Source organism: Streptomyces sp. AV19 (assembly GCF_015999245.1).
Lineage (GTDB): Bacteria > Actinomycetota > Actinomycetes > Streptomycetales > Streptomycetaceae > Streptomyces.
This window is the reverse complement of sequence record NZ_JAEAMR010000007.1, coordinates 694956-744226: the sequence shown is the minus strand read 5'-3', so window position 1 is coordinate 744226 and position 49271 is coordinate 694956. Positions and strand designations below refer to the sequence as shown.

General features: G+C 70.7%; 59 protein-coding genes and 2 pseudogenes (1 of these 61 only partly in view). 23 read left to right on the top strand and 38 right to left on the bottom strand.

Annotated elements, in window-relative coordinates:
* Positions 1 to 593: 593 nt before the first annotated feature.
* From I5Q34_RS13110 to I5Q34_RS13075, 8 genes are all read left to right on the top strand, one after another.
* Complete coding sequence (locus I5Q34_RS13110) at positions 594 to 1856, top strand: prenyltransferase/squalene oxidase repeat-containing protein (RefSeq protein WP_199892349.1); 1263 nt, start codon at positions 594 to 596, stop codon at positions 1854 to 1856.
* The gene (locus tag I5Q34_RS13105) at positions 1853 to 2506 is read left to right on the top strand and encodes an SCO2322 family protein (protein WP_199892348.1); all 654 of its coding nucleotides are present in this window, start codon (positions 1853 to 1855) and stop codon (positions 2504 to 2506) included. Before I5Q34_RS13110 ends, I5Q34_RS13105 begins: the two co-directional genes overlap by 4 nt.
* A complete protein-coding gene (locus I5Q34_RS13100) occupies positions 2476 to 3642 on the top strand; it encodes an energy-coupling factor transporter transmembrane component T (protein WP_199892347.1) in 1167 nt (388 codons plus the stop codon). The genes I5Q34_RS13105 and I5Q34_RS13100 overlap by 31 nt, the downstream gene beginning before the upstream one ends.
* Positions 3639 to 5315 (top strand): ABC transporter ATP-binding protein, encoded by a 1677-nt coding sequence (locus tag I5Q34_RS13095; protein ID WP_199892346.1) that lies wholly within the window; start codon positions 3639 to 3641, stop codon positions 5313 to 5315. Before I5Q34_RS13100 ends, I5Q34_RS13095 begins: the two co-directional genes overlap by 4 nt.
* Positions 5267 to 6154: an ECF transporter S component gene (locus tag I5Q34_RS13090; protein WP_199892936.1), complete on the top strand. Its 888-nt coding sequence runs from the start codon at positions 5267 to 5269 to the stop codon at positions 6152 to 6154. Before I5Q34_RS13095 ends, I5Q34_RS13090 begins: the two co-directional genes overlap by 49 nt.
* Before the next feature lie 127 nt (positions 6155 to 6281).
* Positions 6282 to 6866, top strand: a complete 585-nt coding sequence (locus I5Q34_RS13085) for a WXG100 family type VII secretion target (protein WP_199892345.1) — start codon at positions 6282 to 6284, stop codon at positions 6864 to 6866.
* Entirely contained in the window at positions 6866 to 8008 is a 1143-nt protein-coding gene (locus I5Q34_RS13080) for a hypothetical protein (protein ID WP_199892344.1), read from the top strand. The genes I5Q34_RS13085 and I5Q34_RS13080 overlap by 1 nt, the downstream gene beginning before the upstream one ends.
* Positions 7998 to 8516, top strand: coding sequence for a hypothetical protein (locus I5Q34_RS13075; protein ID WP_199892343.1), 519 nt, complete (start codon positions 7998 to 8000; stop codon positions 8514 to 8516). The genes I5Q34_RS13080 and I5Q34_RS13075 overlap by 11 nt, the downstream gene beginning before the upstream one ends.
* 26 nt (positions 8517 to 8542) lie before the next feature.
* Here I5Q34_RS13075 and I5Q34_RS36015 read toward each other — a convergent pair.
* Together I5Q34_RS36015 and I5Q34_RS13070 are read right to left on the bottom strand one after the other, a co-directional pair.
* Positions 8543 to 8671, bottom strand: a pseudogene (locus I5Q34_RS36015) (DUF6255 family natural product biosynthesis protein); the annotation flags it as partial.
* A 4-nt stretch (positions 8672 to 8675) separates the two neighbouring features.
* On the bottom strand, positions 8676 to 8846 hold the full coding sequence (locus I5Q34_RS13070) for a hypothetical protein (protein ID WP_199892342.1): 171 nt from the start codon (positions 8844 to 8846) through the stop codon (positions 8676 to 8678).
* Between the two features lie 125 nt (positions 8847 to 8971).
* Here I5Q34_RS13070 and I5Q34_RS13065 point away from each other — a divergent pair, with 125 nt between their 5' ends.
* Together I5Q34_RS13065 and I5Q34_RS13060 are read left to right on the top strand one after the other, a co-directional pair.
* Positions 8972 to 9790: a helix-turn-helix transcriptional regulator gene (locus I5Q34_RS13065; RefSeq protein WP_199892341.1), complete on the top strand. Its 819-nt coding sequence runs from the start codon at positions 8972 to 8974 to the stop codon at positions 9788 to 9790.
* A complete protein-coding gene (locus tag I5Q34_RS13060; RefSeq protein WP_199892340.1) occupies positions 9787 to 10062 on the top strand; it encodes a DUF397 domain-containing protein in 276 nt (91 codons plus the stop codon). The genes I5Q34_RS13065 and I5Q34_RS13060 overlap by 4 nt, the downstream gene beginning before the upstream one ends.
* Here I5Q34_RS13060 and I5Q34_RS13055 read toward each other — a convergent pair.
* On the bottom strand, positions 10056 to 10268 hold the full coding sequence (locus I5Q34_RS13055; protein ID WP_199892339.1) for a hypothetical protein: 213 nt from the start codon (positions 10266 to 10268) through the stop codon (positions 10056 to 10058). The genes I5Q34_RS13060 and I5Q34_RS13055 overlap by 7 nt on opposite strands.
* Positions 10269 to 10273: 5 nt before the next feature.
* Positions 10274 to 11866 carry a hypothetical protein gene (locus I5Q34_RS13050; protein ID WP_199892338.1) on the bottom strand — a complete coding sequence of 531 codons (1593 nt, stop codon included), beginning with the start codon at positions 11864 to 11866 and terminating at the stop codon, positions 10274 to 10276.
* Between the two features lie 1059 nt (positions 11867 to 12925).
* Here I5Q34_RS13050 and I5Q34_RS13045 point away from each other — a divergent pair.
* Genes I5Q34_RS13045 through I5Q34_RS13035 form a run of 3 tightly spaced genes read left to right on the top strand, consistent with a single transcriptional unit; the run spans position 12926 to position 14675 of the window.
* Positions 12926 to 13549, top strand: a complete 624-nt coding sequence (locus tag I5Q34_RS13045; RefSeq protein WP_199892337.1) for a DUF6230 family protein — start codon at positions 12926 to 12928, stop codon at positions 13547 to 13549.
* Positions 13546 to 13992 (top strand): DUF6114 domain-containing protein, encoded by a 447-nt coding sequence (locus tag I5Q34_RS13040; protein ID WP_277965327.1) that lies wholly within the window; start codon positions 13546 to 13548, stop codon positions 13990 to 13992. Before I5Q34_RS13045 ends, I5Q34_RS13040 begins: the two co-directional genes overlap by 4 nt.
* On the top strand, positions 13989 to 14675 hold the full coding sequence (locus I5Q34_RS13035) for a hypothetical protein (RefSeq protein WP_199892336.1): 687 nt from the start codon (positions 13989 to 13991) through the stop codon (positions 14673 to 14675). The genes I5Q34_RS13040 and I5Q34_RS13035 overlap by 4 nt, the downstream gene beginning before the upstream one ends.
* Before the next feature lie 59 nt (positions 14676 to 14734).
* Here I5Q34_RS13035 and I5Q34_RS13030 read toward each other — a convergent pair whose 3' ends face one another.
* Together I5Q34_RS13030 and I5Q34_RS13025 are read right to left on the bottom strand one after the other, a co-directional pair.
* Positions 14735 to 15973 (bottom strand): serine hydrolase, encoded by a 1239-nt coding sequence (locus I5Q34_RS13030; RefSeq protein ID WP_199892335.1) that lies wholly within the window; start codon positions 15971 to 15973, stop codon positions 14735 to 14737.
* Positions 15974 to 16091: 118 nt separating this feature from the next.
* Positions 16092 to 18128: a bifunctional glycosyltransferase 87/phosphatase PAP2 family protein gene (locus tag I5Q34_RS13025; protein WP_199892334.1), complete on the bottom strand. Its 2037-nt coding sequence runs from the start codon at positions 18126 to 18128 to the stop codon at positions 16092 to 16094.
* Positions 18129 to 18546: 418 nt separating this feature from the next.
* Here I5Q34_RS13025 and I5Q34_RS13020 point away from each other — a divergent pair, with 418 nt between their 5' ends.
* Positions 18547 to 19056, top strand: a complete 510-nt coding sequence (locus I5Q34_RS13020; RefSeq protein ID WP_199892333.1) for a GNAT family N-acetyltransferase — start codon at positions 18547 to 18549, stop codon at positions 19054 to 19056.
* Between the two features lies 1 nt (position 19057).
* Here I5Q34_RS13020 and I5Q34_RS13015 read toward each other — a convergent pair whose 3' ends face one another.
* Together I5Q34_RS13015 and I5Q34_RS13010 are read right to left on the bottom strand one after the other, a co-directional pair.
* Positions 19058 to 21109 (bottom strand): MFS transporter, encoded by a 2052-nt coding sequence (locus tag I5Q34_RS13015; protein WP_199892332.1) that lies wholly within the window; start codon positions 21107 to 21109, stop codon positions 19058 to 19060.
* Between the two features lie 246 nt (positions 21110 to 21355).
* Entirely contained in the window at positions 21356 to 22519 is a 1164-nt protein-coding gene (locus I5Q34_RS13010) for a dienelactone hydrolase family protein (RefSeq protein ID WP_234428745.1), read from the bottom strand.
* A gap of 485 nt (positions 22520 to 23004) precedes the next feature.
* Here I5Q34_RS13010 and I5Q34_RS13005 point away from each other — a divergent pair, with 485 nt between their 5' ends.
* Together I5Q34_RS13005 and I5Q34_RS13000 are read left to right on the top strand one after the other, a co-directional pair.
* On the top strand, positions 23005 to 23673 hold the full coding sequence (locus tag I5Q34_RS13005; RefSeq protein ID WP_199892331.1) for an HAD-IA family hydrolase: 669 nt from the start codon (positions 23005 to 23007) through the stop codon (positions 23671 to 23673).
* Between the two features lie 563 nt (positions 23674 to 24236).
* Positions 24237 to 24593, top strand: a complete 357-nt coding sequence (locus I5Q34_RS13000; protein WP_199892330.1) for a hypothetical protein — start codon at positions 24237 to 24239, stop codon at positions 24591 to 24593.
* Positions 24594 to 24621: 28 nt separating this feature from the next.
* Here the strand turns inward: I5Q34_RS13000 and I5Q34_RS12995 are convergent, their stop codons facing one another.
* Both I5Q34_RS12995 and I5Q34_RS12990 read right to left on the bottom strand, forming a co-directional pair.
* Positions 24622 to 25857, bottom strand: a complete 1236-nt coding sequence (locus I5Q34_RS12995; RefSeq protein ID WP_199892329.1) for a helix-turn-helix domain-containing protein — start codon at positions 25855 to 25857, stop codon at positions 24622 to 24624.
* An 8-nt stretch (positions 25858 to 25865) separates the two neighbouring features.
* Positions 25866 to 26174: a putative quinol monooxygenase gene (locus tag I5Q34_RS12990; protein ID WP_199892328.1), complete on the bottom strand. Its 309-nt coding sequence runs from the start codon at positions 26172 to 26174 to the stop codon at positions 25866 to 25868.
* A 267-nt stretch (positions 26175 to 26441) separates the two neighbouring features.
* On the opposite strand from I5Q34_RS12990, the gene I5Q34_RS36010 reads away from it, so the two are divergent.
* Positions 26442 to 26951, top strand: a complete 510-nt coding sequence (locus I5Q34_RS36010; RefSeq protein ID WP_374193007.1) for a DUF6255 family natural product biosynthesis protein — start codon at positions 26442 to 26444, stop codon at positions 26949 to 26951.
* Here the strand turns inward: I5Q34_RS36010 and I5Q34_RS12985 are convergent.
* Positions 26923 to 27504, bottom strand: a complete 582-nt coding sequence (locus tag I5Q34_RS12985) for a TMEM165/GDT1 family protein (protein WP_199892327.1) — start codon at positions 27502 to 27504, stop codon at positions 26923 to 26925. The two genes, I5Q34_RS36010 and I5Q34_RS12985, sit on opposite strands and share 29 nt — an antisense overlap.
* Positions 27505 to 27932: 428 nt before the next feature.
* Between I5Q34_RS12985 and I5Q34_RS12980 the strand changes: the two genes are divergently transcribed.
* Both I5Q34_RS12980 and I5Q34_RS12975 read left to right on the top strand, forming a co-directional pair.
* Positions 27933 to 28406, top strand: a complete 474-nt coding sequence (locus I5Q34_RS12980; protein ID WP_199892326.1) for a DoxX family protein — start codon at positions 27933 to 27935, stop codon at positions 28404 to 28406.
* Between the two features lie 261 nt (positions 28407 to 28667).
* Entirely contained in the window at positions 28668 to 29291 is a 624-nt protein-coding gene (locus I5Q34_RS12975; protein ID WP_199892325.1) for a DedA family protein, read from the top strand.
* 64 nt (positions 29292 to 29355) lie between these two features.
* Here I5Q34_RS12975 and snpA read toward each other — a convergent pair whose 3' ends face one another.
* Positions 29356 to 30024, bottom strand: a complete 669-nt coding sequence (gene snpA, locus I5Q34_RS12970; protein ID WP_199892324.1) for a snapalysin — start codon at positions 30022 to 30024, stop codon at positions 29356 to 29358.
* Between the two features lie 282 nt (positions 30025 to 30306).
* Here snpA and I5Q34_RS36005 point away from each other — a divergent pair.
* The 3 genes and pseudogenes from I5Q34_RS36005 to I5Q34_RS12960 form a co-directional block, all read left to right on the top strand.
* Positions 30307 to 30636: pseudogene (locus I5Q34_RS36005) on the top strand (LysR family transcriptional regulator); the annotation flags it as partial.
* Positions 30637 to 30735: 99 nt separating this feature from the next.
* Positions 30736 to 31506 (top strand): LysR family substrate-binding domain-containing protein, encoded by a 771-nt coding sequence (locus I5Q34_RS36000; RefSeq protein ID WP_374193018.1) that lies wholly within the window; start codon positions 30736 to 30738, stop codon positions 31504 to 31506.
* Between the two features lie 96 nt (positions 31507 to 31602).
* Complete coding sequence (locus I5Q34_RS12960; protein ID WP_199892322.1) at positions 31603 to 31857, top strand: plastocyanin/azurin family copper-binding protein; 255 nt, start codon at positions 31603 to 31605, stop codon at positions 31855 to 31857.
* 211 nt (positions 31858 to 32068) lie between these two features.
* On the opposite strand, the gene I5Q34_RS12955 is transcribed toward I5Q34_RS12960, so the two are convergent.
* The gene (locus I5Q34_RS12955) at positions 32069 to 32860 is read right to left on the bottom strand and encodes a hypothetical protein (RefSeq protein ID WP_199892321.1); all 792 of its coding nucleotides are present in this window, start codon (positions 32858 to 32860) and stop codon (positions 32069 to 32071) included.
* A 361-nt stretch (positions 32861 to 33221) separates the two neighbouring features.
* On the opposite strand from I5Q34_RS12955, the gene I5Q34_RS12950 reads away from it, so the two are divergent.
* Positions 33222 to 35321, top strand: a complete 2100-nt coding sequence (locus I5Q34_RS12950) for a glycosyltransferase (protein WP_199892320.1) — start codon at positions 33222 to 33224, stop codon at positions 35319 to 35321.
* A 22-nt stretch (positions 35322 to 35343) separates the two neighbouring features.
* On the opposite strand, the gene truA is transcribed toward I5Q34_RS12950, so the two are convergent.
* The 25 genes from truA to rplV form a co-directional block, all read right to left on the bottom strand.
* Complete coding sequence (gene truA / locus I5Q34_RS12945; protein WP_199892319.1) at positions 35344 to 36198, bottom strand: tRNA pseudouridine(38-40) synthase TruA; 855 nt, start codon at positions 36196 to 36198, stop codon at positions 35344 to 35346.
* An 82-nt stretch (positions 36199 to 36280) separates the two neighbouring features.
* On the bottom strand, positions 36281 to 36751 hold the full coding sequence (gene rplQ / locus I5Q34_RS12940; RefSeq protein ID WP_199892318.1) for a 50S ribosomal protein L17: 471 nt from the start codon (positions 36749 to 36751) through the stop codon (positions 36281 to 36283).
* 163 nt (positions 36752 to 36914) lie between these two features.
* Positions 36915 to 37937: a DNA-directed RNA polymerase subunit alpha gene (locus I5Q34_RS12935; RefSeq protein ID WP_004946635.1), complete on the bottom strand. Its 1023-nt coding sequence runs from the start codon at positions 37935 to 37937 to the stop codon at positions 36915 to 36917.
* A 127-nt stretch (positions 37938 to 38064) separates the two neighbouring features.
* Positions 38065 to 38469 (bottom strand): 30S ribosomal protein S11, encoded by a 405-nt coding sequence (rpsK, locus tag I5Q34_RS12930; RefSeq protein ID WP_003948617.1) that lies wholly within the window; start codon positions 38467 to 38469, stop codon positions 38065 to 38067.
* A 65-nt stretch (positions 38470 to 38534) separates the two neighbouring features.
* Positions 38535 to 38915, bottom strand: a complete 381-nt coding sequence (rpsM, locus tag I5Q34_RS12925; protein WP_199892317.1) for a 30S ribosomal protein S13 — start codon at positions 38913 to 38915, stop codon at positions 38535 to 38537.
* A 200-nt stretch (positions 38916 to 39115) separates the two neighbouring features.
* Positions 39116 to 39229 (bottom strand): 50S ribosomal protein L36, encoded by a 114-nt coding sequence (rpmJ, locus tag I5Q34_RS12920; protein ID WP_003956441.1) that lies wholly within the window; start codon positions 39227 to 39229, stop codon positions 39116 to 39118.
* A gap of 58 nt (positions 39230 to 39287) precedes the next feature.
* The gene (gene infA / locus I5Q34_RS12915) at positions 39288 to 39509 is read right to left on the bottom strand and encodes a translation initiation factor IF-1 (protein ID WP_003956442.1); all 222 of its coding nucleotides are present in this window, start codon (positions 39507 to 39509) and stop codon (positions 39288 to 39290) included.
* A gap of 283 nt (positions 39510 to 39792) precedes the next feature.
* Positions 39793 to 40632 (bottom strand): type I methionyl aminopeptidase, encoded by an 840-nt coding sequence (gene map / locus I5Q34_RS12910; protein ID WP_199892316.1) that lies wholly within the window; start codon positions 40630 to 40632, stop codon positions 39793 to 39795.
* A 97-nt stretch (positions 40633 to 40729) separates the two neighbouring features.
* Entirely contained in the window at positions 40730 to 41389 is a 660-nt protein-coding gene (locus I5Q34_RS12905; protein ID WP_199892315.1) for an adenylate kinase, read from the bottom strand.
* On the bottom strand, positions 41389 to 42705 hold the full coding sequence (secY, locus tag I5Q34_RS12900; RefSeq protein ID WP_199892314.1) for a preprotein translocase subunit SecY: 1317 nt from the start codon (positions 42703 to 42705) through the stop codon (positions 41389 to 41391). The genes I5Q34_RS12905 and secY overlap by 1 nt, the downstream gene beginning before the upstream one ends.
* Before the next feature lie 212 nt (positions 42706 to 42917).
* Entirely contained in the window at positions 42918 to 43373 is a 456-nt protein-coding gene (rplO, locus tag I5Q34_RS12895; protein ID WP_199892934.1) for a 50S ribosomal protein L15, read from the bottom strand.
* Positions 43374 to 43383: 10 nt separating this feature from the next.
* On the bottom strand, positions 43384 to 43566 hold the full coding sequence (gene rpmD / locus I5Q34_RS12890; RefSeq protein ID WP_171169730.1) for a 50S ribosomal protein L30: 183 nt from the start codon (positions 43564 to 43566) through the stop codon (positions 43384 to 43386).
* Positions 43566 to 44168, bottom strand: coding sequence for a 30S ribosomal protein S5 (gene rpsE / locus I5Q34_RS12885; protein WP_004946659.1), 603 nt, complete (start codon positions 44166 to 44168; stop codon positions 43566 to 43568). Before rpsE ends, rpmD begins: the two co-directional genes overlap by 1 nt.
* Before the next feature lie 46 nt (positions 44169 to 44214).
* Positions 44215 to 44598 (bottom strand): 50S ribosomal protein L18, encoded by a 384-nt coding sequence (gene rplR, locus I5Q34_RS12880; RefSeq protein ID WP_199892313.1) that lies wholly within the window; start codon positions 44596 to 44598, stop codon positions 44215 to 44217.
* Between the two features lie 3 nt (positions 44599 to 44601).
* Positions 44602 to 45141 (bottom strand): 50S ribosomal protein L6, encoded by a 540-nt coding sequence (rplF, locus tag I5Q34_RS12875; protein WP_199892312.1) that lies wholly within the window; start codon positions 45139 to 45141, stop codon positions 44602 to 44604.
* 22 nt (positions 45142 to 45163) lie between these two features.
* Positions 45164 to 45562, bottom strand: coding sequence for a 30S ribosomal protein S8 (rpsH, locus tag I5Q34_RS12870; protein ID WP_189454761.1), 399 nt, complete (start codon positions 45560 to 45562; stop codon positions 45164 to 45166).
* 208 nt (positions 45563 to 45770) lie between these two features.
* The gene (locus I5Q34_RS12865; RefSeq protein WP_004946670.1) at positions 45771 to 45956 is read right to left on the bottom strand and encodes a type Z 30S ribosomal protein S14; all 186 of its coding nucleotides are present in this window, start codon (positions 45954 to 45956) and stop codon (positions 45771 to 45773) included.
* Between the two features lie 5 nt (positions 45957 to 45961).
* Complete coding sequence (gene rplE / locus I5Q34_RS12860) at positions 45962 to 46522, bottom strand: 50S ribosomal protein L5 (protein ID WP_199892311.1); 561 nt, start codon at positions 46520 to 46522, stop codon at positions 45962 to 45964.
* On the bottom strand, positions 46522 to 46845 hold the full coding sequence (gene rplX, locus I5Q34_RS12855; protein WP_199892310.1) for a 50S ribosomal protein L24: 324 nt from the start codon (positions 46843 to 46845) through the stop codon (positions 46522 to 46524). The genes rplE and rplX overlap by 1 nt, the downstream gene beginning before the upstream one ends.
* Before the next feature lie 2 nt (positions 46846 to 46847).
* On the bottom strand, positions 46848 to 47216 hold the full coding sequence (rplN, locus tag I5Q34_RS12850; protein ID WP_004946682.1) for a 50S ribosomal protein L14: 369 nt from the start codon (positions 47214 to 47216) through the stop codon (positions 46848 to 46850).
* A gap of 129 nt (positions 47217 to 47345) precedes the next feature.
* A complete protein-coding gene (gene rpsQ / locus I5Q34_RS12845) occupies positions 47346 to 47627 on the bottom strand; it encodes a 30S ribosomal protein S17 (protein ID WP_019888756.1) in 282 nt (93 codons plus the stop codon).
* Positions 47627 to 47851 (bottom strand): 50S ribosomal protein L29, encoded by a 225-nt coding sequence (gene rpmC, locus I5Q34_RS12840; RefSeq protein ID WP_030368408.1) that lies wholly within the window; start codon positions 47849 to 47851, stop codon positions 47627 to 47629. Before rpmC ends, rpsQ begins: the two co-directional genes overlap by 1 nt.
* Entirely contained in the window at positions 47851 to 48270 is a 420-nt protein-coding gene (gene rplP, locus I5Q34_RS12835; RefSeq protein ID WP_106677952.1) for a 50S ribosomal protein L16, read from the bottom strand. The genes rpmC and rplP overlap by 1 nt, the downstream gene beginning before the upstream one ends.
* Positions 48271 to 48275: 5 nt before the next feature.
* The gene (rpsC, locus tag I5Q34_RS12830; protein WP_199892309.1) at positions 48276 to 49103 is read right to left on the bottom strand and encodes a 30S ribosomal protein S3; all 828 of its coding nucleotides are present in this window, start codon (positions 49101 to 49103) and stop codon (positions 48276 to 48278) included.
* Positions 49103 to 49271, bottom strand: the 3' end of a protein-coding gene (gene rplV / locus I5Q34_RS12825; RefSeq protein WP_199892308.1) for a 50S ribosomal protein L22. Its footprint extends 179 nt past the window's final position; 169 of the gene's 348 nt are visible here — the last part of the coding sequence; its start codon lies off the right edge, out of view — the gene reads right to left on this strand; the stop codon is at positions 49103 to 49105. The genes rpsC and rplV overlap by 1 nt, the downstream gene beginning before the upstream one ends.

The window sequence follows — 49271 nt, the reverse complement described above, 5'->3', positions numbered from 1 at the left end:
GACCCCGTCCGCCCTCCGGGCGGAGTCCTCAAACGCCGGACGGGCTGAATTGGCGCGCCCAGGCTGGATCTGTGCGCCCAGGCTGGATCTGTGCGCCCAGGCTGGATCTGTGCGCCCGGGCTGGATCGGTGCCCCAGGCCGGATCTCCGGCTTGGGCGTATAAACCGGCCCGGGCGCGCAAACCGGCCCGGGCGCGCTGATCAGCCCGTCCGGCGCTTGAGGACGAGCGGCGGAGCCGCGAACCAGCCCGTCCGGCGCCTGAGGACGAACGCGGCGCAGCCGCGTTGCGGGGGCGCAGGGGGCGGAGCCCCCGCACCACCGCGCGGAGCGCGGTGCCAGGCCCGGGCGGAGCCCGGAAGAAACGGTGAAAGGGCGGGGAGGGGCACCCAGCCCGTCCGGCGCCTGAGGACAACCGCGCGAAGCGCGGTTGCCACCCCGCGGCGCGGAGCCGTGCCAAACACCCCCCGGGGCAGAACCCGTACGAAAGCCCCCGGGGCGGACCCCCGCACAAAAAACCCGGCCCCTACGGGGCCACCCCGCACCGACTAAAGTGGCAGAACCCCGCAAGAGCACCGAGAGGCAACACCCACCCCATGGCCCCCTCCCTCGACGTCCGCCGCGCCGCCGCGGCCCTCGCCGGCGCCGCCGTCCTGAGCACGGCCGTGATCCCCGCCGCGGCGGCCGACAACGGCACTCCCGCCCCGGCAGCCCAAGGGCTCTACGGAACCACCGACCCCAAGTTCGACGGCGTCTTCCGCCAGTCCCTCGCCTTCCTCGCCCAGCACGCCACCGGCGTCACCCCCGCCCCCAAGGCCGTCGACTGGCTCGCGGGCCAGCAGTGCGAGGACGGCGGCTTTCCCGGCTTCCGCGCCGACACCGGCAAGGGCTGCGACCCGGCGAAGGACGAGTTCCCCGACCAGACCTCCGCCGCGATCCAGGCGCTCGCCGCCGTCGGCGGGCGCAGCGCCCAGGTCACCAAGGGCCTCGACTGGCTCAAGTCGCACCAGAACGAGGACGGCGGCTGGGGCACGAACCCCGGCGCCGCCAGCAACGCCAACTCCACCGCCGCCGCCATCGGCGCGTTCTCCGCCGCCGGCCAGGACCCGGCGAAGGTCGAGTCGAAGGGCGGCAAGACCCCGTTCGACGCCCTGCTCACCTTCCAGCTCGGCTGCGACGCCCCCGAGGCCGACCGCGGCGCCTTCGGCTGGCAGCCCCAGAACGGCAAGCTGACCGCCGACAACTTCGCGTCCGCCGCCGCCACGACCGCCGCCCTCGGCAAGGGCTACCTGGTCGAGCCCGCCGGGAAGGAGAACAAGGCCGTCCAGGCCCTGTCCTGCCCGGGCGACAAGCCCAAGGACGCCCCCGCCGCCGCCCAGGCGGCCTCCGCCCACCTGGCGAAGAAGCTCGCCGCCTCCGGCAACCACCTGGAGACGTCCATGCCCGGCGCCCCCAAGGGCCCGGACTTCGGCGTGACCGCCGACACGGTCACCGCCCTTGCCGCCGGCGGCCACCGCGACGCCGCCGGCAAGGCGCTGGACTGGCTGCGCTCCAAGGACAACAAGGCCGTCGCCTGGGCCAAGGGCGACAACGGCAAGGGCGACCCCGGCCGGCTGGCCAAGCTCGTCCTCGCCACCCGCGCGGCCGGCGCCGACCCCCGCGACTTCGGCGGCACCGACCTCGTCGAGGCGCTGAACGCGACCGGTCCGAAGCCCGCCGCCGTGGAGAAGACCACGGACGAGGAGAAGAAGAAGGACGACGAGGGCTCGTCCAGCGGCTGGTGGTTCGCGGCCGTCGCCTTCGTCGCCGCCGTCGGCGTCGGCTTCCTGTTCAGCAACCGCAGGAAGAAGCAGCAGTGACCCGGGTGCGGGCGACCGCCGTCCTCCTGCTCGCCGGCCTGCTGGCGGCCCTGCTCGGCACCGCGCCCGCGCACGCCGCCGGCTACCGCTACTGGTCGTTCTGGCAGCCGGGCGGCGGCAAGGGATGGACGTACGCCACCCAGGGCCCGTCCCTGGCCCGTCCCGGCGACGGCGGGACCGTCGGCTTCCGCTTCGCGGTCGGCGCGGACTCCGCCGACGCCGCGAAGCCGCGCACGGCCCCGGACTTCGCGGCCGTGTGCGACCGCACCCCCGCCGAGGACGGCCGCAAGCGCGTGGCCGTCGTCCTCGACTTCGGCACGCCCGCCGACGCCCCGGACGGCGAGCAGCCGCCCGCCGCCCGTACGGCGTGCGCGCAGCTGCCCCGGGACGGCAGCGCCGCCGACGCGCTCGCGGCCGTCGCCAAGCCGCTGCGCTACAACTCCTCCGCGCTGCTCTGCGCCATCGCGGGCTACCCGAGATCCGGCTGCGGCGAGCAGGTGGACGCGCGGGAGCACTCCACGGAGACGAAGAAGACGGGGACGAAGAAGGAAGACGGCGGCCCGTCCGCCGGCCTGATCGGCGGCATCGCCGCCGTGATCGTCCTCGGCGCCGCCGCCGCGTGGCAGGCGCGCCGCCGGCGCGCCCGGTGACCCCGGCGCTGCACGCCGGCGCCTGGTGGCTGTGGGCGCTCGGCCTGGCCGCCGCCGCCTCGCGGACCACCAACCCGCTGCTGCTCGCCCTGCTGGTCGCCGTCGCCGGCTACGTCGTGGCGGTCCGGCGCACGGCCACCCCCTGGTCCCGCTCGTACACCGCGTTCCTCAAGCTCGGCCTGGCCGTGATCGCGATGCGGCTGGTCTTCGCCGTCCTCCTCGGCTCCCCGATCCCCGGCACGCACACCCTCCTCGCCCTCCCCGAAGTGCCGCTCCCGCACTGGGCGCAGGGCGTGCGGATCGGCGGCCGGGTCACCGCCGAGGGCGTGGTGTTCGCGCTCTACGACGCGCTCAAGCTGGCCGCCCTGCTCGCCTGCGTGGGCGCCGCGAACGCCCTGGCCAGCCCGGCCCGGCTGCTCAAGTCCCTGCCGGGCGCGCTCTACGAGGCGGGCGTCGCCGTCGTCGTCGCCATGACCTTCGCGCCGAACCTCGTCGCGGACGTCCAACGGGTGCGCGCCGCGCGCCGGTTGCGCGGCCGCCCCGACCGCGGGCTCCGCGGCCTGCTCCAGGTGGGGCTGCCGGTCCTGGAGGGCGCCCTGGAGCGTTCCGTGGCGCTCGCGGCCGCGATGGACGCCCGCGGCTACGGCCGTACGGCCGAGGTCCCGCCCGCCGTACGCCGCACCACGTCCGTGCTCACCCTCGGCGGGCTGCTCGGCGTCTGCGCCGGTACGTACGGACTGCTGGCCGACCAGGGCGCGGGCTACGGCACGCCGCTGCTGCTCGCCGGGCTCCTGGCCGCGCTGGCCGGGCTGCGCCTGGGCGGGCGCCGTTCGGTCCGCACCCGCTACCGCCCCGACCGGTGGGACGCGCGCGCCTGGCTGGTCTCCGGTTCGGGCGCGGCCGTGGCGGCGCTGATGATCTGGGCCGGCACGTACGCGCCCGGGGCGCTGCACCCGTCCGCCGTGCCGCTGACCGCGCCGGAGCTCCCGCTGTGGCCCGCGGCGTCGCTCCTGCTCGGCCTGGTGCCGGCGCTGCCGTGGGCCGGCGGGCCCGCGCCGTCGCCGGCCGTCCCGGGGCAGCGCACCGCCCCCTCCCCCGCCTCGTCGCGAAGGACGCGAAGGAGCCGCACCCAGTGATCCGCTTCGAGCAGGTGTCGGTGACGTACGACGGCGCCGCCGCACCCGCCCTCCGGGACGTCGAACTCACCGTCCCCGACGGGGAGTTGTGCCTCCTCGTCGGCCCGTCCGGCGTCGGCAAGTCCACGCTGCTGGGCACCGTCAGCGGCCTCGTGCCGCACTTCACCGGCGGCACGCTCGGCGGCCGGGTCACCGTCGCGGGCCGCGACACCCGCACCCACCGCCCGCGCGAACTCGCCGACGTCGTCGGCACCGTGGGGCAGGACCCACTCGCCCACTTCGTCACCGACACCGTCGAGGACGAACTGGCCTACGGCATGGAGTCGCTGGGCCTGCCCGCCGACACCATGCGCCGCCGCGTCGAGGAGACCCTGGACCTGCTGGGCCTGGCCGAGCTGCGCGACCGCCCGATCGGCACCCTCTCCGGCGGCCAGCAGCAGCGCGTGGCCATCGGCTCCGTCCTCACCGCGCACCCGCGCGTCCTCGTCCTCGACGAGCCGACGTCCGCGCTGGACCCGGCCGCCGCCGAGGAGGTGCTGGCGGTGCTCCAGCGGCTGGTCCACGACCTGGGCACCACCGTGCTGCTCGCGGAGCACCGGCTGGAGCGGGTCGTGCAGTACGCCGACCAGGTCGTCCTGCTGCCCGGCCGCGGCGAGGCGCCCGTCGTCGGCGAACCGGCCGCCGTCATGGCCGGCTCGCCGGTGCACCCGCCCGTCGTCGCCCTGGGCCGGCTCGCGGGCTGGTCGCCGCTGCCGCTGTCGGTGCGCGACGCGCGGCGGGCGGCGGCGCCGCTGCGGGAGCGGCTGGCCGAGGTGACGCCGCCGGTGCCGCCGGCCCCCGTGGAGGCGGCGGCGCAGGCGCGCCCGTCCCGCACCTTCCTCCGCCGTCGGCGCGTCGAGGCCGACGCCCCGGCCCCCGCCGCCGAGGTGACCGGCCTGACCGTCCGGCACGGGCACGTCGACGCGCTGCGCGAGGTGTCCCTGACCGTGCGCCCCGGCGAGACGGTCGCCCTGATGGGACGCAACGGCGCCGGCAAGTCGACGCTCCTGCGCACCCTCGTCGGCCTGAACGGGCCCGCGCGCGGCTCGGTGCGGACCGGCGGCGCCGACCCGCACCGCACGGGCCCGCGCGAACTCCTGCGGCACGTCGGCCTCGTCCCGCAGGACCCGCGCGACCTGCTGTACGCGGACACGGTCGCCGCCGAGTGCGCGGCCGCCGACGCCGACGCCTCCGCGGCCCCCGGCACGTGCCGCTCCCTCGTCTCGGACCTCCTGCCCGACGTCCCGGACACGGCCCACCCGCGCGACCTCTCCGAGGGCCAGCGCCTGGCCCTCGCCCTGGCGATCGTCCTGACCGCCCGCCCGCCGCTCCTCCTCCTGGACGAGCCGACGCGCGGCCTCGACTACGCGGCCAAGGCCCGCCTGGTGGCGGCCCTGCGCAAGCTGGCCGCCGAGGGCCACGCGATCGTCCTCGCCACGCACGACGTCGAGCTCGCGGCCGAACTCGCGCACCGCGTCGTCATCCTGGCCGAGGGCGAGGTCGTCGCCGACGGCCCGACGCCGGACGTCGTCGTCTCCTCCCCCGCGTTCGCCCCCCAGGTCGCGAAGATCCTCTCCCCCCTCCCCTGGCTCACGGTCCCCCAGGTCCGCGAGGCGCTGGAGGGGGAACGGTGACCGCACGAGCCATCCGCCTGGGCCCCCGCTCCGTCGCGGCCCTCGCCCTCATCACCCTCATCGGCGTGGCCGCCTTCGGCTGGCCCCTGCTCGCCGGCCCGTCCTCGGGCCTGGCCCACTCCCAGGACGCGCCCTGGCTCTTCGCCGCCCTGCTGCCCCTGCTGCTGGCGGTCGTCGTCGCCACCATCGCCGACACCGGCCTGGGCGCCAAGGCCGTCGCCATGCTCGGCGTCCTCGCGGCGGCGGGCGCGGCACTGCGCCCGCTCGGCGCGGGAACGGCGGGCATCGAGCCCATGTTCTTCCTCATGGTCCTCTCGGGCCGCGTGCTGGGCCCGGGCTTCGGCTTCGTCCTGGGCTCGTTGTCGATGTTCGCGTCAGCACTCCTGACCGGCGGGGTGGGCCCCTGGATGCCGTTCCAGATGCTGGCGATGGGCTGGGTGTCGATGGGCGCGGGCCTGCTGCCGGAACGCGTGCGCGGCCGCGGCGAGTTGCTGATGCTGGCGGCGTACGGCGCGGCGGCCTCCTTCTGCTACGGCACGATCATGAACCTCCAGGGCTGGCCCTACATCGGCACCCTGGCCTCCGGCATCTCCTTCGTCCCCGGCGACCCGCTCTCCGACAACCTCACCCGCTTCGCCACGTACTGCCTGGCCACGTCCCTGGGCTGGGACCTCCCCCGGGCGATCCTCACGTCGACGGCGACGCTGCTCCTGGGCCCGGCGGTGCTGAAGGCCCTGCGGCGAGCGACGCGGAGGGCGGCGTTCGAGGCGCCGGTGAGATTCGAGGACGCGGGCCGACCGGGCGCCGCTCCGGATCGCCGCCCCGGCGAGGGCGGTTGAGCGAACCCTGCGACCCGAGCGGCCGGGCGCGGGCCGCCCGGCCCGCCAGGACCACGAGAGCCGACCGGCCAGTCGGTTAGCATCGGCAGTCGCCGCTCAGCGCACGACCACGGGGGAACAACTGGACATGAGCGACCGGAAACAGACACACCAGGATCATGCGGACGGCAAGCTGCCCGAGCCGCCCGACGTCTGGATGCCGCTGCCGCCCGGGCAGAAGGGGGTCGTCGCGCCGCCTCCCCTGAGCACACTCTGGCCGGGGCAGCCCAACCTCTACGACCCGGGCGCGCCCGATCCGCAGCGCTCCCTCCCGCCCGGCGTCCACGGCCCCGTGGCCCCGAACCTGCGGATCGAGGGCTCGGTCCTGGAGGGCGCCGCCGGGAAGGCCGACGCCATCCACGACGCCTTTCAGACGCCGGCCGCGTCCCTGGAGGCGCCGACCCGCGCGGCGGCCCGCGCCCTCGACGGGCTCCAGACCGCCGACGCGCTGAAACGTTCCCACGAGCAGTGGGAGCAGCAGGCGGGCACGGTCACCGCCTGGCTCACGCACATCTCCAAGAGCCTGCGGCTCGCGGCCCACAGCTACAAGGACACCGACCACGGCGTCCGGGACGGCTTCCGGCCCTCCCCGTCGAGCCGCTTCCCGCAGCCGTATCCGTATCCGTACCCCGGCTCGTCCCCGTTCCCGCTCCCGCCGAACGGGGGCCGCTGATGCCCTCCTTCTACGAAGAGCTGCTCTCCACGGACTTCGGCGCCCTCGACACGCTCGCCGCCAAGTGGGGCGACACCCACAGCAAAATCAACGGCCTCGCCAAGCGCGTCGGGGACGAGGTGCTGCGCCCGCTCAAGGACAAGGGCTACTGGGAGGGCGCGGCCGCCCCCTACGCCTGGGCGCAGATCGACGACATCCAGCGGCAGGTCGGGGCCGCCGCCAAGGTCGCCGACGCCGTACGGAAGGTCATCCAGGACGGCGCCGGTGAACTCAAGGCCGCCCAGCGCGACTTGAAGGACGCCGTCACCCGCGCCACGGCCAAGGGCCTGCACGTCGGCCGCGACGGCGCGGTATCCCGCAGCGTCGTGAACGGCGTCTGCTCGGCGGACGCCCCCGACGACGCCTCCGCGCAGAAGGACATGGACGCCGCGCAGGACGAGATCATCGAGATATGCCGCCGCGGCCATCTCGCCGACGAGAACCTGTCGATCACGCTCATGCAGGACATCGGCGTCGACCAGTGGTTCAACAGCAAGCCGCAGCTCACCGACATCAACCACACGTCGTCGATCGGCACCGACCAGTACAACGCCCTCTCCCTCGCCATGCGCGGGAAGGACCCCCACCCGGCCCGCAAGGACACCGACCCCTACGACCTCGGCATGGACTGGGCCACCGGCACCGGCCCCGGGCACCAGGACTTCACCAACGGCGACCGGTTCACCGAACTGATCCGCCGCAGCGAGAGCATGGACGACATCCGCAAGCAGACGCTCAAGCAGTGGCGCGAGACGGGCGAGGGCGAGGGCAAGGCCAACTACTCCATCTCCAAGGACGGCAAGATCGGCGCCCTGAAGAAGCTCTTCGGCGAGGACCTGCCCGCCATCGTCACCGGTGACGACGACGGCCTGGGACAGGCGTTCCTCGGCTCCTACAGCGTCCACTACGAGATCAAGGGCCAGGACCCGGACGGCTCCGTCATCGTCAACTACCGCCTGGAGAACACCACCAGCGTGGAATCCGCGATCCACTACATGGGCTACTACGACTGGCAGAGATACCTCAACCCGCCCGCCGGCCCCGGCCGCGGCGTCAGCCAGACCGTCACCTGGACCGAACGACTGCCCGCACATGGCCACTGACACGACCCGGCCGGGACCGGTCCGGCGTGCGCTGCGGTGGATGTACGGCACGGTGCCGCGCGGCATCGCCTTCACCCTGGTCTTCGTCCTGCTGCTGGCAGTTGGCTATCTACGGGCCGCGAACTGGCTGGGCGGCGGCCCGCTGTCCGAAGGGTGCCCGAAGCCGTCGGCGAACGTCTCGCCGACCAGCCTGGACGGCGAGTTCACCGGCCCCGACGGCATGCGGATCACCCTCACGTACCCGGACCACACCTTCCGCGTGACGAACTGGCCGCTCGCCGACTCCGCGCCGGATTACGGGAGTTCGAAGCGCTTCGACGGCACGGGGACGTGGGACGACGATGAGCTCCCCGGCGCGGACGGGACGACGATCGCCCTGCGATTCCGTGACGACCCCGCCGAGGAGCCCGTCAGCAAGCTGGCGGTCGGCGGCGACAACGGGGCCCCCGTCCTCTTCGAGGACCGTGACCCGGACGTGTGCCCGTCGCTGGTGTTCCACCGGGCCTGACCCGTCCCGGCGGAGGTCGGCCCGTCCTCCGCCGGCCCCGGGACCTCGCGCCACAGCGCGGCGTACGCGGTGAAGCGGCGCACGCCGCAGTGGCGGCAGGTCGCGACGCCGGCGGCCACGGTCCACGCGATGGCGGCGTGTACGCACGTCTCCATCACGTCAGTGCATCCAGCGCTGGTGGCGGCCCATGGCGACGATCCAGCCCTGCGCGGCGGTGCGGTTCCCTTCGCGGGTGGCGGCGTGGAAGGCGTCCTTGATGCGACGGCATTCCGTGCAGGGGACGGGGACGGGCGGGGGCAGCTGAGATGGCGGAGGCGCCGACGCGGGCATGGGGGTACCCCTTCGGATGGGCAATTACTGGATGTATCAACAGCGTTGCGGACCGCGAGTACGCTCCGGAAGAGGGGGACCCATAACTTCGCCCGAGTTATGACGCGAAAGGTGCGCTGCTGCCCATGACCGCCGAAACGGACTCACCGGACCCGACGTCGTCGCTCCTGGCCTTCTTCGGCTCCGAGCTCAAGCGGGTGCGCACGGAAGCGGGCAAGTCGCAGGGCGAGACGGCCCGGTTGGCCCATACGACACAGGCGATGATCTCGTACGTGGAGTCGGCGAAACGGGTGCCGTCGGAGGACCTGGCGCGGGATCTGGACGTCGCGTTCGGGACGGGTGGGCACTTCGGGCGGTTGTACCCGCTGGTGATCAAGTTCGCTTATCCGAGCTGGTTCCTGCCGTTCGTCGAACTCGAACGGGAGGCGGCGGCCTTCCGGTCCTTCGAAGGGCAGGTCGTGCCCGGGTTGCTCCAGACCGAGGACTACGCCAGGTCGCTGTACAGCGCGGTACGCCCAGACAACCTGGATGAGTTGGTCGCGGGCCGCATCACACGGCAGGGCATCTTCGAACGAGAGATGCCACCACACGCATGGTTCGTCATGGACGAGTACGTGTTGCTCCGCCAGGTCGGCGGCCCGGCCGTGATGCGCGGACAGCTCGAACGTCTGTTGTCCGCAGGCGAGTCGCCGCGCACGGTCATCCAGGTCATCCCCGCGAGTATCGCCGCCCATCCAGGACTGGAGGGCCCATTCATGATCCTCGGTTTCGACGAGGGTGAGGACGTGCTCTACATCGACGGCTTTGCGCGAGGGTACATGACTGCTGACGCCACGGATGTCGGCCCTGCAGCTCGCACGTACGATCTACTCAGGGCGACAGCCCTGTCGCCCGTGGCTTCCGCGGAACTGATCGAGGCCCGCCTGAAGGAGCTCCGCAGATGATCAGCGCAAGTCGGCTCCGCGTCGTTTGGCACAGGAGCAGTCACAGCAGCACCAACGGGGGCAACTGCGTCGAGGTGGGCGACCTCATACCCACGGAGTGGATCAAGTCCAGCTACAGCAGCAGCAACGGCGGCCAATGCCTCGGATGGGCGCCCACCCAAGCCCCCGGCGACACCATCCCCATAAGGGACAGCAAGCGCCCCACCGGCCCCGCCCTCCTCTTCCCAACCCCCGCCTGGCGGGACTTCCTCGGCACACTCACCCCTCAATGACACGCCAGCCAGGCGACACCGCCCCCGAACACCACGGCCCCCGTGGTCACCGAGGCAAGACGGTGGCGCCGGCGCCGTAGGGCGAGCCCGGCCACAACTGCCGTGATCAGCACGGCGAACGTCCCGATCCCCGCCCGCAGCAGCCCATGGCTGTACCCGAAGTTGTTGCTGTGGCGCACAAGCCACCACAGCCAGACGAGTCTCACCGTTCCTAGCGTTGTTGGCCGGTGTTGGCCGAACTTCGCATACCGGATGGTTGATCCGGTGGCCTCGCGGACGGTCTTCGAGGCCGGGGCGGCACGAGCGGGTCACGTCGGCACGGTCGGGTCCTGTCACCTGGTTGGGGTGTGCCCGCTGTCCTCGGTGGGCTCGTGCTCCCGCGCGGTCCGGGATCGGGTCCGATCTGGCCGGTAGCTCTCCGTCCCGCCATCCTCCGGTGGTGGGCGGTCGCACCTGGCCGACACCGGATCCGGTGGCCCAGACCGCGTCTGCCGATCGCCACGGCGGCACCATGATGCCGCGTGACAACGGCAGTCGGTGATTGTTGCTGGAGCGGGGACTGCCAATAGCGGCCGCCCCAGCGGGAGGTGTACGCCGGATCGACCGCGACAACGACGAGCCCGGCGTGGTAGGCCATGGAACGTAGGCGTTCACGGAACCGGCCAGCAGGGATACCCGCCACCGTGCGGCGGAAGGTCCTGCCGCGCCGGCCTCGGCCCATGGTTTCGCGGCCGGTGGCACGGGCGTCGTCGAAGCCGAGATTCTCGATCACGATCCCCGCGCACCCCCGCTCGCGGGCAAGAGCGATCAGGTGGGTGATGGCCTGGCGCAGCCGGCCGTCCCGCGTGGCAGTGGGTCCGGCCAACTCCAGGTGAACGGTGTGAGGTTGGCCGATGAGGTTGCCGTGGGAATCAAGGACGGCGGCGGCGAGGTGGTCGGCGTTGAGGTCGACGCCCAACAGCCGCGCCCCGGCGTTCTTGAGGTCCTGTGGGGAGGGCAGGGGTGTGGTGCCGGTGGACCAGGACGCGTCCAGGTACCAGCGGTCGCGTACCGGGTCGTGGGTGATGTCGTAACGCACGGTCTGATGGGCGCTGACCCGGTCGAACCATTCCTCGCGCCGGTGGTGAAAGGTGACGGTGCACGCGAGCCGGTACCGGCCGCGAGGGGCGTTGGCCAGGTGCCGCAAGGGCTCGGGCAGTACGAGGGTGACGGAGCCGTCGTCGGGGCTGACGGTGATTGTGTAATTCCCGAACGGGGCCCCGCTCTCACCGTCGGCGGTCAGGAACAGCCGCGCGGCCGACCAGCGTTGCCGCCACTGCGCCTCGGTCAGCCCGGCCTGCTCCAGGCTGTGCCGGAGCTTCAGCAGGCGGCGGCCACCCACCACAATGCCGGGGCGGCCTTGTTCGATGAGCTTTTCGGTGCGGGCCAGTCGGGTGCGCAGGGCGCGCAGGCGCCGCTGCTTCTGGTGGCGCTCGTGGCGGTCCGCGTAACCACGCACCCTTCCCGCGCGGGCACCGACGGGTGCGGCCAGGCGCTGTTCGACAGCCCTGATAGTGCGGCGCAGTTGGGCGCGTTCGTCGTGGAGACAGCGCAGGGAGAGCTGGTACTGGTCCTCGCTGGTGCGGGTCATCGCCCCGGCCCACCGCGAGGACGATCCCGCCGTCAGCCCCCGCTTCCGTCCGGACCGCCGCGCGTCCCTGCCCTTGACATCGCCGAGGGCGACACGCCGGGCCAGATCGCCACGCTGGAGGCGGCCGTTGTGGGCGCCGACAAGCCGCAGCACCTCGGCATCGTCAGCACTCACCCGCAAACGATCCCGGATCCGCGCACCAGACGGCACGGCCACTGTGAAGGGTGCGGCAATCGCCCGCAGTCCACGCCGCTTGCCGCGTTGACGCACCACTGGCATGCCACACCCCCTCCCCAGCACCGCACACCCAACCGGTAACCAAAACCCTATACATGAACAACCCTGACCCACACCACCCACACGAGTGGCAACGTGACCAGCTATGACCTATAACCAAGCCAGCAGTCGTCCACCCAAGCCCCTCCCACTCCAAGATCCACAGGATCGCAGCCCAGGCGCCCGACCCCTCAGCCCAGCGCCCGGCGGGGCCCGAAACCCGCCGGACGGCATGGTGATTCGCCGGCTTCCCGTCTCGTCTCGGGCCCTCCGGGCCCAAAGCAGCGGCTACGGCGAGGGAGGGGCGGCGGGCCGGTGTCCACTGCCGGGTGCGGGCGGCTCCTCGCCGGGGTGAATAGCGGGCGATTTGGACGTACAGGGAGCCTGGCGAGGCCGGAATCGCAGCCAAAATGCCCGCAATTCATCAGTCAACCACCACAGGGGCACCACCTGCCAACCCCCTACCTCTCCCACCTCGGGATCAGGCAGGGCGGGCGCGCCCACCAAGGCACATGGCCGTGCACACACCCCGGCCCAACGGCCCGCGCCGAGGTGCACCGCCCACCCCGGGGCCCGCCCAACACCCGCGCCCGGCAACGGGCACCGGCCCGCCACCCTCCATCGCCGCAGCCCGCGTCTTTTTGTGTGCACAACGACGATGCGGGCGGACGGCCGTGCACGGCCACGTAAACCGCCCACCGCTGCCGCCCCCACCCCCGTCCGGCTTGTTCAACTGCCCAACGCCATAAGGCCATTGCTGTCCGCGCGAACCCTTGTCACTGGTCCGTACCGGACTTACTCTCGGGTACACCTTTCTGGGACGGCATGTTCGTACGATGCGCGTTCGGCGCATTGATCCTTCTTGATGCGGCGAACGCCCCTCGCATGCCCCCGCACTTGGCAACGTTGTCAGATCACTTACCGACCTCACCGGCGCTCACCGAGGGGAACGGCACCATGAAGGACGCTCAGGGCAGACAGGTGACGGGACGGGTCAGATGGCGGAAGTTCGCCGTCCTGGCCGTCCCGGGGTTCGCGGCCACCGCCGCGCTGGCCGTGGCGCTCGCGCAGGGGGCGCTCGCGGCGTCGTTCGCGGTGTCGGGGCAGCAGTTCAAGGTCTCGGCGGACAAGCTGGAGGGCGAGGGGTTCGCCCAGTACGGCGGGATCGACACCAACCAGCGGGACGAGGTCATCCCCGTCGCCGTGACGGCGATCAAGAACGCGAAGCTGTACAACCTGTGCCAGTCCGTGGTGACGGAGCTGGGGCCGCTCTCCATCTCCCTGAAGCTCTCCGCCGGGAAGGACCCGGACCGCCCCGTCACGGCCAAGGACCTCTTCGTCGACGCCACCCAGATCTCCGGCGACGCCGAGTTCGACCACATCGAGATCGGCCGCGACGCGTCCACGCTGGACAAGGGACCCACGACCGCACAGGGCATGCAGGACGCGTTCGCCCAGCAGGCCGACAAGGTCAGGATCACCAATCTCCACCAGACCGCCTGGGCCACGACCGCGGCCAAGTTCCGGCTGGTCGGCCTGGACCTGGGCCTTCACAAGGGCAAGCAGGAGTGCTTTAAGTGACCTCCGGCGCCGGCGCGCGCCGCCGCCACCCCTGGTTCGCGTGGCGGATGTGGCGCAAGGGCCGCCCGTTCTGGGGCGGCCTGTTCACCGCTCTCGCCGGACTCGAGATATCGCTCATTCCGCTGGGGCCGCTGAAGGTCATGCTGGTCCAGGGGATCACGGGAATCCTGTCGATCCTCATGGGGCTGGTGCTGATCCTCATGGGGCTCAGCGCCTGGTTCGCGCCCCACTACCGGGGTTTCGCCGGCATCGTCGCCGTGATGTGCGCGGCGGCCGCGCTGGTGCTGTCCAACCTCGGCGGGTTCCTGCTGGGCACGATCCTCGGCGTCGTCGGCGGCAGCATGGTCTTCGCATGGCAGCCGCACCCCCCACCGTCCCCGCGCGTCTCGCTGCTCAAGGTTCCGCAGCACCACCCCAGCCTCCCACCCAAGGAGCCGCAATGACCGCTGCGCACAGAACCCCCCGCGCCTACGCCCTCCTCGCCGCCACCGCCGCCCTGGCCCTGGCAGCCGCCGGGACCGCCACGGCCCGGACCGCCGACGCCCCCTCCACCACCGTCACCCCGGCCGGACACTCCTTCGCCGCCACGCTCAACGGCAAGGCGACCTTCAAGGCCGGTTCCCTGACGGTCACTTGCTCGACGTCCAGCTCCAAGCCCGTAACCGGCAGCACCAACAACCAGGTCCCCGCCGCCCCGGGCAACTCCAACCCGTCCGGGCCGGTCGCCAGCGACCTCAACCCGCCCACGTACACCGACTGCGTCGCCAGCCTGGCCGGCGTGAAGGTGAGCGTCGAGACCTCGGGCACCTGGAACGTCTCCATGCAGAACGGCGACCCGATCACCGCCACCCTGACCATTCCCACCGGCGGCTTCGTCCTCAAGAGCACCGGCCTGGCGACGTGTACGGTGACGGCGGCGCCCACGGCACCCGCGACGTTCGGCACGGTCTTCACCAACAGCGACGACACCGGCCCCTCCAAGTTCACGGTCACCGACGCGACCGTGTCCGTGAAGGTCGAGGGCGGCTTCGGCTGTCCGACGGCCACGAAGACGTCCGTCTTCAACGCCGTCTACGACATCACCGACACCACGGACCCCGCGTCGCGGATCACCGTCGGCAGCTGACGGCAGAGCCGCGGCCCGGCCGGGAAAAACCGGCCGGGCCGCGGTCACCGCGCCGGGCGTCAGATACGGGTGTCGTCGGCCACCGGCACGACCGGGGTCACCGGAGCCGGAGTCACCGAACGCTTCGTCCGCGGCGAGGACTTCGACGGCGTACCGCAGAACGCCGGCTCCAGGGTGTTCATCAACCCCTGCGTCACCGCACCGTTGTTGGACGCGTTCGCGAAGACCACCACCGTCCGCTCACCGTCCCGCGTCGCGAAGGACTGCGTCTGGTAGCCCTGCACGATGCCGCCGTGGCCGTAGACCTTGCCGCAGGAGAGGGAGACCTCGCGGAGGCCCAGGCCGTAGGCGATCTTCGCCGTCGGGGTGGGCAGCACGCTCGTCATCTGCCGCAGCGACGCGTCGGAGAGCAGCCGGCCGCCGAGCAGCGCGCCGAGGAAGCGGTCGAGGTCGGCGGAGGAGGAGATGACGGCGCCGGCGCTCCAGATCCAGGAGCCGTTCGACTCGGTGGAGTCCAGCAGCGGCTCGGAGCGGTCGTCGTTCGTCAGGTAGCCGGTGACGTGCGGGCCGGCGATGGCCTTGTCGGGGACGACGAACGACGTTTCGGTCAGGCCCAGCGGCTCGATGACCTGCTCGCGCAGGACGTCCGCGTAGGAGCGGCCGGTGAGGTGCTCGATCGCCATGCCGAGCAGCACGTAGTTGGTGTTCGAGTACGTGTACCGGCTCCCCGGCGTGAACTGCTTGCCGTGCTTGACCGACAGCGCCACGAGCTCGGCCGGCGTGTAGACCGTGTTGCGGATGCGCTTCTCGAAGGCGCTCGTGGTCTCCTCGCCCGCCTGCTCCAGCAGGTCGTTGGTGTGGTCGTAGACGCCGGAGCGGTGCTGCATCACCTGCCGGACGGTCATGTCCCAGCCCTCCGGGAGGGTCCCGGCCGGGAGGTACGTGCGCAGCGGCTTGTCGAGGTCGACGCGGTCCTGTTCGGCGAGGCGCAGCACGAGGGCGGCGGTGAACATCTTGGTGTTGCTGCCCACGCGGAAGCGCCAGTCGGCGTTCATGGGAGTGCCGTCGAGGTTCGCCTTGCCGACGGTGACGGTCTCGGGAGCGGCGTCGTGATCGCGGATCACGGCGAAGGCGCCCGGTGCCCCGGCCGCGACGGTGCGTTCCAGGGCGGTACGGACCCCCGCCGCGTCCGGCGCCGCCGACCGGGCCGGATCGGCCACCGCGCCGACGGCCCCCATCGCCGCCAGCACCACACTGCTCAGGGCCACTGTCGCGGCCCGTACAACCCCAGTTCTCATGATCAGGACCGTAGGGGCGCCGGCCGGGCGACCGGCGGTAATCGGCCACGGACCGTATGCGTCCGGTCAGACCCGCGCCTCGGGACCCGCGCCTCAGAGCCGCGTCTCGGACCGCGTCTCAGACCCGCGCCGACCTCCGCCCCACCGGCTCCAGCGCGTCCAGTTCGCTGCGCGCCCCCGGGATCCTCGCGAGCGCCTGCCGGCCCGGGCCGGTCAGGGCGTACTGGACGGCGAAGCCGCAGGCGACGACGAGGGCGCCGCCGACCGCGTCGAGGACGTAGTGGTTGGCCGTGCCGACGATCACCAGGAAGGTGAGCAGCGGGTAGACCATGCCGAGCATCTTCATCCACAGCTTCGGCGCGACGACCGCGATCACGACGCCGCACCACAGCGACCAGCCGATGTGCAGCGAGGGCATCGCGGCGTACTGGTTGGACAGTTGGGTCAGCGCCCCGAAGTCGGGGTTGGAGAGGTCCTGCGGGCCGTTGGCCGTGTCGATGAAGCCGCGGCCGGGCATCAGGCGCGGCGGCGCGAGCGGGTAGGCCCAGAAGCCGACGAGCGCCATGAGGGTCGCCAGGGCCAGGGCCGTGCGCGCCCAGCGGTAGGTGGCCGGGCGGCGCAGGTAGAGGAAGCCGAGCAGGGACAGCGGCACCAGGAAGTGGAAGGTGCCGTAGTAGTAGTTCATGCCGTCCTTGAGCCAGCCGACGCCCGCCACGAAGTGGTTGAAGCCGTGCTCGAAGTTGACGTGCAGGAACTCCTCGATGCCGATGATCTGCCGGCCGTGGGCCTCGGCGACGCTCCGTTCGTCGGGGGCGCTGCCGCGGATGTACGAATAGACGAAGTAGCCCATCCGTATCAGCATCAACTCCAGTAGCAGATTCGGGCGGTTGAGCGGGCGCTTCCAGAAGCCCATGAGCGGGACCCAGCGGAAGCGGCCGGGCTGCGGCTCGGCGACCGGGGTGGGGGCCGGCCGGTCCCAGACCGCCGAGTCGCGGGAGAGGAACGGCACGGCGCAGGCGGCGGCGAGGGCGGCGAGCAGCGGGGCGTTGTCGCCGAGGGGGGCGAGGACGGGGTTGTCCGGCATGAGGATCTTGCTGGGCAGCGTCATGACGAGCACGACGAGGACCGGCCACACGAGCCGGTCGGCGCGGCGGCGGCCGACCCGGCCGACGAGCGCGAGCAGGATCCAGAGCTGCTGGTGCTGGAAGGCGGTGGGCGAGACGGCGACGGTGACGCAGCCGGTGATCGCGGCGGCGAGCAGCGGCTGCCCGTCGCGGGCGTGGTGCACGGCGCGGCGCAGGCCGAGGACGGCGACGGCGGCGGCGAGCACCGCGTAGAGCGCGATCTCGGCGGGGCCGTGCAGGCCGAGGCGGAGCAGGAGGCCGTGCAGGGACTGGTTGGCGAGGCCGTCGGGCACCTCGCCGAGGCCGGCGCCGGCGAGGTGGTGGATCCAGTACGTCCACGAGTCGTCCGGCGCCGAGGCCCACGCCAGGGCGGTGGCGAGGGCGAAGGTCGCCCCGGTGGCGGCGGCCGCGCGGCGGCGGCCGGTGAGCCAGAGCAGCGGGACGAAGAGCAGGACGGCGGGCTGGAGGGCGGCCGCGAGGCCGATGAGGACGCCGCCCGAGCGGCCGGAGCCCTCCGCGAGCCGGGGCAGGCAGCAGCCCAGCAGGACGAGCAGGACGGGCAAGATGCTGGTCTGGCCGAGGGTGAAGGTGTTGCGGACGGGCAGCGAGAGGACGGCGAGGCTCACCGCGGCGGGCGCGGCGAGCAGGGCGGTGCGCCGGGACAGCGGCCCGGGCAGCGCGCGGGCGGCGACGAGCGCGAGGACGACGACGAGCAGCAGGGTGCCGATCGTCCAGCCGACGCCGAGGCTGTGCTCGGCGGCGCGGGTGAGCGGTTTGAGGACGAGGCCGCCGAAGGGGGTGCCGGTGAACTGGTCGTTGTCGTAGAAGGAACCGCGGGCGCGCAGCACGCCGTGGTCCCCTATCCAGGTCGCGAGTTCGGTGAACCGGCGCTCGGGCGGCCGGCGCAGTACGACGGCGGCCTGACGGACGGCCAGCACGCCTGCGACCAGCCAGAGGGCGCCCAGCGCCAGGACGGTCCGCGAGCCGGCCCTCGGCGGACTTCCCAGTCCGCCCCGTTCTGCATTCACCACGCCGTGCAGCTCCTCCAGTCGCCCAGCCGGGCCCCCGGTCGGTCACCCACGCAGGGGCCCTCTGAGACCTTACTGAGTCCTGACGGACACCCGCAGGTCGCCCCCAGGTCACGTAACAACCTTCCATACATGGCCTGAACGTGTTGCTTTCGGACAGAAGATGCCGGAGCGTATCCGGCATTCCGGACGGGCCGGTGGGGTCCGGATCCCTGGCCGGTGGGGTCCGGATCCCTGGCGGTGGGGTCCGGGCCCCTGGCCGGGGCGGGATGACCTGGCACGCGGCCGGTCGGCACCCGTGTCACGGATCTATACCAGGCGCCGGGGGCGGACCGCCGCAGGCGCCCGCGCGGGCACGGCGCAAGCCCCCGCCCGCAAACCCCTCGCGCCCCCGAGCGCCCCCGTGCCACGCTGCCGCCCCATGACCGACTCCCTCGTCATCGCCCCCGTCCCCGTCGGCTCCGCCACCGCCCGGGCCCTGTTGCGCGCGTACCTGACCGACGTCGCCGACCGCTGGTACCTGCTGCGGGAGCAACGCGTCTGCACCCCGGAGGAGATCGAGCGCCACCTCGCCGAGATGCCGTGCGACGACCTCGAACAGCCGCGCGGTGTCCTGCTCGTCGCCCGCCGCGGCGGCGAGCCGGCCGGCTGCGCCGGGCTGCGGCGGCTGGACGAGGAGAGGGCCGAGGTGACGCGGATGTACGTGCGCCCCGCGCACCGCGGCCGGGGCGTGGCGCCCGCGCTGTTGACCGCCCTGGAGGAGACGGCCCGCTCGTGGGGCGCGGCACGGGTGGTGCTGGAGACGAGGCTGGACCTGGCGGAGGCGCGGGCGCTGTACGCGCGGCACGGCTACACCGGCATACCGGCGTACGTCCACGGCCCGCACGCCGAGGTGTGGCTGGGCAAGGAACTGGGCGGCGGCAGCGCCTGAGTCAGAGGCGATGGTCCGACCGCGGGCCGTTGTGCGGCTGCTCCGCGTCCGAGCCGCACAGCTCGGCGCACAGCTCGTGGACGAGCGTGTCGAGGTCGGTGGGCCGGTCCGGGCCCCACCAGTCGCCGAGCAGTTCGGCGAGCGACTCCTCGCGCGCCCGGAGGAGCAGCCCGGCCTGCCGGCGTCCCTCCTCCGTCGGGAAGATCCGCACACCCTCGCGGGTGACCAGCTCCCGGGACTCCAACTGCCGTACCGCGTCGGTGAGGACGTGCAGCGGGATGTCCACCCGCTCGGCGAGCAGCGGGGGTTCGACGTGCCCGTGGCGCTCGGCGCGCAGCAGCATCCAGCTCGCGGCGGGGTGCAGGTCGAGTCCGGCCCGTTCGGTGATGTGCTCGTAGACCCGCTTGCGGCCCTCGCGGCTGCTGAGCAGGGACAGCGCGCGGGCCACCTCGTCCCGCGAGGAGCGTTCGACGGGGTTGCTGGAGACGACCTCGCTGGTGTCGGGGGCGGTGACGCTGCCGCGCAGCGGCTCCTCCTTGAGCCACCAGGCGAGGAGGAAGGCGAAGAGGCCGGCGGGGACGGCGTAGAGGAAGACGTCGGTGATGGAGTCGGAGTAGGCGGCGAGGACGCCGCCGCGCACGTTCGCCGGCAGCCGTTCCACGGCGCGCGGGTCGGCGGTGAGACTGCCCGGGGTCATGCCGGGCGGGAGCGTGAATCCGGCCAGGGCGTCCCGGACCCGCGGCCCGAGCTGGTTGCTGAAGATCGTGCCGAAGACGGAGACGCCGAAGGAGGCGCCGATGGAGCGGAAGAACGTGGCTCCGGAGGTGGCGACGCCGAGGTTCTCGTAGGAGACGGAGTTCTGCACGACGAGCACCAGCACCTGCATGACGAGTCCGAGCCCGAAGCCGAACACGAAGAAGGCGACGCTCATCACGGCGGTGCCGGTGGCCGGCTCCAGCTGGTGCAGGAGCAGCAGCCCGACGACCATCACGAAGGTGCCGCAGATGGGGAAGGCGCGGTAGTGGCCGGTGCGGCTGACGATCTGGCCGGAGCCGGTGGAGGCGATCAGCATGCCGGCGACCATGGGCAGCATGTGGACGCCGGACAGGGTCGGCGTGACGCCCTGCACGACCTGGAGGAAGGTCGGCAGATAGGTCATCGAGCCGAACATCGCGAAGCCCACGATGAAGCCGATCACCGAGCAGAGCGTGAAGGTGCGGTTGCGGAACAGCCCGAGCGGCAGCACCGGTTCGGCCGCCCGCCGCTCGACGAGGACGAACGGCACGAGCAGCAGCACGCCGAGCACCCCGAGCCCGATGATCTGCCAGGAGGACCAGGGGTAGCTGACGCCGCCGAGCGAGGTCATCAGCACCAGGCAGGTCGCCACGCAGGCGATCAGGAAGGTGCCGAGGTAGTCGATGCGGTGCGGGGTGCGGCGGACGGGGATGTGCAGGACGGCGGCGATGACGGCGAGCGCCACGAGGCCGATGGGCAGGTTGATGTAGAACACCCAGCGCCAGCTGAGGTTGTCCACGAACAGCCCGCCGAGCAGCGGCCCCAGCACGCTCGCGCCGCCGAACACCGCGCCGAACAGCCCCTGGTAGCGGCCGCGTTCGCGCGGCGGGACGATGTCGCCGACGATCGCCATCGACAGGGCCATCAGCCCGCCGCCGCCCAGGCCCTGGAAGGCCCGGAAGCCGATTAGTTCGGGCATGTTCCGGGCCATGCCGCACAGCGCGGAGCCCACGAGGAAGATGACGATGGCGGCCTGGAAGAGCTTCTTGCGCCCGTACTGGTCGCCGAGCTTGCCCCACAGCGGCGTGGCCGCGGTGGAGGCGAGCATGTAGGCCGTGACCACCCAGGACAGGTGCTCCAGCCCGCCGAGGTCGCTGACGATGGTCGGCAGCGCGGTGGAGACGATCGTCTGGTCGAGCGCCGCCAGCAGCATGCCGAGCAGCAGCGCGCCGATCGCGAGCCGGACGGACCGGGCGGACCGCCCCTCGCCGGGAGCGGGTGCGGCGGCGACCGCGGCACCCGGGGACTCCTGCGCCATGGCACCGCCTCCTCGGCTCGGGTCGGTTCCGGCGCGACGTTCCCATGGTCGTCCGAACGGGCGTTTTCGGCCCGTCGGACTGGTCCAAAACGGGACGTCCCGCACCCTGCCCACCCCTGTGACCTGGAGCGTTGGCGCAAAAGCACTACTTTTTTGTATGTTCAGGAAACAAAGTGGTTCCGCCCGCACTCCCTGACCGGCGGGCGGAGCCACTTGTTCTCCTTCTCGGCGCCTACTTCTCGGTGCCTACTTCTTGAGGCCGTTCTCCTGCTTGAGGAACGCGACCTCGGGGAAGTCGCCCGACGGCCCGTCCAGCAGCGGGCTCGCCGCCCCGTTCAGGTGCTTGTCGAAGAAGGCCGCGACATAGGCGCGGGTGAGCGCGTTGCCGCGCTCGCTCCTGACCGTGCCGAAGGCGCCCTCGTAGGCGTCCGGCGGCAGCCCCTCCGGCAGGCCGACCGCGTCGGCGAGCCAGTGGTTGTCCGTGAACGTCATGTGGCCGCCCTTGGCGACGTCCAGCCACCGCTTCCAGCCGGTGAGGTTCTTCCAGGCGGGGCTCCAGGTGTCCCGCTCACCGCCCAGCTCACCGGCGCGGGCCGCGCCCAGCAGCATGACCGGCTTCTTGATCCCGCCGGCGGGCTGCTCGGTGAAGAAGTCGCCGTCCAGGTCGACCGCGCCGGCCACCCGCGCGTCCTGACCCGCGACCTCGACGGCACTGGCCCCGCCGATCGAGTGCCCGCCGACGCCGATGCGGGCCTTGTCGACCTTCAGGCCGGACACCAGGCCGTCACCGGTGGTGATCCGGTCGAGCAGGAAGCGGATGTCCTTGACGCGGTTGCGGACGACCGCGCCCTTGTCGACGTCCTCCTTGACGCACAGCTCGCACTTCTCGACGCGGCCGCCCGGGAACTCCACGGCAGCCTCGTAGGTGTGGTCGAGCGCGGCCACGACGTAGCCCTTGCTCGCCAGTTCCTCGGCCAGCGAGGTGAGCGAGGTGCGGCTCTGCGTGAAGCCCGGCGAGAGGACGACGACCGGCCGCGCCCTCCCCTGCGCGGGGGCGGCGTCCACGACGGCGTGGGTGCGCACGGTGCTCAGCTTGTCGTTGCCGTTCAGCTCCTGGGAGAGCGCGGCCGAGACGTAGGGCGCCTTGGCCCCGGCCGACGGACGGGCCGGGTACCAGACGGAGACCATCAGCTCGCGGGGCCCGGCGGACGGCTTCCACGGGTCGGTCCGGGCGGCGTCCACCAGACGCAGGGTCTTCTCGCCGATGGGCTGCTTGCCGGAGGGCGCGGGGACCTCGGGGGCCGCGGCCTTCGCGGGCTTCGGGGCGGCGACGGCGGTCGCCTGGGGTGCCACCAGGGCGGCGGTCAGCAGGGCGGCGGCGACACCGCTCGCACGTACGGAATTCTTCATGATCGTCACGCTAGGAAGCGGACAGGCGTCCTGCATCGGCCGCCGGGAGGAGCGGATCCGGGCGCGGGCCGTACCGCGCGGGGATACGGCCCCACCGATCGGCGGGGGTCACCTGACGGTATGTCACTTTCCGCTCACGCCAGCCGACTTGGAGTGATCACCCATGCCCGCCTCCCCCATGGAGGACGACCGGACGGCCGCCGGCGTTCCACCGCGCGGCGGAGGGAACCGCTCCCCCCGCGGAGGACGCCTCGCCCCCGCGCCGCGGGACGCACCTGGCGGTCCTCTCCGCGGGGCCCGCCGCTGGGGGCGGCGACGTACGCGTACCACCGCAGGCACCGGCCGTCACGACGCCTGCCGGACCGCTTGCCGGGCCGTGCGCCAGACCACTTGCCGGACCGTTTGCCGGAACCGTTTGTCGGACCCGGAGCCGACTTTGTATCGTATATGAACAAAACCCGGCCCCGTCACCGCAGGAGTGCAATATGCGCAGGTCAGAGACCATGAGCGCGATCAAGGCCGTCCTTCTCGACATGGACGGCACCATCGTCAACTCCGACGCGGTCGTCGAGCGCTGCTGGCGCCGCTGGGCCGAGGAGCACGGCCTGGACGCCGACGAGGCGCTCAAGGTGGTGCACGGCCGCCAGGGCTGGGCCACCATGGCCCACCTGCTGCCGGACCGCCCGATGGAGCTCAACCACGAGGACAACCGCCGCATGCTGGAGGCCGAGACGGCCGACACCGACGGCGTCGTCCCGATCGGCGGCGCCCCCGCCTTCATGGCCTCCCTCGCGGACGTCCCGCACGCCCTGGTCACCTCCGCGGACCGCGCCCTGGCCGAGGCGCGCATGGGCGCCGCCGCCCTCCCGATGCCGGCCGTCCGCGTCACGGCCGAGTCGGTCAGCGCCAGCAAGCCGGACCCGGAGGGCTTCCTCAAGGGCGCCGCGGAGCTGGGCTTCGCCCCGTCCGAGTGCGTCGTCCTCGAGGACTCGGAGGCGGGCGTCGCGGCGGGCCGCGCGGCGGGCATGCGCGTCGTGGGCGTGGGCCCGCGCGCGGCGTCCCTCGGCCCGGACGCGCACGTCACGGACCTGACGCGGGTCCGCGTGGAGCGGATGCCGGACGGGACGGTCACGCTGCACTTCACGGGGGCGTGAGCCGGAACCCCGCACCCCACGCGGGACTTTCACCTCCCGCCCCTCCGAACTCGCCACCGTCACCGGGCAGAACCTCCGGCAAGCCCTCCGAATGACATGCCGGACCGCCTAGTTGACGATTCGCCGAAACCGGCACGCTTCCCACCACAGAGCCGATAAGGTCACTCCCGGCGCACCGCGAGTGCGCCTCCTCCCCAAGGAGACAGTCCGGGCCCCACGCCGTCGGGGCCCGGCCCGAATCCGAGATCACGCGGTCACCGGGAATCTTGGCCGCTCGGTTGGGGAGGAGGTGCGAAGTGAGGCGTCACGCCAAGATGTCGCTGTTCAGGCGGATCATCCACGCGGTGATCCGTGAGTTCATCGACTGGTGGAACGGCCGGTGACCGGCCCGTCCCCCGAACACCTGGGGACGGACCGATAGGTCACTGACCGGGGGCCTTCACCTGGATGACCGGTCCGGGTGGAGGCCCTTCCTGCTCCATGCGTACGAGGCGGACCCCGTACACACGTAACTTTAGGGGATCGGGCCCTGCCATGGCACGACGGTGGCTAGAGTCCGCGCCATGAACACCACCGCCTGGCTGCTGGCCGCTGCCGCCTACGGATGCGTGGGCATGGTCTTCATGCACGCCGCACAATGCGCCCCCCGGCACTTCGTCGAGGACGACGAGTACAACGACCTCCGCGTCCTGTACGGGGACAGAACCATCGCCCTGATCATCGCCGCCGCATGGGGGCTGGTATTCACCGTCTGGCCCCTGACCTTCGCCGTCGGCGCCCCCTGGCACTTCTGGTGGCACCGGCTGTCGAAGCACCCGACGTGGGACTGCTCGGAGCCCGACGACACCTACGACCGCGACGACGACCCGAGGTGCAACCGGCAGTCGTTCTCCTGGGTGATCCGGATCCGCACGCGCTGACTGCTCCCGCGCGGAGGGCCGGCCGGCGTCAGACCACCGCATCCACCCGCTCGGCCAGCGCCCGCAGTTCGGGCGGAGCCGAGCGGCCCGCGACGAGCATCAGGTCCCGGATCGCCGCACGGGCGGCGGTGTGCGAGCGAACCATCTCGGGAGCCAGCTGCTCGGCCGTCAGGAAGCGATCCACCGCGTCATCGACATGCCGCAGCTGGGCATGAGCCCGCCCGACGTCGAGAGCGAACCGCGCCTGCCGCTCGGCGGACATCCCGGCCATGTCCAACTGCCCCGCGATGTCGAGGGCTTCCCCGGCGTCACCGAGGTCGACGGCGACCGCCACCGCGTGGATCTCCACATTGGTCGGCCCGAACTCCAGGTTGAAGTCGTTCCTGTTGCGCCCCATGCGCCGGGCGACGCGGCGCGCGCGTTCCATCTCGTGACGGGCGTCCGCCCGGTTCCCGGACCGGGCGTGCACGAGGGCGATCACCAGGTGGAAGGCTCCCAGGAGAGACAACTTCTCGTCGGACGCCCCGGATTCGCCGACGCTGCGCTCCAGTGCGTCCGCCGCCGTCCTCGCGACGTGCTCCGCCTGGTCGTACCGCTTGAGCCGGACACAGGCATGGGCCAGCCGGTAGGTACCCGCGAACACATCGAGGACGTGGCCCGACATCTCGGCCGCGGCGATCGACCGGTCGGCGGCCACCCAGGCGGCATCCGCCTCGTCCTGCCGGGCGAACGCGGCCGACAGCGCCTGGTACGTGCGGGCCAGCAGGCCGTACGCCATGGCGCGTTCGCGCTTGCCCGCAGTGCGGACCGTCCCCTCCAGCGCGGGGACGAGTGCGCTCAGCGCGACGGTCAGCTCCGCGTGGCGACTGCCGTGCGCAAGGGCCCACACGCGCTCGACGTCCGCGCTCAGTTCGGGAAGCGAGGGGTCCGGACGCCGTTCCTCCAGGGACAGGAGGGCGCCGAGGGCCGGATGGCCGGAGAGCAGGAGCCGGGCGCGGTCCAGGTCGTTCGGCGGCGGCGAGGACTCGGCCGGATCCGGATCCGGCGGGGCGTCCGGGCGCAGTTCCGTCACCGCGACTCCCAGGCCGTCCGCCAGGAGGCGCAGGACATCCAGCCGGTTGACCGGCTGCACCCCGCGCTCCACCTGGGAGAGCCAGCTCGTCGTGCGTCCGACCGCGGTCGCCAGATCCTTCTGCGTCAGCCCACGCCGTGCCCTCAGTTCCGCAACCCTCGCGCCGAACGTGCCTCGCCCGTTGTCCGCCACCGGACCGATCACACCTTTCCGTCGATGTGCTCCAGGAAGGTCACGTCGGCCCGTGCCACGAACTTCTGGCGCTCTTCGAGGAAATGCCGGACATGCGGCTGCCGTTCATGAGCCTCGAACGCCGCACGGTCCGCATAGAGCTCGTAGAAGACGCGTACGGCCGGTTCGTCCGGTACACGATGGTTCGCATACACCACCGTCCCCGGCTCGTCCCGGCGAATCCCTTCGAGCGTCCTCGACACCAACTCGTCGAAGGCTCCGGCGGCTTCCTCGCTCCGCAGCGTGAAGCGCACGACCAGCCCATATCCCACGGCCACGTCCGTCCTCCCCTCAAGTCGCACCAAGAATCGCAGAAGTGGAGCGGACCGAGGTAGACGTAGCTTTTCTTGACTCGCAGAAATACTGCGAGTAACGTCGCGGTCACACTGAACGGAAAAGGCCCCGGCGGGAAATCGGCTCTATCGGTGCTGGTACCACCGAACGAGCCCCGCCGAGGCCGACATCCGACCCCTGACACGAGCAGGAGATCAGATGCACCCTCAGAGTAACGGCACCGGTGGCGAGCGCGACCGCCCTCCCGCCACATGTCCTCGATGCACAGAGATCAAGAGGAAGTGGCACGAGGCGCACCGGCATTCGGATCTTCCCGCGGCCGAAGCACTCACCGTGGAGATGGGCCGACACCTCCGAACGAGCCACCCGTGACACCTCCGAACGAGCCACCCGTGACGGCTCGGACGACACCCTCGACGGTGAACGGCCCGCTCGCACCCCACAGGAACTGCGTTCATCCGCGGGCGGCTTGGGCCGCACGGAATGGAATGAGCACCTGCGGTGTGTGCGGTACGCGCCGCGTCACCGACTACCGGGCGCTCGGGCTCGCCCTGGAACTGCCCGAGCGCACACAGCTCTACGGGCCGACCCGCACCCACCGGGGCACCGCCCGCCTGAAGCCCGGAAGATCCGGCACCCCCGCAGCCTCCTGCCGGGAGGACCTGCACCGAAGGGTGGCCGAGGCGAACCGGCGGAGTACGGCGGGAAGACCGTGGCAGCCCTCGGCCACCCTTACCCCGCCACCGCCTCGTACAGGCTGAACCCCGCCAGCGCCACCATCACCAGCGCCGCCACCTTCGTGATCAGCGCCAGCGGGACGTAGCGCAGCAGCGTCCGGCCGCCGACGATGCCCAGGGCCGCCACGGCCCACAGGCCCAGGACGGCGCCGAGGCCGACGGAGAGCGGGTCGTCGTAGCGGGCGGCGAGGTTGGCGGTCATGATCTGGGTGAGGTCGCCGAACTCGGCGACGAGGATCAGCATGAAGCCCGCGCCGGAGACCTTCCAGAAGGACTGGTCGGCAGGCGCCTTGATCGTCTCGTCGTCATCGTCCTTCTTGAACAGCAGCACGGCCGCGCCCAGCAGGAACGCGATGCCCACGACCGCCTGGAGCAGGCGGTGCGGCAGCAGCGTGAGGAGGCTGCCGGCGGCGATGGCCAGGGCGACGTGGACGGCGAAGGCGGCGGCGACGCCGGCGAAGACGTAGGACGCGCGGTAGCGGGTGCCGAGCATCAGGGACGCCAGTGCGGTCTTGTCCGGCAGCTCGGCCAGGAAGATCACGCCGAAGACCAGGGCGGTCACGGTGAGGCTGATCAAGGGAACTTCCCCTTCGGTGGGGCTGCCGCACCGAAGAATCCTGCTGGATCAGGGGTCGCTTCGGCACGGCAGCGTCATGGACACTGCGGCCGAAGGTCTCGCTGGCCGGCACCGTGAACGGCGCGGCTCCGGGCGCCGGCCGGGCGCGAGGCCCAGCAGTATGTCGACGGTCCGGCGAAGAGCTACTCCCCTTCTGCTCCCCTCAGGGTACGTGACGCGCAGCCGCCCCCCTTCCGTCGCACTCTGGAATCAGGGGCCGGGCGGAATCAGGGGCCCGGGCGCCACGCCTCACCACCGCCCGCATAACCGAACGGTCTCGAAGGGGGAGATGAGGGGGAGATAAAGAACTTGAACTTGCAAGTATTGTGAGGGGTACCTAACCTTTGGACCTCTCGTCGTACACGTCCCCCGACACGAGGAGCTCCACGATGGCCCCCACACCCACCCAGGCCGCACACAAACCGGCCCCGACCTCCCACGGCTCCGCCTCGCTCACGGAGCGCCTGGACGCGGCCCGGCCGTACGTCCTGTCCCTGTTCCGCATCGTGGTCGGCCTGCTGTTCGCCGTCCACGGCATCGCCTCGCTCTTCGGAGTGCTGGGCGGCGCGGCCGGTACGGACGGCGGCACGATCGCGGCCGGCACCTGGCCCGGCTGGTACGCGGCCATGATCCAGCTCGTCTGCGGCCTCCTGGTCATGATCGGCGCCGGCACCCGCGGCGCGGCCCTGATCGCCTCCGGCTCGATGGCGTACGCGTACTTCGAGACGCACCAGAAGCTGGCGCTCTGGCCGATCCAGAACGGCGGCGAGGCCGCGGTGATGTTCTGCTGGGCCTTCCTGCTGCTGGTCTTCACCGGCCCCGGCCCGATCGCCCTGAGCCGGCTGTACTCCCGCGGCCGGTGACGGCGGGTCCGTGAGGGCCGCGGGTCCGAGGACCTGATCCGAGGGCCTGATCCGACGACCCGGTCCGACGGCCTGACCGGCCCTCACCACGGACCGTTCCAGGGGCATGTGACGCACATCTCGTTGCCACGTGATGCGCACTACATCACGTGCCCCATTCACATACCCCAGGAGCCCCACGCGTACTGTGTACGGTTGTGAAGGCCGCTCCTGCCGCTCCCCTGCGACATCGCGGCGGGGGACCGTATCAGGAGATCGGACGTGCTGGAGCAATTGGGGTCGTTGGCCGACACCCCATGGATATACGTGATCGTCGGGCTGTCCGTCCTGTTGGACGTCTTCCTGCCGGTGCTGCCGAGCGGCGTGCTGGTGATCACCGCCGCCACCGCCGCGGCGGGCTCGGCCGTGAGCACCCACAGCGGCACCGCCTTCCCGCAGATGTGCGCCCTGGTGGCCTGCGCCGCGACCGCCTCGGTCCTCGGTGACCTGGTCGCCTACCGGCTCGCCTGGCGCGGCGGCGACCGCTTCGACCGCGCCATCGCCCGTTCCCGCCGTCTCACCACGGCCCAGGAGCGGCTCGGCACCGCGCTGCTGCGCGGCGGCGGCGCGCTCGTCGTCGTCGCCCGGTTCGCGCCGGCCGGCCGCTCGGTGGTCAGCCTGGGCGCCGGGGTCATGCACCGCCGGGTCCGGGAGTTCCTGCCCTGGTCCGCGCTGGCCGGGCTGACCTGGGCCGTCTACAGCGTCTGCCTGGGCTACTTCGGCGGCAAGTGGCTCGGCGCCACCTGGATCGGCACGGCGGTCTCCGTCCTCGCGCTCTTCCTCGCGGGGGCGGGCGCCGCGTTCCTGGTCCGGCGGCCGGGCCGGATGGAAGCCGAAGCGAGCTGACAGCAGGAGCGGGAGCGGAACGCCGGACGGGCAGGACAGCCCGTCCGGCGTTTTCATGTCCGCGTCAGTACGCCTTGGCCAGCGCGCCCTGCTTGGCGAACGCGCTCAGCCCGTTCTGCCACAGCGAGTCCACCCGGCTGCGCTCGTTCGCGTTCGGGTAGCGGTTGGTGCAGGACGTGCCGGGGCCGCCGCCCGACATCAGCTCGCTGCACGGACCCGAGTAGTGGTCCGGCAGACCGAGCACGTGACCGGTCTCGTGGGCGGTGACGCGCACCGAGTCGTACTGCTGGTTCTGGCGGTAGTCGAGGAAGATGTACCCCCGGCCGTGGCCGTCGGTGCTCGCGTACGAACCGCGCGAGTCGTTGCCCTCGTAGTAGCGGAAGTCCGCGTTCGAGCCCTGCTGGAGGCGGACGTTACGGACGGAGCTGTTCCATATCTGTGTGCTCTGCGCTATCTGGTTCGCGAACCGCGGCGCCTGGCTGGCGTCGTAGGTCACCGTGACGGTCTGCAGGCCCGGCGACTTCGCCTGCTTGGCCTGCGCCGACTTCATCACCGCGGCGAAGAACGCCTTGTTGTTGGCCTCCTCCTGGGGCGAGCCGATGTAGGAGGATCTGACGGTCTCCTGCTGCGCGGGGGTCGCGGCGGTCGCCGGGACGGCCGTGGCCGCGGTCGCCAGGCCGAGGCCGAGCGCGGCCGTGGCGGCGAGCAGGGTACGCCTCATGGAGTGGTTCATGTGGGGGACTCCATCTCGTGCGGCGCGCCTTGGGGAGCCGTGCGGGTGGGACGCTCGGCCGGGGCGCACCGATGGTTTTCGGTTGCCGAGAGTGTGGGCCGAGGCGTCGCCGACGCGGATGATGCCAGTCCGCTATAGCCCTGGCCCATCACCCCTCGTGGACGGCCTCGCGCCGGCGGCCTCGTGCGGACGGCACCGTGCGGGCTGCCCCGCGTGGATGGCCTGCGTGGGGCCCCGCGCGCACGGTCTCGCGTGGACGGCCCGCGTGAACGGCCCGAGTTGATGACCCGAGTTGACGGCCTCGCGCGCACGGCCTCGCGCGCACCGCACCGCATGGGCGGCCTCGCGTGGACGGCACTGCGCGGACGGCCCCGCGCGGGCCGCCCCTCGCGGACCCCCATCCACCGCCCCGCCACGGGCAATTCGCGCATCTGCCCGAGATGTGCCTGGTGTGACCCACGGGGCGCGGATATGCTCGCGACCGTGGAGCTTGAGGTCAGGCACCTCCGAGCGCTTTGCGCCATCGCCGACACCGGCAGCGTACGGAAGGCCGCGTTACAGCTGGGCATGACCCAGCCCTCCCTCACCACTCAGCTCAGGCGCATCGAGGGAGCCGTCGGGGGAACGTTGTTCATCCGGGGGCAGACGGGCAGCAGGCCCACGCCGCTGGGTCATTCCGTGCTGTCCAGGGCGAGACCCATCGTGGCCGAAATGACCGCCCTGGTTCTGGCCGCGCGCGACGCGGCCTGCGGCGTCGGCGGGTTGTGCCTGCGGATCGGCAGCGTGGGCGGCCGGGTCGTGTCCGGCTGGCTGCGGCGCGTCCACGAGCGGCTGCCCAACACCGAGACCACGATCCACATAGAGGTCTCCTCGGCCTCCCTGCTCCAACTCCTCGTCTCCAAGCAGCTCGACGCCGCCCTGATCCACGAGCCGGCCGGCTTCCCGCTGCGCCTCCCGCCGGACATGGAGCGCCGCGTCCTGGTCCCCCGCGAGCCCCGGTTCGTCGCCCTGTCCGTCGGCCATCCCGCCGCCGCGCACCCGGTGGTCCCGCTCGCCGAACTCGGCGACGACGCCTGGATCATGGACCCGGCGGCCGGCCACGAGTGCGCCGCGCTCCGTCGCGCCTTCACCACCGCCGGACTCAACCCCCGGCTGCTGCACGTCCGCGACAGCGCCACCGCCGCCGACCTGGTCGCCTCCGGCGAAGCCGTTCGCTTCTGCGAACCCACCACGGAGCCCACGGACGCCACCGCCGTCCGCCCGCTGCTCGGCGACCCCCTGACCGCCCAGCTGTCACTGGTGACACGGCCGGGCGCGGTGCCGATCACCGAAATCGACGCGCTGTACGCGGATTTGGCGGACGCCTACACCGAGCTCGCCAACGGCAGTGCGACGTACCGGGCGTGGCTGGCCGGCGCCGGCGACGGCTGGTCCGTGTCACCCACGGGCGTCCCGCGCGAGCGCCAGGACATCTCCGCCTGACTCGTCCGGGTGACACGGCGGTTGAAGGGGGCGAGCCGGGGCATTCCCCACCGTCCAGGGGCTTTCACCCCCACCTGGAACGAAGGGGGACATTACATGGCCGTACACCGCGTTTCCATCGTGAACTTCGACTTCATACCCGCACAGTTGACGGTCGCCGTCGGCGATACGGTCACCTGGACCAACACCGTCAGCACCCTCCATACGGTGACGGCGGACGACAACTCCTTCAACTCGGGCAACCTCGCCCAGGGCGCGACGTTCTCGCTCGCCCTCACCAGGAGCGGCACGGTCACGTACCACTGCTCGTTCCACCCGACGACCATGAAGGGGGAAGTCACGGCTGCCTGACACACAGGCCCGGCACTCCGGGCCGTCCGGTCCTTGTCCGGGCGGCGGCCGATTGCGCACCGGCCGTCGCCCGTGGGGCTGCCGAGCGGGTCGGACGAAGCCCGCTGCGGCGCGGGGCCCTTTCGCTGCGCGGCTCCGCCGCGTGGGCGCGACCGGCCACGACGGCGCCGCAGCCGGTCGACGACCCAACGCGGCGCTTCCGGCGGAGCGTTCAGCCCTCCTCGGTACCGACGTCCTCGCCCTCGTCCTCGTCGCTCCCCGCCTCGCCCCGCTGGACCGCGACGACCTTGCGGACCTGGGCCGCGACCAGTTGTCCGGGGATCCGCACCCGCTCGGGGTCGCCCAGGCTCGTGGCGAAGAACATGGACAGCACGTCACCCGTCCGGACGACGGTGATCAGGCTGGGCGCCTCCTCCACCGCGTTCGACAGCCGGAAGGCCGCCGCCTCGTCGCCCAGCTTCGGGGCCGCCACGGTCTCCACCGCGTCGAAGACCTGCGACTCACCCTCGCCGGTGCGCATCCGGAAGCCACCCGTACAGGCCGCGGCCGCCGAGCGCAGCCGCCCCAGGGTGGCCGCCGCCCCGCCGGGCCGGTACTCCGCGACCCGGATGGTGCCCAGCAGGCCCTCCAGGTCGTCGTCCTCCCCCGCCCCCGCGAAGGTGCTGACCACCGAGCCCAGCGGCTTCGGGTCCGGCTCGGAGCCCAGCGCGTTGGCCAGCGGCAGGCACTCCGGGAGGTCACTGCCCGGGGTGCCGCGGCCGGCCGTGCCCGGCGGGGCCTCCTCGATCACCAGGCCCGCGACCTCGGTCTTCTCCAGCTCGGCGCGCCTGAGACGGGCGGTCGGCCCGTCCTCCTCGGCCTTCGGCGGTCCGGCGGCCTCCTCGGGCGCCCGCCCGCCGGCGCTCCCGCTCGCGCTCTTGCCGTCGGCCTCGTGGTCCGTCCGGCCGCCTCCGCAGCCGAGCGTCAGTCCCAGCACCACGGCCACGGAGACCGCAGCCGTCACTTTCGCCTTCACTCCCCCAGCCTCCCAGTCCCGCGGGGCCGGTCCGCCCGCGCCACACCGGCATCCGCGGCGCCGCCCCGCCCTTCCCCCGGCCACAGGATCACCCCGGGCCACTACGAAGTGTCGTCAGCAGGATCACATTCCGCATACGGATTCGAAATCGGGCGTCCCATGACCACCCCCGCGTGACGCAGGCCACAATGTAGGCTGCGCAGGCAACCGAAACCCCTGTCCGCGGCTCTAACCGATACGAACCGGCCGTCTTCAGCACGGAGCGGACCGGCAGGGGACGGACCCCACACCCAGGCCAGGGGGAAGGACGGACGCGACGCCGGCGCCAGCGGGCCGCGCACACACCGCCATGAAGATCTCTTTCCTTTTGCAGAACGCCTACGGCATCGGCGGCACCATCCGCTCCACCTTCAACGTCGCCAGCGCGCTCGCCGCCCGGCACGACGTGGAGATCGTGTCCGTCATCAGGACCGGCAAGGTGCCCCGCCTGCCCCTGCACCCCAAGGTCAAGCTGGTCAACCTGATCGACAACCGCCCCGAGGAGGGCGCCGACCGGGACGACCCGCTCCTCGCGCAGGACAGCGCCTACATCCCGCCCAAGGAGGCCAAGGGCGCCCACTTCAGCGCCCTGACCGACCAGCGGGTCGCCGAGCACCTCGCCCAGACCGACGCCGACGTCGTGGTCGCCACCCGCCCCGGCCTGGTGATGTATCTGGCCGGCTTCGGCCAGGACGGCCCGTACCTCAAGATCGGCCAGGAGCACCGGATCTACGGCACCCACGAGCCGGGAATCCGCGCCGCCCAGGACCGCGCCATCCCCTTCCTGGACGCCCACACCACCGTCTCCGAGGCGGACGCCCGCACCCACCGCGAGCAGTTCCCCGACGTCAAGACGAAGATCATCTGCATCCCCAACGGCTGCCCGCCCTCCGAGGTCGAGCCCGCCGACCCGGCCACCAAGCTCGTCGTCGCCGCCGGCCGCCTCATCCCGGTCAAGCGCTACGACCTGCTCGTCGCCGCCTGGGCCACCGTCCACGCCGCGCGCCCCGACTGGAAGCTGCGCATCTACGGCCGCGGCCCCGAGCTCGCCAAGCTCCGCACCCAGGTCGAGGGCCTCGGCCTCACCGAGACGATCACCCTCATGGGCGCCCACTCGCCCATCGAGACCGAGTGGGCCAAGGGCTCCATCGCCGCCGTCACCTCCCGCGAGGAGTCCTTCGGCATGACGATCGTGGAGGCCATGAACTGCGGCGTCCCCGTCGTCGCCACCGACTGCCCGCACGGCCCCGGCGAGATCATCTCCGACGGCAAGGACGGCCTCCTCGTCCCCGTCGGCGACAGCGAGGGCATCGCCCGCGGCCTGCTCAAGCTGATCGAGGACGACGAACTGCGCCGCTCCATGGGCGCCGCCGCGAAGATCTCGTCCCAGCGCTACGCCCCCGATGCCATCGCCGACGCGTACGAGGACCTGATCCGCGCCCTCGGCGTGGACACCGCGCCGAAGACGGACGCCCCCGCCGCGGCGAAGGCCCCGGCCTCCCGCACCCTGCGCAGCACGATCGGCAAGATGATCCGCCCGCTGCGCGCCAAGCCGGTCGCCCAGCCGGCCCGCAAGCCGGTCGCCGAGGCGCTCAAGGAGATAGTGCGCCGGCCACTGAAGGCCACCGCCTCCACCCGGGTGGACGCCGACGGCAACCTCGTGGTCTCGGTCGACAGCAAGGGCCTCTCCGGCGACGACCTCTCGCTGACGGTGACCCGCCGCAAGGAGGGCAAGCCCGTCTCCGTCCCGCTGGCCACCCCGGCCGCCCCCGGCGCCCCCTACGTCGCCGTCCTCCGGCGCGAGGAACTGCGCCTGAGCGAAGGGCGCTGGGACCTGCACGTCGTCCGCGACGAGGACAAGGCCCGCCGCCGCGTCGTCTCCCATCTCGCCGAGGGCAAGGGCCTGTTGAACCTGGAGCCGCTGCCGGGCGCCCCGTTCACCTGGTCCATCGCCTACCCGACCGTGGACGGCTACCTGGCCCTGCGCGCCTGGCACCGCCCCGCCCACGCCGAGGCGCTGACGATCCGTCAGACCGAGACGGGGTTCACCGTCGAAGGCACCCTGCACGGCACGGAGTTCACCGAGGACACCAAGCCGTTCGTCATCGGCACCCCGCGCTCCGAGACCGCCGCCGACATCTCGGCCGAGGTCACCGTGGTGGACGCCACCACGTTCCGCTTCACCCTGCGCAACTCGCAGCTGAAGGCGGCGCGCGGCGACGAGGGCGCCATCTGGGACCTGGCCCTGCGGCTGGCCGGCGACGCCGAGCCGGTGAAGATCGGCCGGATCGTCGGCGACATCGTCGACCGGAACAAGACCGACATCTACCCGACGGTCGGCGGCGTCAAGCCGTACCTCACCGTCAACAGCGACCTGGCCGTCAGCTGCCCCGCACCCGAGGGCAGCTGACGGTACGTCGGCCCATAAGGCGTCAGCAGCAGCCCGCGCCGGGGAGGCTCCGCTTGTTGCGGGCCTCCCGGTTGCGGGCGGCGAGCTCGGAGTCGGCCGGGTAGCCGACCTCCTCCAGGGTCAGCCCGTGCGGCCGCACCACGTGCACCGCCGAGTCCCGCACCCCGGCCGCCAGCACCTTGCCCGGCCACTCCACCGGCCGGTGCCCGTCGCCGACGAACAGCAGCGCGCCCACCAGCGAACGCACCATGTTGTGGCAGAAGGCGTCCGCCCGCACGGTCGCCGTGACGACGCCGGACGCGTCCCGCTCCCAACTCAGCCGCTGGAGCGTGCGGATGGTCGTCGCGCCCTCGCGCTTCTTGCAGTACGCCGCGAAGTCGTGCTCGCCGACCAGCCGTTCGGCGGCGGCGTTCATCTTCTCCACGTCCAACGGCCAGTCGTGCCACAGGACATGACCGCGCAACAGCGGGTCCACACCGCCCGGGTGGTCCACGACCCGGTACGCGTACCGCCGCCAGATCGCCGAGAACCGGGCGTTGAACCCGGCCGGCGCCTCGGCCGCCCGCCACACCCGGACGTCGTGCGACAGCCGGCCCGCGAGCCGGCGCAGCAGCTTGTCCTCGTGCTCGGCCCACACCTCGGCCGGCAGGTCGACGTGCGCGACCTGGCCGCGCGCGTGCACCCCCGCGTCCGTCCGGCCGGCGACCGTCAGCTCGTACGTCTCCTTGGACCGCGTCACGGTCCGGATCGCGTCCTCCAGCTCGCCCTGCACCGTGCGCTGGCCCTCGCGCTGCTTGGCCCAGCCCGAGAAGTCCTTGCCGTCGTACGACAGATCGAGCCGCACCCGGACGAACCCGGGCTCCACCTCGTCACTCACCGAGATTTCCTCTCCAGCTCCACAAACGCGGGAAGGGCCCGCCCCCGACCGGGGAACGGGCCCAACCACAGAACACCCTAGATCAGGCGTCCTTCGACTCCTCGGCCGGAGCCTCGGCCTTGGCGGCCTCGTCGGCCTCCTTGACCGCGCGCTTGGCGGCGGCCTCGGCCTCGGCGACGGTCGCCTTCTTGGCGATCTCGCCCTCGACCAGCTCGATCACGGCCATGGGAGCGTTGTCGCCACGGCGGTTACCGATCTTGGTGATGCGGGTGTAGCCACCCGGACGCTCGGCGTAGCGCGGAGCGATCTCGGTGAAGAGGGTGTGGACGATGCCCTTGTCGGTGATCGTCTGCAGCACCTGGCGACGGTTGTGGATGTCGCCCTTCTTCGCCTTGGTGATCAGGCGCTCCGCGACCGGGCGCAGACGGCGCGCCTTGGCCTCGGTGGTGGTGATGCGGCCGTGCTCGAAGAGCGAGCGGGCGAGGTTCGCCAGCATCAGCTTCTCGTGCGCGGCACCGCCGCCCAGACGGGCACCCTTGGTGGGACGCGGCATGGTGTTTCTCCTAGGTGTCTGCCCCGGCCGTATCAGGTACCGGAGTCAGTATCCGAGCGGGCGGTCGCCCGTCGGAGATCCGGACAAGCCCCGAAGGGGCGGGTCCGGAAGGGGCGCGGGGAACTGTGCGACCAGCCACAGCGCTCCCGCACCCGAAGACCGATCAGTACTGCTCGGTCTCCACAAAACCCGCGTCCGCGTCGTCGTCGGCGCCAAACGCGTCGGCGGCGGCGGTCGGGTCGAATCCGGGCGGGCTGTCCTTGAGGGCCAGGCCCATGCCGGCCAGCTTCGCCTTGACCTCGTCGATCGACTTCGCACCGAAGTTGCGGATGTCGAGCAGGTCGGCCTCGGAGCGGGCGACGAGCTCACCCACGGAGTGGATGCCCTCACGCTTGAGGCAGTTGTAGGACCGAACGGTGAGCTCGAGCTCCTCGATCGGCAGCGCCAGGTCGGCGGCCAGGGCGGCGTCCGTCGGGGACGGGCCCATGTCGATGCCCTCGGCGTCGATGTTCAGCTCGCGGGCGAGACCGAACAGCTCGACGAGCGTCTTACCGGCCGAAGCCATGGCGTCACGCGGACGCATGGCCTGCTTGGTCTCGACGTCGACGATCAGCTTGTCGAAGTCGGTGCGCTGCTCGACACGGGTCGCCTCGACCTTGTAGGTGACCTTGAGCACCGGCGAGTAGATGGAGTCGACCGGAATGCGGCCGATCTCCTGGCCCACCTGCTTGTTCTGGACGGCGGAGACGTAGCCGCGACCGCGCTCGACGGTCAGCTCCATCTCCAGCTTGCCCTTGGCGTTCAGGGTCGCCAGGACCAGGTCGGGGTTGTGCACCTCGACGCCGGCCGGCGGGGCGATGTCCGCGGCGGTGACCAGACCCGGGCCCTGCTTGCGCAGGTACATCACGACCGGCTCGTCGTGCTCCGAGGAGACGACCAGCTGCTTGATGTTGAGGATCAGGTCGGTGACGTCCTCCTTGACGCCCGGCACGGTGGTGAACTCGTGCAGGACACCGTCGATGCGGATGGACGTGACCGCCGCACCCGGGATCGAGGAGAGGAGCGTACGGCGCAGGGAGTTGCCGAGGGTGTAGCCGAAGCCCGGCTCCAGCGGCTCGATGACGAACCGGGAGCGGAACTCGTCGACGACCTCTTCGGTCAGCGAGGGACGCTGAGCGATCAGCATGCGAAGAATCCTTCAGTCATGGACACCCACTATTTGATGTCCTGAGGTACTACAAGGGTACGGGCGGCACGGCTCCGAGGAGCCGTACCGCCCACACCCTCAAGGCAGCAGCCGAAGCCGCGCCGCGTCAGACGCGACGACGCTTCGGGGGACGGCAGCCGTTGTGCGGGGTCGGCGTGACGTCCTGGATCGAGCCGACCTCGAGGCCGGTGGCCTGGAGGGAGCGGATCGCGGTCTCACGGCCGGAGCCGGGACCCTTGACGAAGACGTCAACCTTGCGCATGCCGTGCTCCTGCGCGCGGCGCGCGGCCGACTCGGCGGCCATCTGCGCGGCGAACGGGGTCGACTTGCGCGAGCCCTTGAAGCCGACGTGGCCGGCGGAGGCCCAGGAGATCACGTTGCCCGTGGGGTCGGTGATCGAGACGATCGTGTTGTTGAACGTGCTCTTGATGTGCGCGTGGCCGTGAGCGACGTTCTTCTTTTCCTTGCGGCGCACCTTCTTGGCAGCGCCCTGACGACCCTTGGGGGGCATCTCTTATCTCCTACGGGAGGTGGTCGGTCCTACAGCGAAGACCGCTGACGAGCGTCCGCTGAGGACTACTTCTTGCCCGGCTTCTTCTTGCCGGCGATGGCGCGACGCGGGCCCTTGCGGGTACGGGCGTTCGTGCTGGTGCGCTGGCCGTGGACGGGCAGGCCACGACGGTGACGCAGACCCTGGTAGCAGCCGATCTCGACCTTGCGGCGGATGTCGGCCTGGACCTCACGGCGGAGGTCACCCTCGGTCTTGATGTTCGCGTCCACGTACTCGCGGATCTTGACCAGGTCCTCCTCGGACAGGTCGCGAACGCGGGTGTTCGGGTTCACACCGGTGGCGGCGAGGGTCTCCTGCGCCAGGGTGCGGCCGATGCCGAAGACGTAGGTGAGTGCGACCTCCACGCGCTTTTCACGCGGGATGTCGACACCGGAAACGCGTGCCATTGAATGGCTCCAGATGTTCGTCGGAGGTCTTCCACAGGACCACTCCCGACGGCCGGCCTCTTCTGTTCGAAGATTTGGTACCGACCGGGTCCCCGGCCTCCGAGCCGGGGGTGTCGCCCTCCATCACAGAGAGGGACGGGTCCTGCGTATGTACGTATTGCTCGCGTCGCGCGAAGGAACTGCGGAGTGCAGGTCCTGCGTCAGCCCTGGCGCTGCTTGTGGCGCAGGTTGTCGCAGATGACCATGACCCGGCCGTGGCGGCGGATCACCTTGCACTTGTCGCAGATCTTCTTGACGCTCGGCTTGACCTTCATGGGTGTGAGGTTCTCCGGGTCAGTGCCTTCACCCCGCGGAACGGGGCGGCGGCAAGATCTACTTGTAGCGGTAGACGATCCGTCCGCGCGTCAGGTCGTACGGAGAGAGCTCCACTACGACCCGGTCGTCGGGAAGGATACGGATGTAGTGCATCCGCATCTTGCCGCTGATGTGCGCGAGGACCTTGTGACCGTTCTGGAGCTCCACCTTGAACATTGCGTTCGGCAGAGACTCGATCACGGTGCCCTCAATCTCGATGGCACCTTGCTTCTTGGCCACGCTTCGCCTTTCGAATCGGCTACCTTGATCGACTCTGTGATTCGTACCCCCGCGTGAACGCGGGCATGCGGATACACGAGAGCCGACGCGTCAGTCTACGTCAGGGCAACCGGAAAGACTAATCCAGGGGGGTGTCTGCCCACCCAGGGAGATCGTTAACCGACCCCGAACGGGCCCCTGACACCTCGAACCCGGGCGCCCCCGGGCCACGGGACCCCGCTCGGCCCGGCGGATCCTCCCGACGCCACCTCGCGGGCTCGGCGCCGGGGGCGCCTCACAGGCTTCAGCCCAGCGGATCCGGCGCAGCCGTCACACCCAGCTCGGCCAGCTTCGCCTTGCCGCCGTCGACGGCCGTCAGGACCAGCGGACCGTCCTCCGTCAGGGCGACCGAGTGCTCCCAGTGGGACGACCATGTCAGGTCGTCCGTGAGAACCGTCCAGTCGTCCTCCAGGACGTGGGTGCGGGGCGTCCCCAGCGAGACCATCGGCTCGATCGCGATGCAGAAGCCGGGCACCAGCTTCGGCCCGCGGCCGCGCTTGCGGGAGACGTAGTTCAGCAGGTGCGGGTCCATGTGCATCTCGGAGCCGATGCCGTGCCCGCCGTAGTCCTCGATGATCCCGTACTTGCCGGTGGCCGGACGCGGCTGGCGGCGGATGTACGTCTCGATGGCCCGGGAGATGTCCACCAGCCGGCCGCCGTTCTTCACGGCGGCGATGCCGGCCCACATGGACTCCTGGGTCACCCGGGAGAGCTCGACCAGCTCCGGCGCGTGGCCGGTGCCCACGAAGGCCGTGAAGGCGGCGTCACCATGCCAGCCGTCCACGATCGCGCCCGCGTCGATGGAGATGATGTCGCCGTCCTTCAGGACGGTCTTCGTGTCCGGGATGCCATGCACGACGACCTCGTTCACCGAGGTGCAGATCGTGGCCGGGAACCCGCCGTACCCGAGGAAGTTCGACTTCGCGCCGTGCTCGGCGAGCACCTTGCGGGCGACGTCGTCCAGGTCCTTGGTCGTGGCCCCGGGCACGGCCGCCTCCCGGGTGGCCGCGTGGATGGCGGCGACGACCAGCCCCGCCTCGCGCATCTTCGCGATCTGGTCCGGCGTCTTGATCTCTACCGCCATGGGGGCCTTCCTCGAGGATTGCGACAATGTGTTCCCACAACACTACGGCCGCGACACCCCGGAGGGCATCGCGGCCGTAGCACCACGGACGGTGGGGTCAGGAGGCGTCCCGCGAGGGCAGCGCCTCCATGGCCCGCTGGGTCACCTCGGCGACCTTGCCGAGCGCCGAGATCGTCACCACGAGGCCCTGGGCCTTGTAGTAGTCGATGATCGGCTCGGTCTCGCTGTGGTAGACCTCCAGCCGCTTGCGGACCGTGTCCTCACGGTCGTCGTCGCGCTGGTACAGCTCGCCGCCGCAGACGTCGCAGACGCCCTCGGACCGCGGCTGGTTGTAGATCACGTGGAAGACGTGGCTGCTGTCCGCGCGGCAGATCCGGCGGCCGGCGATCCGCTTGACGACCTCGTCCTCCGGGACCTCCAGGTCCAGGACCGCGTCGAGCCCCCGGCCCTTGCCGCCCAGGAACGCGTCCAGCGCCTCGGCCTGGCCGATGTTGCGCGGGAAGCCGTCCAGCAGGAAGCCGCCCTCGGCGTCCGGCTGTTCCATGCGGTCCTCGGCCATGCCGATGGTGACGGAGTCCGGCACGAGCTGGCCCGCGCTCATGTACTCCTTGGCCTTCACGCCCAGCGGCGTGCCCTGGCTGATGTTCGCCCGGAAGAGGTCACCCGTGGAAATGTGCGGGATCGCAAGGTTCTTGGCGAGGTACGCGGCCTGCGTACCCTTGCCGGCGCCGGGCGGCCCGACGAGGACGATTCGCATCAGCGGAGGAACCCTTCGTAGTTGCGCTGCTGAAGCTGGCTCTCGATCTGCTTCACAGTCTCCAGACCGACACCCACGATGATCAGGATGCTGGTTCCCCCGAACGGGAAGTTCTGGTTCGCGTTGAGTGTGACCAGCGCCACGGTGGGCACCAGGGCGATCAGGCCCAGGTAGAGAGAGCCGGGCCACGTGATGCGGTTCAGCACGTAGCTCAGGTACTCCGCGGTGGGACGTCCCGCCCGGATGCCCGGGATGAACCCACCATACTTCTTCATGTTGTCTGCAACTTCTTCGGGGTTGAAGGAGATGGCGACGTAGAAGAACGCGAAGAACACGATCAGCAGGAAGTAGGTGACCATGTAGATGGGGTGGTCACCCTTGACCAGATTGGCATTGATCCAGGTCGCCCAGGCCGAGTTCTTGTCACCGGTGAACTGCACCAGCAGAGCCGGGATGTAGAGCAGCGACGAGGCGAAAATGACCGGGATCACACCGGCCTGGTTCACCTTCAACGGGATGTAGGTGGACGTCCCGCCGTACGAACGGCGGCCGATCATGCGCTTCGCGTACTGCACCGGCACCCGGCGCTGCGCCTGCTCGACGAAGACCACCAGCGCGACCATCGCGAGGCCGCAGAGGATCACGAGCCCGAACTCCAGCCAGCCGTCCATCAGCTTGCCCTGGAGCTTGATGGCCCACAGCGCGCTCGGGAACTGGGCGGCGATCGAGGTGAACATCAGGATCGACATGCCGTTGCCGATGCCGCGGTCGGTGACGAGCTCACCGAGCCACATGATCAGCGCGGTGCCCGCGGTCATCGTGACGACCATGGTGATGGTGGTGAAGATGGACTGGTTCGGAACAACCTGGTTGCCGACCGGGCAGTTGCCGAAGAGCGCACCGCTGCGCGCGACGGCGACCAGGCCGGTGCCCTGGAGCACGGCGAGCGCGACGGTCAGATAACGCGTGTACTGCGTGATCTTCGCCTGGCCCGTCTGCCCCTCCTTCTTCAGGGCCTCGAGTCGGGGAATCACAACCGTCAGCAGCTGCAGGATGATGCTTGCCGTGATGTACGGCATGACCCCCAGCGCGAAGATCGTGATCTGCAGCAGCGCGCCACCACTGAACATGTTCACGAGGCCGAACAGTCCCTGACCACTCTTGGCCTGGTCGACGCACGTCTGGACGTTCTGGTAGTTGATACCGGGCACGGGGATGTGCGACCCGAGCCGGTAGAGCACCAGAATGCCGAGCGTGAACAGCAGCTTCTTGCGCAGGTCGGGCGTCTTGAACGCCCGGGCGAACGCGGTGAGCACGGTGCCTCCTGCGCCTCCCACGCGCCTGCGTGAGAGGTAACGGTCTTGAGGATCGACGAATACTTAGCAGTCAAAGCCGCACGGCCAGGGGGCCTGAACCCCCCATAGGTACAGCAACAGTCCACGCCACCTTACCGGCGACCGTGCCCGGCTTGGAACGACCAACCGGGGATGCCCCTGATGGGACATCCCCGGTTGTCAGATCAACGAACTCAGATGAGCTCGGTGACGGTGCCGCCGGCGGCGGCAATCTTCTCCTGGGCGGAGGAGGAGACGGCGTCCACCGTCACCTGCAGCGCCACGGAGATCTCGCCCTGGCCAAGGACCTTGACGAGCTCGTTCTTGCGAACAGCGCCCTTGGCGACCAGGTCGGCCACCGTGACCTCGCCACCCTGCGGGTAGAGCGCGGCCAGCTTGTCCAGGTTCACGACCTGGAACTGCTTGTGGGCGGGGTTCTTGAAGCCCTTCAGCTTCGGGAGGCGCATGTGGAGGGGCATCTGCCCACCCTCGAAGCGCTCCGGAACCTGGTAACGGGCCTTGGTGCCCTTGGTACCACGACCGGCCGTCTTACCCTTCGACGCCTCACCACGACCCACACGGGTCTTGGCGGTCTTGGCGCCCGGGGCGGGACGGAGGTTGTGGACCTTCAGCGGGTTGTCCGCAGACATACCAGCCATGTCAGTCGACCTCCTCGACCGTGACGAGGTGGCGGACGGTCTGCACCATGCCGCGGATCTCGGGACGGTCCTCCTTGACAACCACGTCGTTGATCTTCTTGAGACCAAGCGAACGCAGGGTGTCGCGGTGGTTCTGCTTGCTGCCGATGTAGGACTTGGTCTGCGTGACCTTGAGGCGAGCCATTACGCACCCGCCCCTGCACGCGCCCGCAGCAGAGCGGCGGGAGCGACGTCCTCGAGCGGCAGACCACGACGGGCGGCGATCTCCTCGGGACGCTGCAGTCCCTTGAGGGCCTCCACCGTGGCGTGCACGATGTTGATCGGGTTCGAAGAACCGAGCGACTTCGACAGGATGTCGTGGATGCCGGCGCACTCGAGCACCGCTCGCACCGGGCCACCGGCGATAACACCGGTACCGGGGGAAGCGGGCTTGAGCATGACGACGCCGGCCGCCTTCTCGCCCTGGATCGGGTGCGGGACGGTGCCCTGGATACGGGGGACCTTGAAGAAGTTCTTCTTGGCCTCTTCCACGCCCTTGGCGATGGCAGCCGGAACTTCCTTGGCCTTGCCGTAACCGACACCGACCGTGCCGTCACCGTCGCCCACCACGACCAGCGCGGTGAAGCTGAAGCGGCGACCACCCTTGACAACCTTGGCGACGCGGTTGATCGCGACTACGCGCTCAACGTACGCGGTCTTCTCGGCGGCAGCGCCACCGTCGCGACCCTTCCGGTCCCGCCGCTCGCCGCCACCGGCACCGCTTCCGCGGCGCTGGGGTCCAGCCATTGGAATTACCTCTCTCTGTTACGTCCGCTAGCTCCGGAACCGGGGCTTAGAACTTCAGCCCGGCTTCGCGGGCGGCGTCCGCCAGAGCGGCAATGCGCCCGGCGTACTGGTTGCCACCGCGGTCGAACACGACGGCCTCGACACCGGCGGCCTTGGCACGCTCGGCGACCAGGGCGCCAACCTTCTTGGCCTGGGCGCTCTTGTCGCCCTCGCCACCGCGGATCGAAGCGTCCAGGTGGGACGCCGACGCCAGGGTGTGGCCCTGGAGGTCGTCGATGACCTGGGCGGTGATGCCACGGTTGGAACGCGTCACCACGAGACGGGGGCGCTCAGCCGTACCCGAAATGTTCTTCCGGATGCGGATGTGACGGCGCTGCTTGGCGGTGCGCTTGTACGCGTCGCCCTTAGCAATCTTGACACCGTATGCCATGGCTTACTTACCAGCCTTTCCGACCTTGCGGCGGATGACTTCGCCCTCGTACTTGACACCCTTGGCCTTGTACGGGTCGGGCTTCCGCAGCTTGCGGATGTTCGCGGCGACCTCGCCGACCTTCTGCTTGTCGATGCCCTCGACAGTCAGCTTGGTCGGGGACTCCACCTTGAAGGTGATGCCCTCGGGGGCCTCGATCAGGATCGGGTGGCTGTAGCCCAGGGCGAACTCCAGGTTGGAGCCCTTCGCCTGGACGCGGTAACCGACACCGCTGATCTCGAGCTTCTTGCTGTAGCCCTGGGTCACGCCGGTGATCATGTTCGCCACCAGCGTGCGGGACAGACCGTGCAGGGCCTTGTTCTGACGCTCGTCGTTCGGACGCGTGACGGACAGAACGCCGTCCTCGCCCTTAACGATCTCGATCGGCGCCGAGAGGGTCAGGCTCAGGGCGCCCTTGGGGCCCTTCACCTGGACCGCACGGCCGTCGATGGTGACGTCCACACCAGCGGGAACCTGGATGGGCAGCTTGCCAATACGCGACATTAGCTATTCCTCCGTTCCCGGGTTACCAGACGTAGGCGAGGACTTCCCCACCCACGCCCTTCTTGCTGGCCTGCTGGCCGGTCAGGAGACCGTGGGACGTGGAGATGATCGCCACGCCCAGGCCGCCGAGGACCTTCGGCAGGTTGGTGGACTTTGCGTAGACCCGGAGGCCCGGCTTCGAGATCCGCTTGATGCCCGCGATGGAGCGCTCACGGTTCGGACCGAACTTCAGGTCGATGACGAGGGACTTGCCGACCTCGGCGTCCTCGACCTTCCAGCCGGAGATGTAGCCCTCCTGCTGCAGGATCTCGGCGATGTGCGCCTTGATCTTGCTGTGGGGCATGGCCACGGTGTCGTGGTAAGCCGAGTTCGCGTTCCGCAGACGGGTCAGCATGTCTGCGATCGGATCGGTCATGGTCATGTTTGGCCTTCGGCCTCTCTCGCCGGGGTTTCCTATGTGCGCCATCCCTCTCCCCGAACAGGGTCGGGACGGGTGCGGCGCGGGGACCTACGGCGTAGTAAGACGAATTGGGCGGCGGGGGCCCAACCCTTCAACTCTACGCGAGTTACGGGAAGGGCTCCCGCCTCCAGATTGCTTACCGAGAGTCCTGGTCAACCCAACTGGGTTGTTACCAGGAGCTCTTGGTCACGCCCGGCAGCTCGCCACGGTGAGCCATCTCACGAAGGCACACGCGGCAGAGGCCGAACTTGCGGTAAACGGAGTGCGGCCGGCCGCAGCGGTTGCAGCGGGTGTACGCGCGGACCGAGAACTTCGGCTTGCGCGCGGCCTTAGCGATGAGGGACTTCTTCGCCATCTCGCTCACGCCTCCTTGAAGGGGAAGCCGAGGTGACGAAGGAGGGAACGGCCCTCGTCGTCGTTGATCGCCGTGGTGACCACGGTGATGTCCATACCCCGGACGCGGTCGATCTTGTCCTGGTCGATCTCGTGGAACATGACCTGCTCCGTGAGACCGAAGGTGTAGTTGCCACGGCCGTCGAACTGCTTGGGGGACAGGCCGCGGAAGTCGCGGATGCGCGGGAGCGCCAGCGACAGGGTGCGGTCCAGGAACTCCCACATGCGGTCGCCACGGAGGGTGACGTGGGCACCGATCGGCTGGCCCTCGCGCAGCTTGAACTGCGCGATGGACTTACGGGCCTTGGTGACGGCCGGCTTCTGACCGGTGATCGTGGTGAGGTCGCGGATGGCGCCCTCGATCAGCTTGGAGTCGCGGGCGGCGTCGCCCACACCCATGTTGACCACGATCTTGGTGAGGCCGGGAACCTGCATGATGTTCTCGTAGGAGAACTCCTCACGCAGCTTGCCGACGATCTCTTCGCGGTAGCGCTGCTTGAGACGCGGCGCGTTGGTGGTGGCAGTCATCAGATGTCCTCACCGGTGCGCTTGGCAACGCGGATCTTGTTGCCGTTGTCGTCGAAGCGGTAACCGACACGGGTGACGACCTTCTTGCCGTCCTTCTCCACGACGAGCTGAACGTTGCTCACGTGGATCGGGGCCTCGGTCGTCACGATGCCGCCGGTCTGCGAACCGCGAGCGGTCTGGCCGGCCTTGGTGTGCTTCTTGACCCGGTTGACACCCTCGACCAGGACGCGGTCCTGCGCGGGCATGGCCTGAATGACCTTGCCCTGCTTGCCCTTGTCCTTGCCGGTGATGACCTGAACCAGGTCGCCCTTCTTGATCTTCATGCTTACAGCACCTCCGGCGCGAGCGAGACGATCTTCATGAACTTCTTCTCGCGCAGCTCTCGGCCCACGGGGCCGAAGATACGGGTGCCGCGGGGGTCGCCATCGTTCTTGAGGATGACGGCCGCGTTCTCGTCGAAGCGGATGTACGAGCCGTCCGGACGACGGCGCTCCTTGACGGTGCGAACGACGACGGCCTTGACGACGTCGCCCTTCTTCACGTTGCCACCGGGGATCGCGTCCTTGACGGTGGCGACGATGACGTCACCGATGCCCGCGTAGCGGCGACCCGAGCCACCGAGAACACGGATGCAAAGGATCTCCTTGGCACCAGTGTTGTCGGCGACGCGAAGTCGCGACTCCTGCTGGATCACGTCTATCTCCTGATCGTCTGCCGGTTCCCGGTGAGGGGCTCCTTGCGAAGCCCCTCACCGAGCCTGGCGGAACTTATCTGAGGGAAAGCCCTCAGACCGTATCTATGGGAATTCCCTTGCGGGAATTACCTACTTGGCCTTCTCGAGGATCTCGACGACGCGCCAGCGCTTCGTGGCGGACAGCGGCCGGGTCTCCATCAGGAGGACGCGGTCGCCGACACCGGCGGCGTTCTGCTCGTCGTGCGCCTTGAGCTTGTTGGTACGGCGGATGACCTTGCCGTACAGCGCGTGCTTGACGCGGTCCTCGACGGCGACGACGACGGTCTTGTCCATCTTGTCGCTGACGACGAGACCCTCACGGGTCTTGCGGAAACCGCGCTCGTTCGTCTCAGTCACATTCTTCTCGCTCATCAGGCGCTCTCCACCGTCTCGATGCCCAGCTCGCGCTCGCGCATCAGGGTGTAGATCCGGGCGATGTCCTTACGGACGGACTTGAGCCGACCGTGGTTCTCAAGCTGCCCGGTCGCCGCCTGGAAGCGGAGGTTGAACAGCTCTTCCTTGGCCTCACGGAGCTTCGCGACGAGGTCCTCGTCGTTGAGCTCGCGCAGCTCGGTCGCCTTGATACCAGCGGCCATCACGACTCACCTGCCTCGCGCCGAACAATGCGGCACTTCATCGGAAGCTTGTGAGCGGCGCGGGTCAGCGCCTCACGAGCAACCTTTTCGTTCGGGAAGGACAGCTCGAACATCACCCGACCGGGCTTGACGTTCGCGATCCACCACTCCGGAGAACCCTTACCGGAACCCATGCGGGTCTCGGCCGGCTTCTTCGTCAGCGGACGGTCCGGGTAGATGTTGATCCACACCTTGCCGCCACGCTTGATGTGACGGGTCATGGCGATACGAGCGGACTCGATCTGCCGGTTCGTCACGTAGGCCGGGGTCAGGGCCTGGATGCCGTACTCACCGAAGGCGAGCTCGGTGCCACCCTTGGCCATGCCGTTCCGCTTGGGGTGGTGCTGCTTGCGGTGCTTGACCCTGCGAGGGATCAGCATGTCGGTCAGGCCTCCGTTCCGGTGGACTCAGCCGGAGCAGCGGCAGCGGCCTCGGCCTTGGGGGCCTCGGCAGCGGCGTTCTGCTGCGGCTTGCGGCCGCGGCCGCCACGCTCGCCACCACGGCCACCACGGGCCGGGCGGTCGCCGGCGCCGCGCGACGGGCGGTTGCCCGCACGGGCCGCCGCGTTCTCGGCGCGGACCTCGGCGATGTTCTTGACGTCGCCCTTGTAGATCCAGACCTTCACGCCGATGCGGCCGAAGGTGGTCTTGGCCTCGAAGAAGCCGTAGTCGACGTTCGCGCGGAGCGTGTGCAGGGGCACACGGCCCTCGCGGTAGAACTCCGAGCGGGACATCTCGGCGCCACCGAGACGGCCACCGCACTGGATCTTGATGCCCTTGGCGCCGGCCTTCATCGTCGACTGCATGCTCTTGCGCATGGCGCGACGGAAGGAGACGCGGGAGGACAGCTGCTCGGCGACGGCCTGGGCCACCAGCTGAGCGTCCACCTCGGGGTTCTTGACCTCGAGGATGTTCAGCTGGACCTGCTTGCCGGTCAGCTTCTCCAGCTCGCCGCGGATGCGGTCGGCCTCGGCGCCGCGGCGGCCGATGACGATGCCCGGACGAGCGGTGTGGATGTCGACGCGGACGCGGTCGCGGGTGCGCTCGATCTCAACCTTCGAGATACCGGCGCGCTCCATGCCCTTCGTCATCATGCGACGAATGGCAACGTCTTCCTTGACGTAGTCCTTGTACAGCTTGTCGGCGTACCAGCGGGACTTGAAGTCCGTGGTGATGCCGAGCCGGAACCCGTGCGGGTTAACCTTCTGGCCCATTACCGGGTTCCTTCCTTGCTGCTGACGACCACGGTGATGTGGCTGGTCCGCTTGCGGATCCGGTAGGCACGACCCTGGGCACGCGGACGGAACCGCTTCAGGGTCGGGCCCTCGTCCACGAACGCCTCGCTGATGTACAGCGACGCGGCGTCCGTGTGGTCGTAGTTG

Bases quoted from the DNA above. Each gene is read 5' to 3' on its own strand.
- rpsK (WP_003948617.1), bottom strand. From the start codon at position 38,469: ATGCCCCCCAAGGGTCGTCAGGGCGCTGCCAAGAAGGTGCGCCGCAAG.
- I5Q34_RS36000 (WP_374193018.1), top strand. From the start codon at position 30,736: ATGACCGCCCTGGTTCTGGCCGCGCGCGACGCGGCCTGCGGCGTCGGC.
- I5Q34_RS12905 (WP_199892315.1), bottom strand. From the start codon at position 41,389: ATGCGAATCGTCCTCGTCGGGCCGCCCGGCGCCGGCAAGGGTACGCAG.
- rplQ (WP_199892318.1), bottom strand. From the start codon at position 36,751: ATGCCGCGTCCCACCAAGGGTGCCCGTCTGGGCGGCGGTGCCGCGCAC.
- I5Q34_RS13080 (WP_199892344.1), top strand. From the start codon at position 6,866: ATGCCCTCCTTCTACGAAGAGCTGCTCTCCACGGACTTCGGCGCCCTC.
- rpsQ (WP_019888756.1), bottom strand. From the start codon at position 47,627: ATGAGCGAGAAGAATGTGACTGAGACGAACGAGCGCGGTTTCCGCAAG.
- I5Q34_RS13000 (WP_199892330.1), top strand. From the start codon at position 24,237: ATGAACACCACCGCCTGGCTGCTGGCCGCTGCCGCCTACGGATGCGTG.
- rpmD (WP_171169730.1), bottom strand. From the start codon at position 43,566: ATGGCTCGCCTCAAGGTCACGCAGACCAAGTCCTACATCGGCAGCAAG.
- I5Q34_RS13070 (WP_199892342.1), bottom strand. From the start codon at position 8,846: ATGCCCGCGTCGGCGCCTCCGCCATCTCAGCTGCCCCCGCCCGTCCCC.
- rplP (WP_106677952.1), bottom strand. From the start codon at position 48,270: ATGCTGATCCCTCGCAGGGTCAAGCACCGCAAGCAGCACCACCCCAAG.
- I5Q34_RS13060 (WP_199892340.1), top strand. From the start codon at position 9,787: ATGATCAGCGCAAGTCGGCTCCGCGTCGTTTGGCACAGGAGCAGTCAC.
- rpsH (WP_189454761.1), bottom strand. From the start codon at position 45,562: ATGACCATGACCGATCCGATCGCAGACATGCTGACCCGTCTGCGGAAC.
- rpsE (WP_004946659.1), bottom strand. From the start codon at position 44,168: ATGGCTGGACCCCAGCGCCGCGGAAGCGGTGCCGGTGGCGGCGAGCGG.
- snpA (WP_199892324.1), bottom strand. From the start codon at position 30,024: ATGAACCACTCCATGAGGCGTACCCTGCTCGCCGCCACGGCCGCGCTC.
- I5Q34_RS13035 (WP_199892336.1), top strand. From the start codon at position 13,989: ATGACCGCTGCGCACAGAACCCCCCGCGCCTACGCCCTCCTCGCCGCC.
- rplR (WP_199892313.1), bottom strand. From the start codon at position 44,598: ATGGCATACGGTGTCAAGATTGCTAAGGGCGACGCGTACAAGCGCACC.
- rpmC (WP_030368408.1), bottom strand. From the start codon at position 47,851: ATGGCCGCTGGTATCAAGGCGACCGAGCTGCGCGAGCTCAACGACGAG.
- I5Q34_RS12980 (WP_199892326.1), top strand. From the start codon at position 27,933: ATGGCCCCCACACCCACCCAGGCCGCACACAAACCGGCCCCGACCTCC.
- map (WP_199892316.1), bottom strand. From the start codon at position 40,632: ATGGCGGTAGAGATCAAGACGCCGGACCAGATCGCGAAGATGCGCGAG.
- rplX (WP_199892310.1), bottom strand. From the start codon at position 46,845: ATGAAGATCAAGAAGGGCGACCTGGTTCAGGTCATCACCGGCAAGGAC.
- I5Q34_RS13085 (WP_199892345.1), top strand. From the start codon at position 6,282: ATGAGCGACCGGAAACAGACACACCAGGATCATGCGGACGGCAAGCTG.
- rpsC (WP_199892309.1), bottom strand. From the start codon at position 49,103: ATGGGCCAGAAGGTTAACCCGCACGGGTTCCGGCTCGGCATCACCACG.
- I5Q34_RS13030 (WP_199892335.1), bottom strand. From the start codon at position 15,973: ATGAGAACTGGGGTTGTACGGGCCGCGACAGTGGCCCTGAGCAGTGTG.
- rpmJ (WP_003956441.1), bottom strand. From the start codon at position 39,229: ATGAAGGTCAAGCCGAGCGTCAAGAAGATCTGCGACAAGTGCAAGGTG.
- I5Q34_RS13110 (WP_199892349.1), top strand. From the start codon at position 594: ATGGCCCCCTCCCTCGACGTCCGCCGCGCCGCCGCGGCCCTCGCCGGC.
- I5Q34_RS13045 (WP_199892337.1), top strand. From the start codon at position 12,926: ATGAAGGACGCTCAGGGCAGACAGGTGACGGGACGGGTCAGATGGCGG.
- I5Q34_RS12950 (WP_199892320.1), top strand. From the start codon at position 33,222: ATGAAGATCTCTTTCCTTTTGCAGAACGCCTACGGCATCGGCGGCACC.
- I5Q34_RS13020 (WP_199892333.1), top strand. From the start codon at position 18,547: ATGACCGACTCCCTCGTCATCGCCCCCGTCCCCGTCGGCTCCGCCACC.
- rplF (WP_199892312.1), bottom strand. From the start codon at position 45,141: ATGTCGCGTATTGGCAAGCTGCCCATCCAGGTTCCCGCTGGTGTGGAC.
- I5Q34_RS12935 (WP_004946635.1), bottom strand. From the start codon at position 37,937: ATGCTGATCGCTCAGCGTCCCTCGCTGACCGAAGAGGTCGTCGACGAG.
- I5Q34_RS13010 (WP_234428745.1), bottom strand. From the start codon at position 22,519: ATGAAGAATTCCGTACGTGCGAGCGGTGTCGCCGCCGCCCTGCTGACC.
- rpsM (WP_199892317.1), bottom strand. From the start codon at position 38,915: ATGGCACGCGTTTCCGGTGTCGACATCCCGCGTGAAAAGCGCGTGGAG.
- I5Q34_RS36010 (WP_374193007.1), top strand. From the start codon at position 26,442: ATGTCCTCGATGCACAGAGATCAAGAGGAAGTGGCACGAGGCGCACCG.
- rplO (WP_199892934.1), bottom strand. From the start codon at position 43,373: ATGTCTGCGGACAACCCGCTGAAGGTCCACAACCTCCGTCCCGCCCCG.
- I5Q34_RS13065 (WP_199892341.1), top strand. From the start codon at position 8,972: ATGACCGCCGAAACGGACTCACCGGACCCGACGTCGTCGCTCCTGGCC.
- I5Q34_RS12960 (WP_199892322.1), top strand. From the start codon at position 31,603: ATGGCCGTACACCGCGTTTCCATCGTGAACTTCGACTTCATACCCGCA.
- I5Q34_RS13005 (WP_199892331.1), top strand. From the start codon at position 23,005: ATGCGCAGGTCAGAGACCATGAGCGCGATCAAGGCCGTCCTTCTCGAC.
- I5Q34_RS12865 (WP_004946670.1), bottom strand. From the start codon at position 45,956: ATGGCGAAGAAGTCCCTCATCGCTAAGGCCGCGCGCAAGCCGAAGTTC.
- I5Q34_RS13015 (WP_199892332.1), bottom strand. From the start codon at position 21,109: ATGGCGCAGGAGTCCCCGGGTGCCGCGGTCGCCGCCGCACCCGCTCCC.
- I5Q34_RS13075 (WP_199892343.1), top strand. From the start codon at position 7,998: ATGGCCACTGACACGACCCGGCCGGGACCGGTCCGGCGTGCGCTGCGG.
- rplE (WP_199892311.1), bottom strand. From the start codon at position 46,522: ATGACTGCCACCACCAACGCGCCGCGTCTCAAGCAGCGCTACCGCGAA.